This is a genomic window from Falsigemmobacter faecalis (assembly GCF_003863335.1).
Lineage (GTDB): Bacteria > Pseudomonadota > Alphaproteobacteria > Rhodobacterales > Rhodobacteraceae > Wagnerdoeblera > Wagnerdoeblera faecalis.
In genome coordinates this window covers 1-56050 of the sequence record NZ_RRAZ01000011.1, presented here as the reverse complement: position 1 = coordinate 56050, position 56050 = coordinate 1, and the positions used below count along the sequence as shown (strand labels likewise).

At 63.1% G+C, this 56050-nt stretch carries 54 protein-coding genes and 1 pseudogene; 48 read left to right on the top strand and 7 right to left on the bottom strand.

The genetic code is table 11. From position 1 onward, the window contains the following. The first annotated feature begins 356 nt into the window (after positions 1-356). The 4 genes from EG244_RS09010 (at position 357) to EG244_RS08995 (ending at position 6544) form a co-directional block, all read left to right on the top strand. Entirely contained in the window at positions 357-3050 is a 2694-nt protein-coding gene (locus EG244_RS09010; protein WP_124964680.1) for an Rne/Rng family ribonuclease, read from the top strand. A gap of 118 nt (positions 3051-3168) precedes the next feature. Continuing rightward, positions 3169-3921: a cytochrome c biogenesis protein CcdA gene (locus tag EG244_RS09005; RefSeq protein WP_124964679.1), complete on the top strand. Its 753-nt coding sequence runs from the start codon at positions 3169-3171 to the stop codon at positions 3919-3921. A gap of 35 nt (positions 3922-3956) precedes the next feature. Further along, positions 3957-5177, top strand: coding sequence for a hypothetical protein (locus EG244_RS09000; protein ID WP_124964678.1), 1221 nt, complete (start codon positions 3957-3959; stop codon positions 5175-5177). After that, positions 5174-6544, top strand: coding sequence for a cytochrome P450 (locus EG244_RS08995; RefSeq protein ID WP_124964677.1), 1371 nt, complete (start codon positions 5174-5176; stop codon positions 6542-6544). Before EG244_RS09000 ends, EG244_RS08995 begins: the two co-directional genes overlap by 4 nt. A gap of 98 nt (positions 6545-6642) precedes the next feature. Here the strand turns inward: EG244_RS08995 and EG244_RS08990 are convergent, their stop codons facing one another. Then, complete coding sequence (locus EG244_RS08990; RefSeq protein ID WP_124964676.1) at positions 6643-7620, bottom strand: DUF2125 domain-containing protein; 978 nt, start codon at positions 7618-7620, stop codon at positions 6643-6645. 43 nt (positions 7621-7663) lie between these two features. Between EG244_RS08990 and EG244_RS08985 the strand changes: the two genes are divergently transcribed. The 7 genes from EG244_RS08985 to EG244_RS08955 all read left to right on the top strand — a co-directional run bounded on the left by EG244_RS08985 (position 7664) and on the right by EG244_RS08955 (position 12682). After that, positions 7664-8242: a gamma-glutamylcyclotransferase gene (locus EG244_RS08985; RefSeq protein WP_124964675.1), complete on the top strand. Its 579-nt coding sequence runs from the start codon at positions 7664-7666 to the stop codon at positions 8240-8242. Between the two features lie 10 nt (positions 8243-8252). Continuing rightward, positions 8253-9497 carry an N-acetylmuramoyl-L-alanine amidase family protein gene (locus tag EG244_RS08980; RefSeq protein ID WP_124964674.1) on the top strand — a complete coding sequence of 415 codons (1245 nt, stop codon included), beginning with the start codon at positions 8253-8255 and terminating at the stop codon, positions 9495-9497. A gap of 126 nt (positions 9498-9623) precedes the next feature. After that, positions 9624-10061 (top strand): RrF2 family transcriptional regulator, encoded by a 438-nt coding sequence (locus EG244_RS08975; RefSeq protein ID WP_124964673.1) that lies wholly within the window; start codon positions 9624-9626, stop codon positions 10059-10061. 211 nt (positions 10062-10272) lie between these two features. Then, on the top strand, positions 10273-10491 hold the full coding sequence (locus tag EG244_RS08970; protein ID WP_124964672.1) for a twin-arginine translocase TatA/TatE family subunit: 219 nt from the start codon (positions 10273-10275) through the stop codon (positions 10489-10491). 24 nt (positions 10492-10515) lie between these two features. Further along, entirely contained in the window at positions 10516-10977 is a 462-nt protein-coding gene (gene tatB, locus EG244_RS08965; RefSeq protein WP_124964671.1) for a Sec-independent protein translocase protein TatB, read from the top strand. Continuing rightward, a complete protein-coding gene (tatC, locus tag EG244_RS08960; protein WP_124964670.1) occupies positions 10974-11840 on the top strand; it encodes a twin-arginine translocase subunit TatC in 867 nt (288 codons plus the stop codon). Before tatB ends, tatC begins: the two co-directional genes overlap by 4 nt. Next, positions 11837-12682 carry an ATP-binding protein gene (locus EG244_RS08955; protein ID WP_124964669.1) on the top strand — a complete coding sequence of 282 codons (846 nt, stop codon included), beginning with the start codon at positions 11837-11839 and terminating at the stop codon, positions 12680-12682. Before tatC ends, EG244_RS08955 begins: the two co-directional genes overlap by 4 nt. A 274-nt stretch (positions 12683-12956) precedes the next feature. Here the strand turns inward: EG244_RS08955 and bcp are convergent, their stop codons facing one another. After that, entirely contained in the window at positions 12957-13418 is a 462-nt protein-coding gene (gene bcp, locus EG244_RS08950) for a thioredoxin-dependent thiol peroxidase (protein ID WP_124964668.1), read from the bottom strand. A gap of 104 nt (positions 13419-13522) precedes the next feature. Between bcp and EG244_RS08945 the strand changes: the two genes are divergently transcribed. From EG244_RS08945 to EG244_RS08855, 19 genes are all read left to right on the top strand, one after another. Further along, positions 13523-16825 (top strand): hypothetical protein, encoded by a 3303-nt coding sequence (locus EG244_RS08945; protein ID WP_124964667.1) that lies wholly within the window; start codon positions 13523-13525, stop codon positions 16823-16825. A 30-nt stretch (positions 16826-16855) separates the two neighbouring features. Continuing rightward, a complete protein-coding gene (queA, locus tag EG244_RS08940; RefSeq protein WP_124964666.1) occupies positions 16856-17905 on the top strand; it encodes a tRNA preQ1(34) S-adenosylmethionine ribosyltransferase-isomerase QueA in 1050 nt (349 codons plus the stop codon). 27 nt (positions 17906-17932) lie between these two features. Further along, a complete protein-coding gene (locus EG244_RS08935; protein ID WP_124964665.1) occupies positions 17933-19084 on the top strand; it encodes an MFS transporter in 1152 nt (383 codons plus the stop codon). Between the two features lie 58 nt (positions 19085-19142). Further along, positions 19143-19715: a DUF924 family protein gene (locus EG244_RS08930; protein ID WP_124964664.1), complete on the top strand. Its 573-nt coding sequence runs from the start codon at positions 19143-19145 to the stop codon at positions 19713-19715. 61 nt (positions 19716-19776) lie between these two features. Then, positions 19777-21171 carry a dihydrolipoyl dehydrogenase gene (gene lpdA, locus EG244_RS08925; protein WP_124964663.1) on the top strand — a complete coding sequence of 465 codons (1395 nt, stop codon included), beginning with the start codon at positions 19777-19779 and terminating at the stop codon, positions 21169-21171. Between the two features lie 335 nt (positions 21172-21506). Then, positions 21507-21902: a GFA family protein gene (locus EG244_RS08920; RefSeq protein ID WP_124964662.1), complete on the top strand. Its 396-nt coding sequence runs from the start codon at positions 21507-21509 to the stop codon at positions 21900-21902. A 355-nt stretch (positions 21903-22257) separates the two neighbouring features. Further along, complete coding sequence (locus EG244_RS08915) at positions 22258-23124, top strand: HpcH/HpaI aldolase/citrate lyase family protein (RefSeq protein WP_124964661.1); 867 nt, start codon at positions 22258-22260, stop codon at positions 23122-23124. A 33-nt stretch (positions 23125-23157) separates the two neighbouring features. Further along, positions 23158-23667: an NnrU family protein gene (locus EG244_RS08910; RefSeq protein ID WP_124964660.1), complete on the top strand. Its 510-nt coding sequence runs from the start codon at positions 23158-23160 to the stop codon at positions 23665-23667. A gap of 21 nt (positions 23668-23688) precedes the next feature. Then, positions 23689-23892 carry a DUF1737 domain-containing protein gene (locus EG244_RS08905; RefSeq protein WP_199737910.1) on the top strand — a complete coding sequence of 68 codons (204 nt, stop codon included), beginning with the start codon at positions 23689-23691 and terminating at the stop codon, positions 23890-23892. A gap of 99 nt (positions 23893-23991) precedes the next feature. Further along, the gene (locus EG244_RS08900) at positions 23992-25023 is read left to right on the top strand and encodes a MaoC family dehydratase (RefSeq protein ID WP_124964658.1); all 1032 of its coding nucleotides are present in this window, start codon (positions 23992-23994) and stop codon (positions 25021-25023) included. Between the two features lie 189 nt (positions 25024-25212). Beyond that, a complete protein-coding gene (locus EG244_RS08895) occupies positions 25213-25884 on the top strand; it encodes a TorF family putative porin (RefSeq protein WP_124964657.1) in 672 nt (223 codons plus the stop codon). A gap of 252 nt (positions 25885-26136) precedes the next feature. Further along, the gene (gene sdhC, locus EG244_RS08890) at positions 26137-26532 is read left to right on the top strand and encodes a succinate dehydrogenase, cytochrome b556 subunit (RefSeq protein ID WP_124964656.1); all 396 of its coding nucleotides are present in this window, start codon (positions 26137-26139) and stop codon (positions 26530-26532) included. 11 nt (positions 26533-26543) lie between these two features. Beyond that, entirely contained in the window at positions 26544-26915 is a 372-nt protein-coding gene (sdhD, locus tag EG244_RS08885; protein WP_124964655.1) for a succinate dehydrogenase, hydrophobic membrane anchor protein, read from the top strand. 10 nt (positions 26916-26925) lie between these two features. After that, positions 26926-28728, top strand: a complete 1803-nt coding sequence (gene sdhA, locus EG244_RS08880) for a succinate dehydrogenase flavoprotein subunit (protein ID WP_124964654.1) — start codon at positions 26926-26928, stop codon at positions 28726-28728. A 134-nt stretch (positions 28729-28862) separates the two neighbouring features. Continuing rightward, positions 28863-30062, top strand: coding sequence for a glycosyltransferase 61 family protein (locus tag EG244_RS08875; RefSeq protein WP_158617280.1), 1200 nt, complete (start codon positions 28863-28865; stop codon positions 30060-30062). 110 nt (positions 30063-30172) lie between these two features. Then, on the top strand, positions 30173-30952 hold the full coding sequence (locus EG244_RS08870; RefSeq protein WP_124964652.1) for a succinate dehydrogenase iron-sulfur subunit: 780 nt from the start codon (positions 30173-30175) through the stop codon (positions 30950-30952). A gap of 189 nt (positions 30953-31141) precedes the next feature. Then, the gene (locus tag EG244_RS08865) at positions 31142-31636 is read left to right on the top strand and encodes a GNAT family N-acetyltransferase (RefSeq protein WP_124964651.1); all 495 of its coding nucleotides are present in this window, start codon (positions 31142-31144) and stop codon (positions 31634-31636) included. Positions 31637-31768: 132 nt separating this feature from the next. Next, on the top strand, positions 31769-31954 hold the full coding sequence (locus EG244_RS08860; RefSeq protein WP_124964650.1) for a hypothetical protein: 186 nt from the start codon (positions 31769-31771) through the stop codon (positions 31952-31954). A 115-nt stretch (positions 31955-32069) separates the two neighbouring features. Next, the gene (locus EG244_RS08855; protein ID WP_124964649.1) at positions 32070-32312 is read left to right on the top strand and encodes a DUF982 domain-containing protein; all 243 of its coding nucleotides are present in this window, start codon (positions 32070-32072) and stop codon (positions 32310-32312) included. Positions 32313-32365: 53 nt separating this feature from the next. Here the strand turns inward: EG244_RS08855 and gdhA are convergent, their stop codons facing one another. Then, a complete protein-coding gene (gene gdhA / locus EG244_RS08850) occupies positions 32366-33727 on the bottom strand; it encodes an NADP-specific glutamate dehydrogenase (RefSeq protein ID WP_124964648.1) in 1362 nt (453 codons plus the stop codon). Positions 33728-34047: 320 nt separating this feature from the next. On the opposite strand from gdhA, the gene EG244_RS08845 reads away from it, so the two are divergent. The 3 genes from EG244_RS08845 (at position 34048) to EG244_RS08835 (ending at position 38403) form a co-directional block, all read left to right on the top strand. Further along, entirely contained in the window at positions 34048-35808 is a 1761-nt protein-coding gene (locus EG244_RS08845; RefSeq protein WP_124964647.1) for an ABC transporter transmembrane domain-containing protein, read from the top strand. 115 nt (positions 35809-35923) lie between these two features. After that, positions 35924-36367: a peptidoglycan-binding protein LysM gene (lysM, locus tag EG244_RS08840; protein WP_124964646.1), complete on the top strand. Its 444-nt coding sequence runs from the start codon at positions 35924-35926 to the stop codon at positions 36365-36367. 140 nt (positions 36368-36507) lie between these two features. Next, positions 36508-38403 (top strand): acyl-CoA synthetase, encoded by a 1896-nt coding sequence (locus tag EG244_RS08835; protein ID WP_124964645.1) that lies wholly within the window; start codon positions 36508-36510, stop codon positions 38401-38403. A gap of 10 nt (positions 38404-38413) precedes the next feature. Here EG244_RS08835 and EG244_RS08830 read toward each other — a convergent pair whose 3' ends face one another. Next, positions 38414-40036, bottom strand: a complete 1623-nt coding sequence (locus EG244_RS08830) for an ABC transporter substrate-binding protein (protein ID WP_124964644.1) — start codon at positions 40034-40036, stop codon at positions 38414-38416. 60 nt (positions 40037-40096) lie between these two features. After that, positions 40097-40999: a tRNA (adenosine(37)-N6)-dimethylallyltransferase MiaA gene (gene miaA / locus EG244_RS08825; protein WP_233588954.1), complete on the bottom strand. Its 903-nt coding sequence runs from the start codon at positions 40997-40999 to the stop codon at positions 40097-40099. A 103-nt stretch (positions 41000-41102) separates the two neighbouring features. On the opposite strand from miaA, the gene pyrH reads away from it, so the two are divergent. The 13 genes from pyrH to lpxB all read left to right on the top strand — a co-directional run bounded on the left by pyrH (position 41103) and on the right by lpxB (position 53355). Further along, positions 41103-41849: a UMP kinase gene (gene pyrH, locus EG244_RS08820; RefSeq protein WP_124964642.1), complete on the top strand. Its 747-nt coding sequence runs from the start codon at positions 41103-41105 to the stop codon at positions 41847-41849. 156 nt (positions 41850-42005) lie between these two features. Beyond that, a complete protein-coding gene (frr, locus tag EG244_RS08815) occupies positions 42006-42569 on the top strand; it encodes a ribosome recycling factor (protein WP_124964641.1) in 564 nt (187 codons plus the stop codon). 24 nt (positions 42570-42593) lie between these two features. Continuing rightward, positions 42594-43292 (top strand): polyprenyl diphosphate synthase, encoded by a 699-nt coding sequence (gene uppS / locus EG244_RS08810; protein WP_124964640.1) that lies wholly within the window; start codon positions 42594-42596, stop codon positions 43290-43292. Beyond that, on the top strand, positions 43292-44083 hold the full coding sequence (locus EG244_RS08805; RefSeq protein WP_124964639.1) for a phosphatidate cytidylyltransferase: 792 nt from the start codon (positions 43292-43294) through the stop codon (positions 44081-44083). The genes uppS and EG244_RS08805 overlap by 1 nt, the downstream gene beginning before the upstream one ends. Before the next feature lie 2 nt (positions 44084-44085). Then, on the top strand, positions 44086-45258 hold the full coding sequence (gene dxr / locus EG244_RS08800; protein WP_124964752.1) for a 1-deoxy-D-xylulose-5-phosphate reductoisomerase: 1173 nt from the start codon (positions 44086-44088) through the stop codon (positions 45256-45258). 9 nt (positions 45259-45267) lie between these two features. Next, positions 45268-46602, top strand: a complete 1335-nt coding sequence (rseP, locus tag EG244_RS08795) for an RIP metalloprotease RseP (protein WP_124964638.1) — start codon at positions 45268-45270, stop codon at positions 46600-46602. Between the two features lie 85 nt (positions 46603-46687). Continuing rightward, entirely contained in the window at positions 46688-46837 is a 150-nt protein-coding gene (locus tag EG244_RS20395; protein WP_158617279.1) for a hypothetical protein, read from the top strand. Positions 46838-47042: 205 nt separating this feature from the next. After that, positions 47043-49328 (top strand): outer membrane protein assembly factor BamA, encoded by a 2286-nt coding sequence (gene bamA / locus EG244_RS08790; protein WP_124964751.1) that lies wholly within the window; start codon positions 47043-47045, stop codon positions 49326-49328. Then, positions 49328-49924: an OmpH family outer membrane protein gene (locus EG244_RS08785; protein ID WP_124964637.1), complete on the top strand. Its 597-nt coding sequence runs from the start codon at positions 49328-49330 to the stop codon at positions 49922-49924. Before bamA ends, EG244_RS08785 begins: the two co-directional genes overlap by 1 nt. A gap of 81 nt (positions 49925-50005) precedes the next feature. Continuing rightward, the gene (gene fabZ / locus EG244_RS08780; protein WP_124964636.1) at positions 50006-50467 is read left to right on the top strand and encodes a 3-hydroxyacyl-ACP dehydratase FabZ; all 462 of its coding nucleotides are present in this window, start codon (positions 50006-50008) and stop codon (positions 50465-50467) included. A gap of 3 nt (positions 50468-50470) precedes the next feature. Next, on the top strand, positions 50471-51268 hold the full coding sequence (lpxA, locus tag EG244_RS08775) for an acyl-ACP--UDP-N-acetylglucosamine O-acyltransferase (RefSeq protein ID WP_124964635.1): 798 nt from the start codon (positions 50471-50473) through the stop codon (positions 51266-51268). A 99-nt stretch (positions 51269-51367) separates the two neighbouring features. Beyond that, the gene (locus tag EG244_RS08770; RefSeq protein WP_124964634.1) at positions 51368-52177 is read left to right on the top strand and encodes an LpxI family protein; all 810 of its coding nucleotides are present in this window, start codon (positions 51368-51370) and stop codon (positions 52175-52177) included. Further along, on the top strand, positions 52174-53355 hold the full coding sequence (lpxB, locus tag EG244_RS08765; RefSeq protein WP_124964633.1) for a lipid-A-disaccharide synthase: 1182 nt from the start codon (positions 52174-52176) through the stop codon (positions 53353-53355). Before EG244_RS08770 ends, lpxB begins: the two co-directional genes overlap by 4 nt. Here lpxB and mnmA read toward each other — a convergent pair. Next, positions 53298-54443: a tRNA 2-thiouridine(34) synthase MnmA gene (gene mnmA, locus EG244_RS08760; protein ID WP_124964632.1), complete on the bottom strand. Its 1146-nt coding sequence runs from the start codon at positions 54441-54443 to the stop codon at positions 53298-53300. The two genes, lpxB and mnmA, sit on opposite strands and share 58 nt — an antisense overlap. 117 nt (positions 54444-54560) lie before the next feature. Here mnmA and sciP point away from each other — a divergent pair, with 117 nt between their 5' ends. Beyond that, positions 54561-54839 carry a CtrA inhibitor SciP gene (gene sciP, locus EG244_RS08755; RefSeq protein ID WP_124964631.1) on the top strand — a complete coding sequence of 93 codons (279 nt, stop codon included), beginning with the start codon at positions 54561-54563 and terminating at the stop codon, positions 54837-54839. A 92-nt stretch (positions 54840-54931) separates the two neighbouring features. Further along, a complete protein-coding gene (gene ctrA / locus EG244_RS08750) occupies positions 54932-55639 on the top strand; it encodes a response regulator transcription factor CtrA (RefSeq protein ID WP_124964630.1) in 708 nt (235 codons plus the stop codon). A gap of 272 nt (positions 55640-55911) precedes the next feature. Here the strand turns inward: ctrA and EG244_RS08745 are convergent. After that, positions 55912-56050, bottom strand: a pseudogene (locus tag EG244_RS08745) (IS481 family transposase); the annotation flags it as partial.

Here is a 56050-nt window from a genome sequence, read left to right as displayed (position 1 = left end):
TAGTTTTCTCCCACGCGGATCACACTCTTCCGCCCGAAAATTCTCTGCGCCGCTGCAGGAACGAAAAAGACCGTTCCTCTGCCTCTGGCGCAGCCGGAATGGCCGCAAGGCCGCAAGCTGCCTGCCCATGCAGGTGTGAATAACTGAAAGCTCAGTGCCGTGGCGGTGCCGGGCAAGCGAAAGAAACGCGATGATCCTTGTTGACCAGGCGCAGAGGATGACGGGGCGGCCGGGAGCCGCCACGCCCGCGCGCATGGGACAGGATATCGCCCTTACAGATCCCCTGATGCAGACCCGACCGATGACAGGCTCAGGCCTCTTCGGATGCGGCGGCGCGGGGGCAGCAATGGAACAGAATGGCAAAGAAAATGCTGATCGACGCCACCCATCCGGAAGAGACCCGGGTTGTGGTGGTGGACGGAAACAAAGTCGAAGAATTTGACTTTGAAACCGTAAACAAGCGCCAGCTGGCGGGGAACATCTATCTGGCGAAAGTCACCCGCGTGGAGCCCTCGCTCCAGGCGGCTTTTGTCGATTACGGTGGCAACCGTCACGGCTTCCTCGCTTTTGCGGAAATCCACCCGGATTATTACCAGATCCCGCAGGCGGACCGCAAAGCGCTGATCGACGAAGAGCGCGCGATGCAGCGGGCCGAAGCCGATGAAGAAAACGGCAGCGGCAATGGCAACGGCGGGCGTTCGCGCAACCGTTCGCGCCACCGCTCGCGTCCGGCGCAGGCCGAAGGTGCCCGTGCAGATGCCGTGACTTCGACCGAAGTGGCGGGCATGGATGTCGTCGATCTGGGCGAAGAAACCGGGGCAGAGGCGCTGGTTGCGGATTTCGCAGGCGCCGCCGTCGCGCATGACCATGATCATGGTCACGACCACGGCGCGCTCGATCATCCGGGCGATTTCGATGATGAAATCGAGTCGGTCGGCGAAGAAGATCTTGCCGAAGAGATCCCCGAGCCGCGCCGCGCGCGTCCGAAAAAGTATAAGATCCAGGAAGTGGTGAAGGTCCGGCAGATCATGCTGGTTCAGGTCGTGAAAGAAGAGCGCGGCAACAAGGGCGCGGCTCTCACCACCTATCTCTCGCTCGCTGGCCGTTACTGCGTTCTGATGCCGAATACCGCACGTGGCGGTGGCATCTCGCGCAAGATCACCAATGCGCCGGATCGTAAGAAGCTCAAAGAGATCGCGGGCGAGATTGAAGTGCCGGAAGGCGCAGGTCTCATCATCCGCACGGCCGGTGCGAAACGCACCAAGCAGGAGATTCGCCGCGATTACGAATACCTCTGCCGCCTCTGGGAGCAGATCCGCGAGCTGACCTTCAAATCGAACGCTCCGGCGCCGATCTATGAAGAAGGCGATCTGATCAAGCGCACCATCCGGGATCTCTACACCCGTGAGATCGACGAAGTTCTGGTTGAGGGGGCCGAAGGCTACCGCGCCGCGAAAGACTTCATGCGGATGATCATGCCGACCCAGGCTTCGGTCGTGAAACCCTATGTCGATGCGCAGCCGCTCTTTGCGCGCTTCCAGGTCGAAAGCTATCTGGCGGGCATGTTCAACCCGGTCGTGCAGCTGAAATCGGGTGGCTATATCGTCATCGGCATCACCGAGGCGCTGGTTGCGGTTGACGTCAACTCGGGTCGTGCGACCAAAGAGGGCTCGATCGAAGACACCGCCGTCAAGACCAACCTTGAGGCAGCGGATGAGATTGCCCGTCAGCTGCGCCTGCGCGATCTGGCCGGTCTGATCGTCATCGACTTCATCGATATGGAAGAGCGTAAAAACAACGCTGCCGTCGAGAAGCGTCTGAAAGACAAGCTGAAAACCGACCGTGCACGGATCCAGGTTGGCCGCATCTCGGGCTTTGGCCTGATGGAGATGTCGCGTCAGCGTCTGCGCCCGGGCATGCTTGAATCGACCACGCAGCCCTGTGCGCACTGCCACGGCACCGGCCTCATCCGCTCGGATGACAACCAGGCTCTGGCGATCCTGCGCGCGCTCGAAGAAGAGGGCACCCGCCGCCGGTCGCGCGAAGTGCTGCTGAAAGCGCCGATCGCGGTAATTAACTACCTCTTCAACCATAAGCGCGAACATATCGCTCAGATTGAGGCGCGTTATGGCATGGCCGTGCGGATGGAGGCGGATCCCGCGCTCGTCAGCCCGGATTATGTGATCGAGAAGTTCAAAACGGCGACCCGTCTGGTGGCTGCCGCGTCTTCGCAGGTGGTGTCGCTGGCTGCGGGCGTGATGCCGGATCTGGAAGAAGAGCCGGTCTTTGAGGAAGAACTGATCGTCGAAGACGAGGTCGTGGCAGAGGTTGAGGTCGTTGAGGCCGAAGCCGCTGAAACCCCGGCAGAGCCTGAGGCTGCGGGTGCAGATGGCAACGGCAAGAAGAAACGCCGTCGTCGTCGTCGCCGGCGCGGTGGCAAAGACGGTGCAGCCGATGGCGTGAACGCTGAAGGGGCTGACGACGAGGATGACGGCTCCGACGAGGATGAGGCAGAGGAAACCGTTGCAGCGCAAGCTGTTGACACTCCGGTTGTCGCTGAACCTGTGGTCGCGCAGCCTGTCGTTGTGGCTGAGCCTGCGGTGATCGTTGCAGAGCCGGTTGCTGCCGAAGCTGAGGCCGCACCGGTGGCAGAAGCCCCCGCCAAGCCCAAGCGCAGCCGCGCGAAAAAGCCTGCGGCGGCAGTTGCTCCGGTGGCCGAAGTTGTCGAAGTTGTCGCGGAAGTCGTTGCGGAAGAGCCTCCGGCCAAACCGCGCCGCAGCCGTGCCACCAAGGCGAAGGTCGAGGCGGTGGAAGCAGAAGCCGTGACCGCTGAGGCTCCGGCCAAACCGAAGCGTGCGCCTGCAAAGCCGAAGGGTGAAAAAGCCCCGGCCAAGCCCAGAGCAACCCGCACGCCAAAGGCCAAAGCCGCCGCCGCTGCGGAGGCCCCTGAGGCAGCCGCTCCGGTCGCAGCTGAGACCCCGGCACCGGCCCCCGCTCCGGCGGCAGAGCCCGCAGCAACCGGTCGCCGTAAGGGCTGGTGGGCCGTCTGATCCTTAACTGACCACCCGGGCCGGGCCCGCTTTGCCGCTGTCGGCAAAGTGACCCGGCCCGGCGTGACCCCGCCTGCGGATTGGGCTATGCCCTGACCGACCGGGCCTGGAGGCGAAGATGCTGGGAATTGACGTGCTGGATGCGGGGCTGCTGCCCGCGCTTATGATTGCGGGACTTGCGGGTTTCCTTTCCTTTCTCAGTCCCTGTGTTTTGCCCATCGTTCCCCCCTATCTTGCCTATATGAGCGGCGTTTCGCTGCGCGATATGGAAGGCCGTGCCAGCAAGCGTGGCCCTGTGCTGCTGGCGGCTTTCTTTTTCGTTCTGGGCCTTTCCACGGTTTTCCTCATCCTCGGGCTGGCGGCCTCGGCTCTTGGTCGGGCGCTGTTGCAGTATCAGGACTGGTTCGTGACCATCGCAGGCGCGGTGATCATGATCTTCGGTCTGCATTTCTTAGGCATTTTCCGCATCGGCTTCATGGACCGCGAAGCGCGGCTGGAAGCTGGCGATCAGGGCGGCTCGGCCTTTGGGGCCTATGTTCTGGGGCTGGCTTTTGCCTTTGGCTGGACGCCCTGTCTGGGGCCGATCCTGGGCGCGATCCTGTCGATGGCGGCCACCCAGGCGGACATTCACCGCGGGCTTATGCTGCTCGCGGGCTATGCCATTGGCCTTGGCATTCCCTTCCTGCTGGTCGCGGCGTTTTTCCCGTCTTTAAAAGGCGTTATGGGCTTTTTGCGCCGTCATCTCGGCCGCATTGAGCGGATCTCGGGGCTGCTTTTGTGGACCGTGGGTCTGATGATGCTGACCGGTCAATTTGCGGCATTTGCCTTCTGGCTGCTTGAAACCTTCCCAATTCTCGCCACTCTGGGCTGATCTGCTGGCGCAGGGCGCGCAAAGGGGGGCGGGACATGGCGAAGACTGAGGTCCGCAGACGGCTGGTCTTCTATATTCCCGGCTTCGATCCCTTTCCGCCGCGCCGCTACCGCGAGCTTTATCGCCGCGAAGGGGCAGAGCAGGCACGGCTTTCGGGCTATCAGATCGCGCTTCAGCCGCCGGGCGGAGAGGGGGGGCGCAATGCTTTTGGCATCGCGGCAGAGATCGAGGGCGTGACGGTTTCTGCGCGCTATGAGGTGCTGCCCTGGCATGATCTGGTGCGCCGCGCGATGCCGGAGGGGATTTTCGCGAGCTATCTGCAGCTTTGGCGCACGGCGCGGGTCTATATCGGCTCCGGCGCGCTCTGGCCGCTGGTCGGGCTCCGGAAGGGGCCGATGATTGCGAGCTTTTATCCGGTGGCGGTGCTTCTGGCACAGCTTTTGTTCGCGCTTCTGGCGGGCTGGCTGACCTTTCGCCTTGGCGCCCGTTTCCTGCCGGGCTGGCTTGCGGTCCTGCCGGGGGTTGCGGTGGTCTGGGGGCTTCTGCGGCTTTGCCAGCGGCTCGACCGCCGGATTTTCGCGCATTATCTGATGCATGATTTCGCCTATGTGGCGCGGCAAAAGGGGGCCTATCCGGCGGATCTTTCCGCGCGAATCGATGCGTTTTCCGCGAAAATCCGCGCTGCTTTGCGCGACCCTGAGGTGGATGAGGTCCTGCTGATCGGCCATTCTTCCGGGGTGCATCTGGGCGTATCCACCCTTTCGCGGCTGCTGGCCGAGGGGCTGCCCGAAGGCCGTGCGGAGCTGTCGTTTCTCTCGCTGGGGCAGGCGGTTCCCATGGTCTCTTTTCTGCCTGAAGCATCGGAGCTGCGCCGCGATCTGCAGCGCCTCTCGGTTCAGTCGGAAATCCCCTGGATTGATGTGACCGCGCCTTCAGACGGCTGCACCTTTGCGCTGTGCGATCCGGTGGCGGTCAGCGGTGTGGCCACGCCGGAGCAGAGGTGGCCCCTGGTGCTCTCGGCCGCCTTCAGCCAGACCCTCAGCCCGGAAAAGCGACGCAGTCTGCGGGGTCGGTTTTTTCGCATTCATTTTCAATATCTTTGCGCCTTCGACCGTTTGCCGGCCTCTCCTGATGCCTATGATTTCTTTCGCATCACGGCGGGCCCTCTGACGCTGCACGACCGTCTGGGCGGGCGAAAACCCTCGGCCGGGCGGATCACCAGGGCGGCGTCAAAATTCACGGATACCGCCGCGTGATCCCCGCGCCGAAGCCCCCTTCACGGCCCGGAAAAGTCTCGCTCTGGCGCTATCTGCGGCTCTTTCGCCAGGATATTCTTTCGGCGCAGCCGGCAAAGCTTTACCGCGCCTGGATGGCTGAGTTTCGCACGCCGTTTTTCAGAAGCTATCTCTGCAATGATCCCACGCTTTTGCGGCTCGTTCTGAATGAGCGGCCCGATGACTTCCCGAAATCCGACCGCATCGGAGAGGGGCTGCGGCCGCTTCTGGGCAATTCGGTCTTTCTGACCAATGGCGAGACCTGGAAGCGGCAGCGCCGCATCATCGACCCGGCCTTCGAGGGGGGGCGTCTGCGCGACACCTTTCCCGCCATGCTTGAGGCGGCCCGCGCGGCCAGCGCAAGGCTGCGCCCGGGGGAGGTGGAGATTGAGGCCGAGGCCAGCCACGCCGCCGCCGATGTGATCTTTCGCACGCTGTTTTCGATCCCGATTGAGCATGAGATGGCGCGCGGCGTCTTTGAGGCCTTTCGCGCCTATCAGCGCAACCAGCCGCTGCTGAACCTTGCGGCTTTTCTGCCGCTGCCGAGGTGGTTTCCGCGCTTTCACCGCCGCAGCACCCGCGCCAAAGCGGCTGAGATCCGCAGCCTGATTACCCGCCTGACCGAGGCGCGGGCGGCAGAAATCGCCACGGGGACCGCGCCGGATGATCTGGCCACCAAGATCATGACCACGGCGGATCCCTTAAGTGGTCAGCGATTTGATGCGGCTGAGATGACCGATCAGGTGGCAATTTTCTTTCTCGCGGGGCATGAGACCTCGGCCTCGGCCCTCTCCTGGGCGCTCTGGCTGCTGGCGAGCCATCCGGAGATCCAGGCCCGCTGCCTGGCAGAGGCGCAGACTTTCCTGCGCGATCCCTCGTTCTCGGGGCTCTCAAAACTGCCGCTGATCCGCGATGTCTTCCGCGAGACGCTGCGGCTTTATCCGCCGGTGCCGATGATGGTGCGTGAGACGCGGCAGCGCGAGAGCTTTCGGAACCGCGCCGTCACGCCCGGCGCCCAGGTGGTGCTGTCGCCCTGGCATCTGCAGCGCCATGAGCGGATCTGGACAGAGCCCGATCACTTTGATCCCGACCGCTGGCAGCGCCCTGAGACCCGCAAAGCCGCGCGGGACGGCTATCTGCCGTTTTCCTCCGGGCCCCGCGTCTGCACCGGGGCGGGCTTTGCCATGGCCGAGGGAGTGATCCTGCTGGCCACTCTGCTGGCGGAGTGGGAGTTCGCGCCCGCAGGCCCGGTGCCGCAGCCGGTGGCCTTTCTGACCGTGCGGGCGCGGGACGGGATCGTGCTGCGGCTCAGCCGCAGGACTGAGCCTGCGGGGGCCGGACCCGCCTGAGCCGACGGGGGCTCTCCGTGCTGTTTTAACGCGCTTCAGCGTTCTTGCAGAAAGCCAGCGGCTGAGGCCGTCACCGGGTCTTCGAAGCGCCGCCGCGCTCAATACCGCAGGCGAGGTGCCGGGCCGACCGGGAAGAGGGCGAGGGTCATCCGGCCACGGGCGAAGTTCAGCGGCAGGGTGACGCTGTCCTGACCGCCGGACATGGCCTTTACCGCAAAGCTCAGATTTCGCATGTCTTTTTCGGCGATCATGCCGGAGGCGCCCATGATCTCGATCAGCGTGGCCGCGCCTTCGAGGCGCAGTTGCAGGCTGCCCTCGGCCAGGCCCTCCGCATCGGGCACCAGACGCCCGCTCAGATGCAGCTTCACCGGGCCCCATTCGCTGCGCAATTCGCGCAGGGTCAGATGGGTCAGCTCGGGCTGCGTCTCCGCCGCATGACGGTCGAGCGCTGCCGTAAAGCCCGCCAGGGCATCAAGATGCAGCACCGGCAATGTGTCGGGCAGCAGGCCATGGGGCAAAAGCCCGGTCAGCGCCGGATCGGGGGTGATGCCGGTCAGGGTCAGCCCCAGGTCATAGGCATTCACCTCGCCCGGGTTTTTGTAAATGGCGGCAGAAAGGCTGTCGAGGTTCCACTGACCAGGCCCCTCAAGCGACAGCATGTCACCGGCAAGCTGCCCGCGCTCCAGCGCAACGGCGGTGTCGGGGGTGACCACCACGCTGGCCTGCAGCTTGCCGGCGCGCAGCCTGGCCGGACCTGCGGGGGTCTGCAGGCTTTGCTCATTCGGGAAGGCGGCGATCACATGCCAGGGCTTATAGCTCAGCGCCAGAAGCTGCACGAAGGGCGCCTGCCAGCCCCAGGCTGAGGCGGGGGGCGCGATCGCGGGTTCGGTGATCGTCAGATCAACCCGGTTGGGGAAGCCCTGCACGTCGATCCCCTGGTGGCGCGCCTCCCAGCCCTGGGCCTGAAGCGCCGTAAAAGCCGCTTCCGCCCCGGCCCGTCCGGCTTTTGCCGCCACGAACCACCAGCCCGCCCAGGCCGCAAAGGCCACCACAATCACCGCGATCAGTGCCCGCATCAGAGCTCTTTCCTTTTCTGATTTGCTGCTCAATACATGGCCTATGTCGACAGAGCCAGTTCTTCCTGATTTCACCGATGCGCCGAGCCCGCTCTGGGTCTTTGGCTATGGCTCGCTGATCTGGCAGCCGGATTTTCCGGTGGCGGAGATGCGTCTGGCCCGTGCGCCGGGCTGGAGCCGCAGTTTTTGCATGTGGTCGATCCACCACCGCGGCACGCAGGAGCATCCGGGCCTCGTGCTGGCCATGGACCGCGCCGAGGGCAGCTGGTGTGACGGTCTGGCGCTGCGGGCAGCCCCCGGCAGTGAGGCCGAAACGCTGGCCATGCTGCGCGAGCGTGAGCTGGTCTCCTCAGCCTATGTTGAGGCCTGGCTCGATCTGGAGCTGCGCGACCAGGGCGGCGGTCAGATCACAGCGCTGGCCTATGTGATGGACCGCAGCCATGCGCAATATACCGGCGCGCTCAGCCTTGATGAGCAGGCGGCGGTGATTGCGCGGGCCGCAGGCGGGCGGGGGCTGAACCGCGATTATCTCTATGCCACCAGCGCGAAGCTGGCAGAGCTGGGGATTGATGATACGGATCTGACCTGGCTTGCGGGCCGGGTGCGCGCTCTTGAGGCATAGGGGGATCACCATGCGCGGATGGCTGAAGGCGCTTTGCGCGGCTCTGTGTCTCTCAGGTGCTGCGGGCAGCGGGGTGCAGGCTCAGGGGCATTTCTCGGGTCTGGCCCGGGCGGATGCGCGGGGGAGTTCCCTGCATGTCGATGAAGGCGTTGCTTTTTTCAATCTGGCGCTCTCGCAGCCGGTGCCCTGGAGGATCCGCTATCTTGCGGATCCGCCGCGGCTGATCGCTGATTTTCGCGAGGTGGATTTCCGGGCGCTCGATTTTGCGACACTTTTGCAGGGACCGGGGCTCAGCGGTTTTGGTCCGCTGCGTGGCGGGCCGGTGGCGGATGGCTGGTCGCGGCTGGTGCTGGCACTCGATCGCCCGCGGCTTGCGCAGCTTGCGGAGCTGAAGACCGGGCAGGGCGACGGGACCCGCGCCCTCCTGCGGCTGGAGCTTGCCGAGGCCGATGAGGATGCCTTCCGCCTTGAGGCGGCACGCCGCGACCCGCCGGGCTGGGCGCTGCCGGTGCCCGCCGATCTGGCGACACCCCGGGCCCCGCGCGGCAGCGGGCCTTTGGTCATTATGCTCGATCCTGGCCACGGCGGGCTGGATCCGGGGGCCGAAAACGGCGGGCAGAGCGAAGCCGCGCTGATGCTGACCTTCGCGCGGGAATTGAAAGAGGCGCTGCTGCGCGACGGCTTTTCCAATGTCCGCCTGACCCGTGAACGCGATGTCTTCGTGCCGCTTGAGACGCGGATCGCGCTGGCGCATGCGGCGGGGGCGGATGTCTTTATCTCGCTGCACGCCGATGCGGTGACGGAAGGCGTGGCGAAGGGGGCCACGATCTACACCATGGCGGCCGAGGCCTCTGATGCGGCCTCGGCGGCGCTTGCCGAGCGGCATGACCGTGACGCGCTGATGTCGGGGGTGGATCTCAAGGGGCAGGATGATCTGATCGCCGGGGTTTTGATGGATATGGCACGGGTTGAAACCGCGCCGCGCGCGGAGAAACTCTCTGAAGATCTGCTGCGGGCGATGGCAGAGGCGGGAATTGCGCTGCACCGCATCCCGCGCCGGTCTGCGGCTTTTTCGGTGCTGAAGGCGCCGGATATTCCGTCGGTGCTGATTGAGCTTGGCTATCTGTCCTCTGCGGGGGATCTGAAACGGCTCAATGATCCGCTGTGGCGGGCGGGTATGGCCCAGGCCATTGTCAGCGGCCTGCACAGCTGGTCGGTGCGCGATGCCGCTGAGGGCGCGCTTTTGCGCCAGTAAAGCGGTCTTCGCACATTTCCCTTGATCCAGATCAAGGGAAATGTGGGTTTCTTCATATATCTTTTCGGCACTGCGACGGCTTCGGGGATTTTCGCCGTTCGCATTTATTGTGCAGGGGGATTTATCATGAGACTGACGATGCGGACCGAGCTGGCCATGCGAACCTTGATGTTCTGCGCCGTGCAGCCAGATCGCATCGTGCGCAAGCACGAGATTGCCATTGCCTGCGGTGCCTCGGAAAATCACCTCGCCCAGGTGATCCACACCCTTGGCCAGAGAGGCTTTCTGCGCACCCTTCGCGGCCGTGCCGGGGGCGTGCTGCTGGGCCGTCCGATGGAAGAGATCACCGTGGGGCAGGTCTTTCGCGCGCTGGAGGGCGAGGTGCCCTTCACCGATTGCGCCGATCACAGCACCGTTGATTGTCCGCTGAAGGACGTCTGTCGGCTGCAATGCGCGATCAACAAGGCGCTGGCGGCGTTTTTCACCACGCTCGATCAGGTCACCCTCGCCAATCTGGTTGAGGATAATGACGGCCTTGCCCGGCAGTTGCGGCTGGTCGCCTGAGGGGCGATTCGCACGCGCTGCCGCCGTATTTTCCACCCGTCCCGCAGACTGCGGCAATATTCACTGTCGCAGGAGAGACACCGGAGAGGGCAACTGACAAATAGCTGTCAGGTACAGGGGGCAGGGGGGCTTCCTGTTGCGGGGTTCTGGTCTTACTCCTTAAGGCAAGAAATGTTTCACCGCCTGATGCGGTGTTGTCCGGAGATAAGAAATGCTGAACAATATTGGTCTTCCCGGCCTTCTTCTGATCGCCGTTGTGCTTCTCGTGCTGTTTGGCCGCGGGAAAGTCTCGTCGCTGATGGGGGAAGTCGGCAAAGGCATCACCGCCTTCAAAAAAGGCGTGAAAGAAGAAACCGATACCATCCACTCGGCGGGTGCGGACAATGCCCGTGACGTGACCCCGCCGGTTGCCGACAAAGACAAAGTCTGAGCCGACTGACCGGGAGGGGCAAAGATGCTCGATATCGGCTGGTCCGAATTACTCGTCATCGGCGTGGTTGCGCTGGTGGTTGTCGGGCCGAAAGATCTGCCCGTGATGTTCAAACAACTCGGTCGCTTCACCGCCCGTGCCCGCCAGATGGCGCGTGAGTTCTCACGCGCGATGGAAAGTGCGGCGGATGAGACCGGGGTGAAAGATGTCGCGAAGGATCTCAAGGAGGCAACCAGCGGTATGGACCGTCTGAAGGATGCCGCCGATAAGTTCGAGAAATGGGATCCGCGCAAAGCGATGACCAATCCCGGCAAGGCGGCCATGGGGGCCGTGATGGGGGCGGGGCTTTCGGGCTCTGCCGCAGCTGCCGTCCCTGCCGCCTCTGCGGGCACGCCTGAGGCGACCCCGGCTGCGGTTTCTCCTGCGCCGGTGGCTGCGGCCAGCCCGGCCGCTCCTGCCAGTGGTGAGACGAAGTCCGACACATGAGCACTGATGACATCGACGACAGCGCCGCGCCGCTGATTGAACACCTGAGCGAATTGCGCAACCGGCTGATCTGGTCGGTCGTGGCCTTTCTCATTGGCATGATGATCTGCTTTGCAGTCTGGAATCCGGTCTTCAATTTCCTGACCCAGCCGATCTGTAATGCGCTGGCCGATCGCGGGCAGAACTGCGGCCTCTTCCTGATCAAGGTGCAGGAAGGCTTCTTCGTGGCGGTCCGCATCGCGGTGCTGGGCGGCTTTGCGCTGTCCTTCCCCTTTATCGCCTTTCAGCTTTGGCGGTTTGTGGCGCCGGGTCTTTACCGCCAGGAAAAAGGCGCGCTGCTGCCCTTCCTGATCTCCTCGCCGATCATGTTTTTCCTTGGCGCGGCGTTTGCTTATTACGTCGTGCTGCCGATCGCCTTCTCGTTCTTCCTGTCGTTCCAGCAGGGCGGCTTTGGTCCGGGCGAGATCGAAGGGGCAGGCAATGAGCTGGCCTCTATCGGCTTCCAGGGCTCGGTTGAGGAATATCTGTCGCTGACGATGAAATTCATCGCGGCCTTCGGGATCTGCTTCCAGCTGCCGGTGCTGCTGACGCTGCTGGGCAAGGCGGGGATCGTGACCTCGGAGGGGCTGGGTTCGGTGCGCAAATATGCCATCGTGGTCATTCTGATCGTCGCGGCCCTGGTGACGCCGCCCGATATGATGAGCCAGCTGATCCTCTTTGCGGCGATCTATCCGCTTTATGAGGTCTCGATTTTCCTGATCCGCCGGATTGAGCGCAAGCGCGAAGCAAAGCTGCGGGCCGAAGGTCTGTGGGTCGATGATGAAGACGACGAAGATGACAGCGAAGGGCCTGCCAGAACGTGACGACTGATCCGCTGATCCGCATCGCCGAGGCGCTTGAGCGCCTCGCTCCCGCCCTGCCTGCCGCCCCCGATTTCGGGGCGGCAGATGCCTTTATCTGGCACAGTCAGCCTGACCGGCTGGAGGCTGTGACCCATGTCTCACGGGTCGGCATTGATCTGCTGATCGGTGTGAACCGCTCACGCGATACTCTGTTGGAAAACACCCGCCAGTTTGCGCGGGGCTTTGGCGCCAATAACGCGCTTTTGTGGGGCGCGCGGGGCATGGGGAAATCCAGCCTTGTCAAAGCGGTGCACGCGAAAGTTCGTGCAGAGGGTGAGCCCCTGAAGCTGGTCGAGATCAGCCGCGAAGATCTGGGCACCATCGGGCGTCTGCTGAACTTCCTGCGCGCCGCGAAAGAGCACCGCTTCATTTTGTTCTGCGATGATCTTTCCTTCAGCCATGACGATCAGCACTACAAAGCGCTGAAGGCCGTGCTGGACGGCGGCATTGAGGGACGTCCCTCGAATGTGGTCTTTTACGCCACCTCGAACCGACGGCATCTGATGCCGCGCGAGATGATTGAGAATGAGCGCTCCTCTGCCATCAACCCGGCTGAGGCGGTGGAAGAAAAGGTCTCGCTGTCAGATCGCTTTGGTCTGTGGCTGGGCTTTCATCCCTGCGATCAGGACGATTATCTGGCGATGATCCGGGGCTATTGCGACAGCTATGGTCTGTCGGTTCCGGAAGAGCGGCTGCGCGCCGAAGCGATCGAATGGCAGGCCACCCGTGGCTCGCGCTCGGGCCGTGTGGCCTGGCAGTTCTTTTGCGATCTGGCGGGTCGCGAGGGACTTAAAGTCGCCTGAGAGCCCGCATTTTTCGACAAACCAAAGGCCGGTTCCCGACAGCGGGGACCGGCCTTTTGCGTCCCTCAGGCCGTTCTTCAGGGATTGTTAAGGAACCCGCCCGCCCGCGCTGTGGTTGACAGGATGTGGCCCCGGCGGGTCGCCGGGGCACCCCCTACGGTTTTAATAAGTGAGCGGAGAGAGACGCATGAACAATGTCATTTACATTATCGGCCTGGTCGTCGTGGTTCTGGCCATTTTGTCCTTCATCGGCCTGCGCTGAGGCCCCCCTCGATCAAAGACCACGCGCCGCAGCAAGCACCTCTGCCGCGTGGTCTTTGACCTTCACTTTCCGCCAGACCCGCGCGATCTGACCCGCCCCATCGATCAGAAAGGTGGAGCGTTCGATCCCCATATAGGTCCTGCCGTAGTTCTGCTTTTCGACCCAGACGCCGTAAGCCTCACAGGTGGTGCCGTCTTCATCTGACAAAAGCGCCACTTTCAGCCCGTGTTTTGCGCAGAAATTATCGTGCTTTTTCACGCTGTCCCGGGACATCCCAAAGACCTGAACGCCTGCCGCCGCGAAGTCCGCCGCCAGCGCGCTGAAATCCAGCGCTTCTGTGGTGCAGCCGGGCGTGTTGTCCTTTGGGTAGAAATAGAGCACCACTTTGCCCGGGCGCTGCGCCGAAAGGGTGACCATGGTGCCGCCATCGCGCGGCAGGGTGAAATCGGGGGCAGTGCTTCCGGCTTCGATCATTTCATGGCTCCGTTCTATGGCAGCGTCGGGCTGACATTCTTTTGTCTTTTACCCCGCTCTGTGGAAAGTTAAAGCCTGCGGGACAGAGAGATTTTTCGGATCACATGCAGGACGAGCCAGCCCAGGACAGGCCCAGGACTGCCCCCCGGAGGGGTGGTTTCACGCGACGGCTCGGGCGGGCCGTGGTCTGGGCGGGGCTGTCGCTGGTGCTGATCCTGGGGCTGCTCAGCAGCGCGGCCTATCTGATGTCGGGCCGCCCGGTCGATCTGCCGGTCTGGGCGGTCGCGGAACTGCAGTCGCGGGTCAATACCGCGCTCAGTGGTCAGGCGCGTCTGTCACTGGGCGGCGTGTCGCTGCGCATCGGATCGGACCGTCTGCCGGAACTCAGAATCGAAGATCTGCGCATCGCCTCTGCCGAAGGGACGGGCCGTGCGGTGCTGCCCGATGTCTCGGTGCGCTTTGAGGCCGGATCGCTTCTGACCGGGAAAATCCGCCCGGCTTCGGTGCGGATCAGCGGCGCGCGGCTGGCGCTGCGCCGTCTGCCCGATGGGACCTTCGATCTGGATATCGGCGGCGGCGGCGTCAGCCCGCCTGAAAATTTCGCCGAGCTTCTGGACCGGATCGCCGATACCTTTTCCCTGCCGATCACCGAGGCGCTGAACCGCGCCGAGGCTGATGCCGTCACCATCACCCTGGATGATCGCCGCGCCGGGCGGGTCTACACGGTGGGCGACGGACGCATCGCACTCAGCCGGCGCGGCGATCGGGTGGCGCTGGATGTCGGAATGGGGCTGGTCGGGGGCGCAGAGCGCCAGGCCCGCGCGCAGCTGACCTTCATCATACCGGGCAATGGCGGGGCCGAAATCTCGGTGCGGGTCGAAGATATGGCGGCTGCGGATCTGGCGGCTCAGGCCCCGGTTCTGGCACCGCTGCGCGCGCTGGAGGCGCCGATTTCGGGCGAGATGCAGGCCGGACTTGGCGCCGACGGCCGCGTGACCTTTCTCAGCGGCGCGCTGTCGCTGGGCGAGGGCGTTCTGAAACCCGTCGAAGGGGTGCAGCCCCTGCGGCTGCGCGGCGCGGAATTTGAGTTCGCGCTGGATCCCGCGGCTTCGCGTCTGCGGATTTCCGAGTTGCGCGTGGACAGCCCGGCGCTGCGGATGCGCGCGGCAGGGCATGTGGATCTGCTGGATCTGAAGGATGGCATTCCGCAGGATTTCGTCACCCAGCTGGCGCTGTCGGATCTGGTCATCAACCCGCATGGTGTGTTTGAGCAGAGCATTCAGTTCTCAAAAGGGGCGGCCGATGTGCGGCTGCGGCTCGACCCGTTCTCGGTGGAGGTGGGGCAGTTCTCGCTGGTTGAAGAGGATCGCCACCTCTCGCTCAGCGGCGATGTCCGCGCCACCGATGCGGGCTGGGAGGTGGCGGTGGATGTCACCCAGGACCGCATTCGCCACAATCAGCTGATCGCGCTCTGGCCGGTGCAGCTGGTGGCGAAAACCCGGGAATGGCTGGTGGAAAATGTGCAGCAGGGCATGCTGTTTAACGCCCGCGCCGGTCTGCGGCTGCGCCCCGGACAGGAGCCGCGCCTGTCGCTGGGCTATGAATTTGTGGATGCCGATGTGCGCTTCATGCCGACGCTGCCGCCGATCCGCCAGGGCCGCGGCTATGCGGTGATTGAGGGGGCGTCTTATGTCACGGTGGTTGAAGATGGTCTGATAACCCCGCCTGCAGGTGGGGAAATTCGCGTCAGCCGCTCGATGTTCAAGGTGGCCGATTTTCGCCGGCGCCCGGTGCTGGCCGAGATCAGGCTGAACACCGAGAGCAGTCTGACGGCGGGGCTGTCGCTGCTGGATCAGCCGCCCTTTGGGTTTCTGAGCCGCGCCAATATGCCGACCGATCTGGGCGAAGGCCGCGCCCGCATCACCAGCACGATCCATGTGCCGCTGATGCGCAGGCCTTTGCGCGAAGATATCCGGTTTGATGTGCGCGGCACGCTGACGGATGTGCGCTCTGACCGGCTGGTGCGGGGCCGCCTGGTCAGCGCTGATCGCCTTGAATTGCACGCGGTGCCGGAGAAGGTTGAGATCAGCGGTGATCTGCGGCTCGGCGCGGCGCGGGCCAGTGCGACCTGGTCGATGCCGATTGGTGTGCCGGGCGCGGGCAGCACGCTGAAGGGGCGCGCGCGGCTGGATGAGGGGTTGGGGCGTGAGTTTCTGGCGGGCCTTGGAGACGGCGTGCTGAGTGGCGCAGGCTCGGCGGACTTTGAGGTGACGCTGAAGCCCGGCGCGCTGCCGGCCCTGCAGGTTCGCTCGGATCTGAGCGGTGCGGTGCTGCGCCTTGCGCCGCTTGGGTGGAGCAAGGCGGCCTCTGCCCGCGGCAGGCTTGAACTGTCGGGTGAGATCGGTCAGCCGCTGCGCATTGACCGGCTGCATCTCTCGGCGCCGGGCCTCTCGGCCACGGGGGCTTTGCGTCTGACGGAGGCGGGCGCGCTTGAGCGGCTGACGCTGTCGGATCTGAAGATCGGCGAATGGCTGGACGCCAGCGCGGAACTTGTCGGTCAGGGCCGCGGGGTCGCGCCGCAGATCCGGGTGACGGGCGGCAGCTTTGATCTGCGCCGCCTGCCGGACCGGATGCAGGGTGGCGCAGGCGGAAGCGGCGGTGCGCGCACGCCGATCACGGTCTCGCTCGATGAGGCGCGGGTGGCGGGCGACATCCGCCTGTCGCAGATCCGCGGGCGGATCAGCACCGGGCCGGGGGGCGTGGACGGGCAGCTTACGGCGCGGCTGGGCGGGCAGGTGCCGATCGGCCTTGCGCTGGCGGCAGGTCCGGGGGGCACTTCGGTCCGTCTGCAGGCGCAGGACGGCGGTGCGGCCCTGCGTGCGGCCGGGCTTTTCGACAAGGCCCATGGTGGCGCGCTGGATGTTGTGGTGGTCCCGGATGGTGCGCGGGGGCATTACCGCGGGCAGATGAGCATGAAAGTCTTTGTCGTGCGCAATCTTCCGGCGCTGGCGGAGATGCTGAACGCGGTCAGCATTATCGGGCTGATTGATCAGCTTGCGACCAGCGGTATCGCTTTTGGCGAGGCTTCGGGCGGGTTTCGCATGACGCCGGACGGGGTCGAGCTGAATGAGATGAGCGCGGTCGGCGCGTCTTTCGGGGTGTCGCTGGAGGGGGTTTATTATACCACCCAGGACCGGCTTAATCTGCGTGGGGTGATCTCGCCCTTTTACATGGTCAATGCTATTGGCTCGGTTCTGACGCGACCGGGCGAGGGCCTGGTCGGATTTACCTATCGCATCGAGGGTCCGGCGCGTGCGCCGCGGGTCTCGGTCAATCCGCTGACGGCGCTGGTGCCGGGATTTCTGCGCGACATGCTGCGCCGCCCGGCGGCAAAGCTGCCGGGTTGAGGCGGTGGCAGCGGGCTCTGGGACGTAACGATGAAACTTGACGATTTTGACTATCACCTGCCGGAAGAGCTGATCGCAACCCGGCCTGCAAAGCCGCGCACGGCGGCGAAATTCCTTGTCTGCGAAGGCGATGGGATGCGCGATCTGCATGTCTTTGATCTGCCCTCCGTGCTGCGCCCCGGTGACCGGCTGGTTCTGAACAATACCAAAGTGATTCCCGCCCGGCTGACGGGGCGGCGTCTGCGCGAGAGTGCTCAGGGCCTGGTTGAGGCAAAGATCGAAATCACCCTGATGGAGCCGCAGCCCGACGGGGCCTGGCGCGCCATGGCCAAGCCGCTGCGCAAGCTCAAAGAGGGCGAAGTGATCCGCTTTGGCGAGCGCCTCTCGGCCAGGGTTGTGCAGAAATCCGACGAGGATGTGGTGCTGTCCTTTGACGCCGAAGGCGATGCGCTGGAGGCGGCTCTGGCGGAAGTGGGCACCATGCCGCTGCCGCCCTATATCGCCGCCAAACGCGCGCCCGATGCCCAGGACAACGACGACTACCAGACTGTTTTTGCACGGGTTTCAGGCGCTGTCGCAGCACCCACGGCGAGTCTGCATTTCACGCCTGAGTTGATGGAAGAGCTGCGCGCCATGGGCGTGGGCTTCACGGAGGTGACGCTGCATGTCGGCGCGGGCACCTTCCTGCCGGTCAAGGTTGAGAATATCGAGACCCATAAAATGCATGCCGAATGGGGGCAGGTGAGCGAGAAAGCCGCCGCCGAGATCAATGCCACCAAAGCGGCAGGCGGGCGCATCATTGCCGTCGGCACCACCGCGCTGCGGCTGCTGGAAAGTGCCGCCGATGAGCAGGGGCTGCAGCCCTGGACCGGCGAGACCGATATTTTCATCCGCCCGGGCTTTCAGTTCCGCGTTGTGGACGGGCTGATGACCAACTTCCATCTGCCCAAAAGCACGCTGCTGATGCTGGTCTCGGCCCTGATGACGAAAGAGCGCATCGACCGGATCTATGCCCATGCCGTAGAGAGCCGCTATCGATTCTTCTCTTACGGAGACAGCTCGCTTCTGCTTCCTGGCTGAGGCCTGCGCTCAGAAAGGCCCTCGGGCATGCGTGCGATTCTGGCGGTGATTTGGCCGCTTCTCCTCTCAGTGGGATTTTTGTTGCTGGGCAACGGCATACAGGGCGGCCTGCTGGGCGTGCGCGGAGAGTTGGAGCATTTTTCCACCAATAGCATGGCCCTGGTCATGGCGGCCTATTTCGCGGGTATGCTGCTCGGCGCGCAGATCGCGCCAAAGCTGATCGCGCGGGCAGGCAATGTGCGGGTGATCGCAGCCATGGGCTTTTTGCTGATCATGGCGCTGCAGGGCTATGGGCTGCTGCCGCAGGTCTGGTTCTGGATCCTGTGCCGGATCATCACCGGGATCGCCATGGCGGGGATCTATGTGGCGACCGACAGCTGGCTGAACAAACTCTCCGGCGATGAGACGCGGGGCCAGGTGGTCTCGGCCTATATGGTCATGCAGATGCTGGGAATCATCGGCGCGCAGGCGCTGCTGAATGCGGCGGATCCTTCGGGAATGGTGCTGTTCACGCTGGCGGGGCTGCTGGTGGCGCTTGGGCTTTTGCCCTTTCTTCTCAGCGGGGTGCAGGCGCCGCCCTATCAGGCCGCGCGCCGTATGAGCCTTGGGGAACTCTACCGGCTGTCGCCTTTGGGTTGCGCGGGGATGCTGCTGACCGGCGGGGTCTATTCGGCGATGATGGGCATGGCCTCGGTCTGGGGCACGAAGTCGGGGCTTAGTCTGCAGCAGATTTCGACCTTCATCGGCGCGATGTATCTGGGCGGGCTGGTGTTGCAATATCCGCTCGGCTGGCTGTCGGACCGGATGGAGCGGCGGCGGCTGGTGGTGGCGCTGTCGGCTTTCGGCGGCATTCTGATGCTGGCGACGGCGATTGTGCCAATGAGCTTTGCGCTGCATGTGGCGATGGCCCTGGCTTTGGGCGGGATTGTGAACCCGGTCTATGGCCTGCTGATCGCCCATACCAACGACGGGCTGGAGCCGGAGCGGATGCCGGGGGCCTCTTCGGCGCTGTTGTTCCTGAACGGGCTGGGCGCGGTGTTCGGGCCGCTGGTCACGGGGCAGATGATGATCCGTCTCGGCCCGCCGGGGTTCTTTTACTTCATCGCCATCCTGCTGCTGGCCCTGGCCGTCTATGGCATCTGGCGCAGCCTCGCGCGTCCGGGGGCAAAGCGCGTCTGACGGTTGCGGCAGCGCCGCTTAGCTGCCACCATGGGCTCCTGTAACAAGGAGCCTGTCTATGACCCCCACCGAAGTGCTGGATTTCTGGCTGGAAGAACTTGGCCCCGAGGGCTGGTATATCGGCACAGCTGAGGTGGATGACGATATCCGCGCGCGTTTCGGCGATTTGTGGGAAGCCGCCGCAGAGGGCGGGATTGAGCACTGGATCGCAGGTCCCGCCGCGACCCTCGCCTATCTGGTCGTGACCGATCAGTTCCCCCGCAACCTCTGGCGCGGAGAGGGCAAAGCCTTCTCGACCGATGCCATGGCGGTAAATGCCTCCCGCATCGCTCTGGAAAAGGGCTGGGATATGGAGGCGCCCGAGCCGGCGCGGCAGTTCTTCTATCTGCCCTTCATGCATTCCGAGGATCTGGATGATCAGCTTCTCTGCATTGATTTAATGGCTGAACGGATGCCGGAAACCGGAGCCTCCAATCACCTCCACGCCCGCGCGCATACCGAGGTCATCCGCCGTTATGGCCGATTCCCCTATCGCAACGAGGCGCTCGGCCGCGAAACCACGGTCGAAGAGCAGGCCTTCCTTGATGCCGGTGGCTATATCTCAGTGGTAAAGGAACTTCAGCAGGACTGAAGACTTTACAGGCGGCGGAAAACTAGTTTAACGCTAAACCACTTCTCAAAGGGGGCGGAAAATGGCGGCTCAGAATTTTGATATGATCGTTGTCGGGGCCGGACCCGGCGGTTATGTGGCCGCCATCCGTGGCGCCCAGCTTGGCCTGAAGGTGGCCATTGTTGAGCGTGAACACCTGGGCGGGATCTGCCTCAACTGGGGCTGTATCCCGACCAAGGCACTGCTGCGCTCGGCAGAAGTGTTTCATCTGATGCACCGCGCGAAGGAATTCGGGCTGAAGGCTGAGAACATCGGCTTTGATCTCGATGCGGTCGTTGCCCGTTCGCGCGGGGTGGCGAAGCAGCTTTCGGGCGGCATTGGCCATCTGATGAAGAAAAACAAAATCACCGTCTTTATGGGGGCGGCGAAGCTGACCGGCAAAGGCAGCCTGACGGTGACCGGCGCAAAGGGCGAAGAGCGTCTGAGCGCGCCGCATATCGTGCTTGCGACCGGCGCGCGGGCCCGCGAACTGCCGGGCCTTGAGGCCGATGGCGACCGCGTCTGGACTTATAAACATGCGCTGCAGCCGAAGCGGATGCCGAAAGAGCTTCTGGTGATCGGATCGGGCGCGATTGGCATCGAATTTGCCAGCTTTTACAACACGCTCGGTGCCAAAACGACCGTGGTTGAGGTCATGGACCGTATCCTGCCCGTTGAGGATGCCGAGATCGCGGCCTTCGCAAAGAAATCCTTTGTTAAGCAGGGGATGACTATTCTGGAGAAGGCCACGGTCAAAAAACTCGACCGCGATGCCACCGGCGTCACCGCCCATATTGAGATGAACGGCAAAGTGGAAACCCGCCGCTTTGATACGGTGATCTCGGCGGTCGGTATTGTCGGCAATATTGAGGGGCTGGGTCTCGAAGAGCAGGGCGTTGAGGTTGATCGCACCCATGTGGTGACCGATGAATTCTGCCGCACGAAAATCCCGGGCCTTTACGCCATCGGCGATATCGCCGGTGCGCCCTGGCTTGCCCATAAGGCCAGCCATGAAGGCGTGATGGTGGCCGAGTTGATCGCGGGGCAGAAGCCCCATCCGATCAAGCCCAATACCATCGCGGGCTGCACCTATTGCCATCCGCAGATCGCCTCGGTCGGTCTGACGGAGGAAAAGGCCAAGGCTGCGGGCTATGAGCTGAAGGTCGGCCGTTTCCCCTTCATTGGCAATGGCAAAGCCATCGCGCTTGGCGAGGTTGAGGGCATGGTGAAGACCATTTTTGACGCGATAACCGGCGAGTTGCTGGGCGCGCATATGGTCGGCGCGGAAGTCACTGAGCTGATCCAGGGCTATGTCGTCGGCCGCAGTCTTGAGACCACGGAAGCGGAGCTGATGGAGACGGTTTTCCCGCATCCGACGCTCTCCGAGATGATGCATGAATCGGTGCTCGACGCCTATGGCCGGGCTTTGCATATCTGAACGGGAAGGGGCCTTCGGGCCCCTTTTTCTTTATGGATGAAGGATCTGCCCGCCTGGCGCGCGCAATTCACCCGCGCTGTCGCGGGCAATCTCTGCCCCTCTTGCGCAGGCGTCTGGCGCGGCGGGATGTGGGAGTGCCGGTCCGAGATCGTCCTGAAAATAGCGCTCTGCCGTCACGCCCATCAGGCCCGCAACCTCCTGCGCGCGTCCCGCGATCAGGGCGGCATCACCGGGAAAAGCCCCCCGACCGCGCTGTTAAGCCCTTTGCGGTCATTGCGACTCTCTAAGAGTTCATGTATTGTTCTTATCAGTCAAATTTTTAGAGGGATATTTAGATGTTTCAGGGCAGTTGTTGCTGTGGTGCTGTGAAATTTGAGCTTTTGGCCGCCCCGTCCATGATGGGGACATGCCATTGTTCAAGGTGTCGGAAGGCAGGGGCCAGCACTATCGTTTTTGTGAAACGTGACGACCTGAAGTGGCATCACGGTAAAGAAAATGTAGCGACCTATAAGCCGGATGCCCCTTATAAATATGGCCGTTGTTTCTGCAAAACCTGTGGAACGTCGCTTGGCGAAATTCTCTCCGAAGAGGCGACTTTCCCTATCGCAGCCAATGCCCTGGATACAGACATTGGCCTGAAGAACCAGTTTCACGAGTTCACGTCCGAAAAGCCGGGCTGGTCTGAAATCTGCGATGACGCCCCGCAGTCGGAAGGGCATCCATCCTCCTGACCCATCCGGATAGCTGGCGTTCAGATATGGCAGGCACTGCCGAAATATAACGCCTCCTCATGCCGCTGCCTGGTGCGATGAGCCGCCGGATGACCTGAGAACATGCCAAGGCTCGTCCGCCTCTCGGACCGGGCAGCCATAAGGGGCCCGGCCTCGCCGCTCAGGCAGAGCGGGGCGAGCTGACACTCCCCGGAGGCACGCGGCAAGAGGATCGGGCACTCCAGGCGTGAAGCCGCGCAGCGCCTTGATTGTTGGCGCAAAAGCTGTCGGACGCTGCGTTGCAGCAAAACCACTCTTGCCAATTATGTCTGATCTGCCATTGTGCCGCGCAATATTGTTGCTTTCGGAGGATGGCATGGATCGGCAATCGCGGCCCTGGCGCTCAGTTCTTTATATTCCCGGCTCCAAAGAGCGGGCGCTGGAAAAAGCGACCACACTCGCAGCCGATGCGATCATCTTTGACCTCGAAGATGCGGTGGCGATCGAGGAAAAGCCCCGCGCCCGCCAGCTTCTGGCTGAGACGCTGAAAACCCGCGATTACGGCGGGCGGGCGCGCATTGTGCGGATCAATGGTCTTGAGACCGAATGGGGCCGGGATGACATTCTCGCCTTCGCGGGTCTTGAGATCGAAGCGATCCTGATCCCCAAGGTCAATTCGGCGGCCGATCTTGAGGCGGTGGCGGCACTGATCCCGGGCGTCGATCTCTGGGCGATGATGGAGACGCCGCTGGGCATGCTGAATGCCGCGGAAATTGCCGCCCATCCGCGTCTGACGGGCATGGTTATGGGCACCAATGATCTGGCGAAAGACCTTGGCAGCCGCTTTCGCGCGGACCGTCTGCCGATGATGGCGGGCCTTGGGCTTTGCGTTCTGGCCGGTCGCGCCCATGGCGTGACGCTGATCGACGGTGTCTATAACGCCTTCAAAGATATCGAGGGTCTGCAGTTTGAATGTGAGCAGGGCCGCGATATGGGCTTTGACGGCAAGACCCTGATCCACCCCGATCAGCTGGCCACCGCCAATGCCGCCTTTGCCCCCTCGGAGGCCGAGATCCGCCTTGCGGCCCGACAGATTGAGGCCTTTGACGCGGCGCTGGCCCAGGGGCAGGGCGTGGCAGTCGTTGATGGTAAAATCGTCGAAAACCTGCATATCGTGACCGCCAAAGCCACGCTGGCGAAAGCGGCCGCCATTGCGGCGCTCGCGGGCGGTGAAGGGGTCTGACGATCAGAGCCCCGGCAGATTTAGGGTGAGCGGATGACGATTCTGATCCTCGGTGTGATTTTATGGGCCGCGGTCTTTCTGGCCGGAGCAAAGCTTCCGGGCGGCAAGGGCGCGAAACACGGGCTGGCCGCGCTGGCGGTGGTGCTGATGGTGGTGGGCTACCGCCAGGCTGAAGGCGCGTTTTACTGGGGCCGCTCGCCGATGCTGACGGGGATCAACAATCTGTTGGTTCTGATCGCCATTTATCTTGGCGCAGCGCATGGCATGAAAACGGCTCTGGGCCGGGCGCTGCCGCATCCGCTGCTGCTGTCGGTTCTGCTCTGGGCGGTGGCGCATCTGCTGGTCAATGGCGATACGCCCTCGTTTGTTCTGTTCGGCGGCCTTGGTCTTTGGGCGCTGGTGCAGATGGCGGTCTCGCCGCGCGCGGCAGCTGTCCCGGCAAAGCCTGTGAAATTTGAGGCTTTTGCCCTGATCGGCGCCATCCTTGTCTTTGGCGTCATTGCCATGATCCACAAGGCCCTGGGCTATCCGGTCTTCGGCTGAGTTTTTGAGAAGGATCTCATCATGAAAGTCTATCGTCTGCTGACAGAGGATGACACTTCGGCATTTTGCCATAAAGTCTCGCTGGCGCTGTCCAAAGGGTGGGAGCTGCATGGCTCGCCGGCCTATGCCTTTGATGTGGCGCGCGGTGTGATGCGCTGCGCCCAGGCCGTCGTGAAAGACAGCGATCAGGACTACAGCCCTGAAATGAAGCTCAGCGAGGCCTGAGGTATCGGGACGGGGCAGGGATCTGCCCCGTCTTTCCTGCCCTGATGCGTGGAGGCATCAGCGCAGGGAAGATCCCCGAAAATTCTGAGGGAGGCGGGAATGAAGACCAGCGCGGGCCGGTTCTTTGAAGATTACAAGCTGGGTGAGGTCATCCCCCATGCCGTGCCGCGCACGGTTTCGGGCGGCGAGCGGGCGCTTTATCATGCGCTTTATCCGGCGCGGCATGCGCTTTACTCCTCGGATGAATTCGCCCGCGCCTGTGGGCTGCCGCAAAGCCCGATGGATGATCTGGCGGCTTTCCACATCGTTTTTGGCAAGACCGTTCCGGATATCTCGCTCAATGCCGTGGCCAATCTGGGCTATGCTGAGGGGCGCTGGCTGAAGCCGGTCTATCCGGGCGATACGCTGCGGTCGCAATCGACGGTGATCGGGCTGAAAGAGAACTCAAACGGCAGCTCCGGCGTGGTCTGGGTGCGCAGCCAGGGCTTTAACCAGCGCGGCGAGGCGGTGCTGGACTATGTCCGCTGGGTCATGCTGCGCAAAGGCAATCTCGCGGCCCCTGCACCAGAGGCCGTGGTGCCGGAGCTGTCTGCCTTTGTCGCGCCGGGCGATCTTGTGGTGCCCGAGGGGCTCGACTTCAGCCGCTATGATTTTGATCTGGCGGGGGAGCGGCACCGCGCTGCGGATTATCAGATCGGCGAGAAGATCGACCATGTCGATGGTGTGACGATCGAGGAGGCCGAGCATATGCTGGCCACCCGGATGTGGCAGAACACCGCCAGGGTCCATTTTGATGCGACTCAGCGCCCCGACGGGCGGCGGCTGATTTACGGCGGTCACGTCATCTCACTGGCGCGGGCGCTTTCCTTCAATGGTCTGGCGAATGCCCAGATGATGATCGCTTTGAACGCAGGCAGTCACGCCAACCCTTGTTTTGCGGGAGATACCATCCGCGCCTGGAGCGAAGTCATTGACAAAGCAGAGACTTCCAGCCCGGGTGTCACCGCGGTTCGCCTGCGCCTGGTCGCAGTCAAACACGAAACGCAACCCCTCACGTTGCGCGGAGAAGATAAAAAATATCTGCCGGGTGTGCTGCTCGACCTCGATTACTGGGCGCTGATGCCCAGCTGAGGTTGAGTTTTTTCAGCGCCTGAAGAATTGGCATATGTCAAAAGGTATGCGCTAAAATGTCGCGGTTTTGTGATGTGGTTGTTGCAATTCCGCATCATTTCCCGGGCGGCAAAGCGGCGCTGCCTTGTGGTCGGCGGGCGGAAGTGGTGAGAGCAGGGTGTAATAACACTCCTGCAATTGAGGGTATCGATGCGCAATCTCATCGTCGCTTCCGCACTGGCACTTGCTGCCGCCGCTCCGTCCATCGCTTCGGCTGAAGGCGTCGCCGTTTCGGCTGGCGCAACCGTTGCTTCGCAATACGTTTCGACCTCGGGCGCAAAAGGCACCAACGGCCTGGCATTCCAGCCGTGGATCGAAGCTGAATACATGGGTGGCTACGTTGGCTACTGGGGTTCGAACCTCTCGGAAGAGCTGAACGCCGGCGACACCTGGGAAAACGACTTCTACGTTGGCTACCGTAACTCGGTTGCAGGCTTCAACTACGACGTTGCCTACACCTGGTTCTACAACAACCGTTCGGGCGTTGCTGCAGGCGAAGAAGTCTCGCTGAAAGTGTCCTACGCGATCAACGACCAGCTGAGCCTCGGTGCAAAAGTTGCCTACGATCCGGCACCGCAGCACAACACCGACGTCCGCATCTTCGCGAACTACAAGCTTGACGACAAACTGTCGTTCAACGCTGTAGCCGGCAAGAAAAACCACGGCGGCCGTGAGTTCTACGTTCTGGGCGCAACCTACGCTCTGAACGACGACTACGCAGTGTCGCTGAAGTACCAGGACACCGCTCGTACCGGTGGTGCTGCTGGCTACGCCAACGACAAAATCGTCGTTGCTCTGGACTACACCTTCTCGTTCAAGTGATTTGCCGGGCTGAGGCCCTGTAATTCCTGAGAAAAATACCGGGAAGCCGCGATCGTCAGATCGCGGCTTCTTTGATTCTGCGTCTGTATGGTAAATGTTGTCACGGGTGTGATCACAAAATGATATTTTTGCGCAATCCCTGCCTCCTGCGGTGAATTGCAGCATCTGCGGTGGTGACACCCGCGCGAAAATGAGTATTGAGAAGGGCAAAGTCAGCGTCAATCCGACGCAAGCCGAAAAGGGAACCGAGCGATGGCTGAGCCAAAACGGGTGGAACGCCCCCTTTCCCCATTCATGATCGGGCCGTACTACCGCCCGCAGATGACCTCGATGTCGTCCATCATGATCCGCATCACGGGCCTTGCACTCGTCGTGGCCTTCGCGCTGATCGCCGCGCTGCTGCTGGGTGCTGCAATCTCCAAAGAAGCCTTCGACTGCGTCAACTGGTTTGCCACCTCCTGGGTGGGCTGGCTGATCTGGATCGGCTCGGCCTGGGCAGTGTGGTATCATCTGCTCGGCGGCGTGCGCCATTTCATCTTTGACGCGGGCAAAGGCCTCGACATTCCGACCGCCGAGAAAATGGGCTGGGCGATGTTCATCGGTGCCACCGTGCTGACCGTGATCACCATCATCGTCGCTGTCGCATAAGGAGCCGGACCATGCGTTATCTGACCCCCCGCAAACGCGCCGAAGGTCTGGGCTCGGCCCGCCGCGGCACCGAGCATCACATCGCCATGACCGTCTCGGGCTGGGCACTGCTGTTCATCGTTCCGGTCTTTGTCTTCGCCTTCGCGCGGATCCTGGGCCACGGCTTTGAACATTTCGCCGGCTTCTTTGCGAATCCCTTCATCGCGATCCTGACCGGTCTTTTCCTTTTCGTGGGCATGCGCCACTTCGCCAAAGGCGCGCAGTCGGCCATTGAAGACTACTGCCACGGTTTCACCCGTGACGCCTTCGTCATGCTCGCCAATGCGGTTTCCTATCTGGTGATCGCCGCAGGGTTCTACGCCCTCATCAAACTCGCGCTTTGAGGTAGTTACTATGGCAGCTTACGCATACGAAACGCACGACTATGATGTCGTGGTGGTCGGCGCCGGTGGCGCGGGCCTGCGTGCCACCCTGGGCATGGCTGAGCAGGGTCTGCGCACCGCCTGCATCACCAAGGTTTTCCCGACCCGTTCGCATACCGTGGCAGCCCAGGGCGGCATCGCCGCTTCGCTGTCGAACATGGGTCCCGACAACTGGCAGTGGCACCTTTACGACACCGTGAAGGGCTCGGACTGGCTGGGCGATACCGATGCGATGGAATATCTCGCACGCGAAGCCCCCAAAGCGGTTTATGAGCTTGAGCACTACGGCGTGCCCTTCTCGCGCACCGAAGAGGGCAAGATCTACCAGCGCCCCTTTGGCGGTCACACCACCGAGTTCGGCGAAGGCCCGCCCGTTCAGCGCACCTGCGCCGCGGCGGACCGCACCGGCCACGCCATTCTGCACACCCTTTACGGGCAGTCGCTGAAGCAGAAGGCCGAGTTCTATATCGAATATTTCGCGCTTGATCTGATCATCACCGACGGTGTCTGCACCGGCGTGGTGGCCTGGAAGCTCGATGACGGCACCATGCATGTCTTCAATGCGAAGATGGTTGTGCTGGCGACCGGCGGCTATGGCCGCGCTTACTTCTCGGCTACTTCGGCCCATACCTGCACCGGCGACGGTGGTGGCATGGTCGCGCGTGCGGGTCTGCCGCTGCAGGATATGGAATTCGTGCAGTTCCACCCGACCGGCATCTATGGCTCGGGCTGCCTGATCACCGAAGGGGCCCGCGGCGAAGGCGGCTATCTCACCAACTCCAATGGTGAGCGCTTCATGGAGCGCTATGCGCCGACCTATAAAGACCTCGCCTCGCGCGATGTGGTTTCGCGCTGCATGACGATTGAGATCCGCGAAGGCCGTGGCGTTGGCAAAAACGGCGATCACATCCACCTGCACCTCAACCACCTGCCGCCGGAAACCCTGCATGAGCGTCTGCCGGGCATCTCGGAATCGGCGAAGATCTTTGCGGGCGTTGACGTCAACAAAGAGCCGATCCCGGTTCTGCCGACCGTGCACTACAATATGGGCGGCATTCCGACCAACTATTGGGGCGAAGTGCTGAACCCGCAGCCGGGCAATCCCGATGCGGTTTACCCTGGCCTGATGGCTGTGGGCGAGGCAGGCTGCGCTTCGGTGCATGGTGCGAACCGTCTGGGCTCGAACTCGCTGATCGACCTCGTGGTCTTTGGCCGTGCCGCCGCGATCCGTGCCGGTCAGACCATCGACCGCGCCTCGGCGATCCCCGCGACCAATAAGGTCGAAGTTGACCGGGCACTGTCGCGCTTTGACGCCTATCGCCACGCCAAGGGCAATACGCCCACCGCCGAGCTGCGTCTTGAGATGCAAAAGACCATGCAGGCTGATGCTGCCGTCTTCCGCACCGATAAGACGCTGGCCGAAGGCTGCGAGAAGATGGATGCCATCGCCCGTAAGATGGACGATCTGAAGGTCTCGGACCGCTCGCTGGTCTGGAACTCGGATCTGATGGAAACGCTGGAACTGGCGAACCTGATGCCGAACGCGCTGGCGACCATCGTCGCGGCAGAGGCGCGCAAGGAATCGCGCGGCGCCCATGCCCATGAGGACTGGCCGGAGCGTGATGACGTCAACTGGCGCAAGCACTCGCTGGCCTGGGTTGATGGCGCGAAAGTGACCCTGGGCGACCGCCCGGTTCACCTCGATCCGCTGACCAAACAGGAAGACGGCGGCATTGATCTGAAAAAGATCGCGCCGAAGGCACGGGTCTATTAAGCAAAGCGCCGGCCCTTTTCGGGCCGGCATCTCTCACCAGCGCGGGGAGCGGGATGAACGGGCTTCTTACCAGATGGACAGGGCGGACCCCCGCTGCGGTGCCTGGCGCACCGGCAGCAGCCCCTTGTCCGCCGGTGAGAGCGCATAGCTATGCCCGCAGTGGCCGCAGGCTGCGTCCGATGATGTCGTTTCGCGATGTCACCGTCGGACCGCCCCTGGCGCGGGAAGCGCCCGGGGTGGCCTGGCCGCAGTTTGACCGCCAGCATGCCGCGCGCCATCTGCGCCGCGGGGTGCCGGTCTGCCGCGCGCCGGAAGCCTGTGAGACGGTTGGCGTGATTGAAGAGGCTGTCTTCATCGGCAGCTATGACGATCACTTCGGCCATATCGCCGCCGAATCCGCGCCGCGTCTGCTGCAGTCGCTGCAGGAAAAGGCCGGGCTGCCGTTTCTTTATACGGCAGCGCAGCCGGTGGATCCGCGCGCGCTTGCGCCGGCTTTTGCGGCTGTGACCGGCTGGTTTGGCCTTTCCCCGCGGCAGATGCGCTTTGTGCATCAGCCGCACCGCGTGGCGACCCTCTGGGTGGCCGGGCAGGGCGAGGACGTCAACGGCCCGGTGGTCAGCGAGGGCTATCTCGATCTGCTCGATGCCCATGCCTTTGCGCAGGGTGTCCATGTCGCGGCACCCTCCGGGGTGATCTATATCGGGCGGCACCGCCTGGCGCCGCGCCTTGGCGGCCATGCGGGCGAGGGCTATCTGGCCCAATGCCTCGCAGAGCTTGGGGTGCAGATTCTGGCCCCTGAGGCTTTGTCGCTGCGCGATCAGCTTCTTGCCTATGCGGGTGCAGAGCGTCTGATCTTCGCCGAAGGCTCGGCCGTGCATGGTCGCCAGCTTCTGGGGCGCGCGCCGCAGGCCATTGATATCCTGCTGCGCCGCAGACATTGGCGGATGGCGGAAAGCCAGCTTTCGCCGCGCTGCGATGCTCTGGGCTATGTGCCGGTCAGCACCCAGGTGCTGCACTATCTGGGCGAAGACGGGAAACCCTTCGTTCACAGCGGTCTGGCGCTTTATGACCTGCCGGTGCTGATGGATTATTTCGCGCAGATCGGCATCGATCTGGCGCGGGTCTGGCAGCAGAGCGCCTGGGAGGCCGCCCGCGACCGGGCGGTGCTGGCGTGGATCACCGGGCTTTATGATCCCGCGCTGCCGCGCTTTGCGCGCGCCTGGAATGGCATGGGGCATTTTGAAAAGGTGCTGACCGGGGCCGGTCTGCAACATTTGATCTCCGAGGCTCGTGAGATCCTCGACAAAGCTGCGTGGAAAGGGAGCTATTCGTGACCGGATCCGTTCCCAAGGCCATGAGGGTGGCCCGCGCAAATCTTAAATCCGTGCCGGAGCCGTCGCTCCCGTGCCGTTGTTCATCTCTGCGAAACTGAAGGAACCCCTGCATGGTCCAGTTCACGCTTCCCAAAAACTCGAAGATCCGCACGGGCAAAACCTGGCCCAAACCGGAAGGCGCAAAGAACCTCCGCAAGTTCCAGATCTACCGCTGGAGCTCGGAAGACGGGCAGAACCCCTCGGTCGATACCTATTTCATCGATCTCGATGACTGCGGTCCGATGGTGCTTGATGCGCTGATCTATATCAAAAACAACATCGACCCGACGCTGTCGTTCCGCCGTTCGTGCCGCGAAGGCATCTGCGGTTCCTGTGCGATGAATATCGACGGGATCAACACCCTCGCTTGTATCTATGGCCTTGATGAGGTGAAGGGCGATGTGCGCATCTATCCGCTGCCGCATATGCCGGTGGTGCGCGACCTGATCCCGGATCTGACGCATTTCTACGCCCAGCATGCCTCGATCATGCCCTGGCTGGAAACGGCGACCAATACGCCGGCCAAAGAGTGGCGTCAGTCGATTGAGGACCGCAAGAAACTCGACGGTCTTTATGAATGCGTGATGTGCGCAAGCTGCTCGACGTCCTGCCCGAGCTATTGGTGGAACTCGGACAAATACCTTGGTCCGGCCGCCCTGCTGCATGCGTATCGCTGGATCATCGACAGCCGCGACGAGGCCACCGGCCAGCGTCTGGATGAGCTGGAAGACCCCTTCAAGCTTTACCGCTGCCACACCATCATGAACTGCGCCAAAACCTGCCCGAAGGGTCTGAACCCGGCAGAAGCCATCGCGCAGATCAAAAAGATGATGGTCGAGCGCGCCGCCTGAGCGGCCCTCAGAGCGTGACATCCTTTTACCGGCCCGGGGGTTCTCCCGGGCCGTTTTTTTCTGGCCGGTCTGCTGGTGTGCTGTTGCAAGGGACGCGCCATCCTGGGCGGTTCTCGCGAGTTCGCCCGAAAGGGGTTGTCGGGCATGAAAGAGCCGCTACGGTTGGGAAAACGTCTCAGGAGAGGCAAAATGGAGATCCGCTCAGAAGCCCCGGGGGAGACCGGGGCGATTGCAGCCCTGATCACTGCCGCTTTTATCGGTGTGCCGCAGAGTGACGGCACCGAGGCCCGGATCGTTGACCGGCTGCGCCGTCAGGGCGGGCTGCGGCTGTCCCTTGTCGCGGTGAGTGAGGGGGGCCTCAGCGGGCATATTGCCTTTTCAGGCGTGAAGATCGGCGGGCAGGCGGGGGCGTGGTATGGCCTTGGTCCGCTGTCGGTGGCACCGGATCGTCAGGGGCAGGGGATCGGTTCGGCCCTGCTGCGCGCGGGGCTTGACCGTCTTCAGGGCCTGAATGCGGCCGGGGTTGTGGTGCTGGGGGATCCGGGGTTCTACGGCCGCTTCGGCTTTGCCGTGCGGGCAGGGCTTCGCTATCCGAATGTTCCCCTTGAGTATTTTCAGGCCCTGAGCTTCGGGGCAGAGATCCCTGAAGGCGTCGTCAGCTATCATCCGGCCTTCAGCGGCTAAGCCTTTCGCCGCGCGGATGCCTGCGTGCAGTGCATAGCTCCCCTGCAGCATCGGGCCTCGCAATGCTGCACTGCAGCGACTATATGCACTGCAGCATCGACAAAGATGCAAGAGATGCAAACGGAGCCCGAAATGACCCTCTCGCTGACCCATCCTCTCACCGGACTGACCGCTGCGAGCGCGGCAGCACTGGAAGCTGCACAGGATTCGATGTCCTACTGGCAGAGCCCGAAAACGCAGAAACCGCGCCGCGCTGCCGCCGCCGCAGAACCCGCAAAGACCGAAGCACTCGATCAGATGTTCGCCTACTTCGGCTGAGAGCATCCTGACGTTACGCAAGGCCCCGCGGGAAACCGTCGGGGCTTTTGCCGTCTGTGCTGTCGCGAAAGGCGGCGGGCTTGACAGAAGCCCGGGGGCCTCCCATCTTGGTTGCATGATGGAAGTACATTGGGGAGCTCCCCTGCGATTCACCGTCACCACCGAGGGTGACATTATGTCTGTAACCACGATCGAAAGCGCACGCTGGCTGCTGGAACGCAAATGGCCGGTCGCCGATGAGAGCCGTAATATGGCTCTGCAGCGCATCGATCAGGCGATGGAGTGCCTGGCACCCGTCGCCGCCGCGCGCGAGGCCTTTGTCTCTGCCGCTCAGTCCGCCGGGTTTCATCCGGCATGAAGAAAGCCGCGGGAAGATCCCCCGCGGCTTTGTTTTTCTTCAGGGCGGGGTGATCAGATCACGCCCAGAGCGCGCATTGCTTCGGCCACTTTGACGAAGCCTGCGATGTTTGCACCCGACACATAATCGCCCGGCACGCCATATTCATCGGCGGTCGCGTAGCAGGTGTCGTGGATGTTTTTCATGATCGTTGCCAGACGGCCTTCGGTCTGCTCAAAGCTCCAGCTGTCACGCGACGCGTTCTGCTGCATCTCTAGCGCCGAGGTGGCCACACCGCCTGCGTTGGCGGCTTTGCCCGGCGCAAACATCACGCCGGCTTCCTGGAACACGCGCACCGCATCCGGGGTCGAGGGCATATTCGCGCCTTCGCCGACCGCGATCACGCCGTTCTTCACCAGGGTCTTTGCGTCACGACCGGTCAGCTCGTTCTGCGTGGCCGAAGGCATGGCGACGTCGCAGGCGACATCCCAGATCGAGCCGTCACCGGCTTTGACAAAGTAAACGCCTTTGCCGTCGCCCTTGATGCGCAGATACTCAGAAATCCGCGCGCGGCGCACTTCTTTAAGCTCTTTGACCAGCTTCAGATCGATGCCGTTCTCGTCGACGATATAGCCCGAGCTGTCGGACATCGCGATGACTTTGCCGCCGAAAGAGGTAACCTTTTCAACGGTATAGATCGCAACGTTGCCCGAACCCGAGACAACCACTTTCTTGCCGTCAAAGGAGGTGCCTTTGGTGCCAAGCATGGATTGCACGAAATAGGTATTGCCGTAGCCGGTGGCTTCGGTGCGGGCCCGCGAGCCGCCGTAGAACAGCGCTTTGCCGGTCAGAACGCCCGCTTCATAGCGGTTCGACAGACGCTTATACTGGCCGAACATATAGCCGATCTCACGCCCGCCCACGCCGATATCACCGGCCGGAACGTCGGTGTATTCGCCGATGTGGCGGTGCAGCTCCAGCATGAAGCTCTGGCAGAAGCGCATGATTTCGCGGTCCGACTTGCCTTTGGGGTCGAAGTCCGAGCCGCCTTTGCCGCCACCGATCGGCATGCCGGTCAGCGCGTTTTTGAAGGTCTGCTCGAAGCCGAGGAACTTGATGATCCCGACATTCACCGAAGGGTGGAAGCGGATGCCGCCTTTATAGGGGCCAAGCGCCGAGTTGAACTGCACGCGGAAAGCGCGGTTGATCTGCACTTTGCCGGCGTCATCGATCCACGGCACGCGGAAGATGATCTGGCGTTCCGGCTCGCAGATGCGCTCAATCAGCGCGTCGTCGAAAAAGTCCGGGCGTTTGGCCACAACGCGGCCAAGGCTTTCGAGGACTTCGCGGACGGCCTGGTGGAACTCCGGCTCGCCCGCGTTGCGTCGGATGACCTCTGCTAAGATGAGTTCGAGTTTCTCGTCGAGATGCGGCATTCCGGGGCTCCTTGAGTCACTTTCGCCTGTTACATGGGCGGACCTGAGGGGCGCTAATCCCTTTTTTGGGCAATGTGAAGATGACGCTTTGCCCATCGCATATAAATTTTGCGGCATGGCTGATATACGCATCATTATTGCGCAAAACTTGTGCAAATAGTGTGTGACGCGGCGTCCTGACGCATAATTCTGCAGGGTCGTCCGGCACTGTATTTCTTTGGCACTGCGGCTGCGACCATCTGGACAGCCGCAGACCTTGTCCGGACGGCGGGAGATGCCTAAACGGGGGCACGGATAATGACGCGAAGGCTGATCCAGAGATGACAGAACCGGTGACCGAACGGGCCCGCTCAAAGCGTGTCGGCGCGCTGCGGGTGCTTGGACCCTATCTTGCGCCCTATCGGCTGACGGCACTGGGGGCAGGGCTGGCGCTTGTGGTCACGGCCTCGGTCTCGCTGGCGCTGCCGCTGGCGGTGCGTTTCGTCGTCGATGCCTTCGGTGAGGGTGCCGAGATTCTCGACCGCTATTTCCTGATCGCCGTGGGGCTTGCGGCGCTGCTGGCGCTTGGCACCGGGGCGCGGTTCTATCTGGTCACCCGGCTGGGTGAGCGCGTCGTCGCTGATATCCGCCGTGCGCTTTTTGACCGGGTGCTGGGTCTGTCGCCGTCCTTCTATGAGAAGATGATGACGGGCGAGGTGATCAGCCGTCTGACCACCGATACCACGCTGATCCTTTCGGTCATCGGCTCGTCGGTCTCGGTGGCTTTGCGCAATGTGCTGACGCTGTTCGGCGGGCTGGTGCTGCTGGCGCTGACCTCGCTGAAGCTGACGGGGCTGGTTTTGCTGCTGGTGCCGCTGGTGGTGGTGCCGATCATCTTCCTGGGCCGCCGTCTGCGCGGGTTGTCGCGTGAGGCGCAGGACTGGATCGCGCGGTCCTCGGGCAATGCATCCGAGGCGCTGCTGGCGGTGCAGACCGTTCAGGCCTTCAGCCATGAAGCCGAGAGCCGCCAGGGCTTTGGCACGCTGACCGAGCGGGCGTTTGACGTCACCATGCGGCGGATCCGGGCGCGGGCCTTCATGACGATGATCGTGATTTTCCTGATCTTCTCGGGGATCGTCGGGATCCTCTGGATCGGTGCGAATGACGTGCGCAACGGCGCGATGACGGCCGGTGAGCTGGTGCAATTCGTGATCTGTGCGGTGCTGGTGGCAGGCTCTGTCGGGGCGCTGTCGGAAATCTGGGGCGAGTTGCAGCGCGCCGCCGGGGCCTCTGAGCGGCTGAGTGAGCTGCTGTCGTCTGAGGACACTGTCTCTGATCCGCAGAACCCGGTGGCACTGCCCGCCGTGGTCAAAGGTGAGATCCGCTTTGAGAACCTTGGTTTCCGCTACCCCTCGCGCCCCGATCAGGCGGCGCTGAGCGAGGTGACGCTGACCGTGCGTCCGGGCGAGACCGTGGCGCTGGTTGGTCCCTCGGGCGCGGGCAAGACCACCATGCTGCAGCTTCTGTTGCGCTTTTATGATCCGCAGCAGGGCGCCATCCGGCTTGATGGCATCGATCTGCGCGAGATGACCCGGGCGGATTACCGTCAGGCCCTGGCGCTGGTGCCGCAGGATCCGGTGATTTTCGGCACCACCATTGCCGAAAATATCCTCTTTGGCCGCCCCGGTGCCAGCCGGGCTGAGGTTGAGGCGGCGGCGCGCTCTGCGGCGGCGCATGACTTCATCATGGCGCTGCCCAAAGGCTATGACACCGAAGTCGGTGAGCGCGGGATGATGCTCTCGGGCGGGCAAAAACAGCGCATCGCCATCGCCCGTGCGATCCTGCGCGACGCGGCGGTGCTGCTGCTTGATGAAGCAACCTCAGCGCTCGATGCAGAATCAGAGCGTCTGGTCCAGGAAGCGGTGGAGCGTCTGTCGCAAAACCGCACCACCCTGGTGGTGGCGCACCGCCTGGCCACCGTGCGCAAGGCGGACCGCATCGTCGTGATGGATCAGGGCCGCATTATCGCCACCGGCACCCATGACGAACTGGTGGCCGAAGGCGGGCTTTACGCGCGTCTGGCCAGCCTGCAGTTTTCCTGAGCGATCTTTCGCAGGGCAGGCATACCCCCCGCCAGGAGCAGTTGCTTTTGGCGGGCTGCGGCGCAAAACTCCGCGCATATGCCGGGATGATCCGGTTTTGTCAGGGAGTGTGTTTATGGGTCTGTGGTCCTTTGTGAAAGACGCAGGAAAATCGCTTTTCGGTGGCCAGGCGGAAGCCGCGGAAGCCCCGAAGGTCGATGCGCTGAAAGAAGAGGTCAAAAACCTTGGCCTCGACGCCAGCGGCGTGGATTTCGCGGTTGAGGGTGACAAGGTCATCGTCAAAGGCAATGCCATCAGCCAGGAAGTCAAAGAAAAGCTGATCCTTGCGGTCGGCAATGTCGCCGGTGTGGCCTCGGTGGAGGCGGAAAACGTCGACGGCGATCTGGCCGATGAGCCGGTGTTCCACACCGTCGTCAAAGGCGACACGCTCTCGGCTATTGCCAAAAAGACCCTGGGCAATGCGAACCGCTACAATGAGATCTTTGAAGCGAACCGCCCGATGCTGAGCCATCCGGATAAGATCTACCCGGGCCAGATGCTGCGCATTCCGCAGAAGTAATCCTGAGGGACCGCGCGGGGCAAAATGCCGCGCGGTCTCCGCGACCTCCCGTTGCGTCATGTCTTGCGCGATGATGGCTTTCTGCCCAGGCTCACAAAGGAGCGGTCGGGGAGCCGCGCGAGACTGAAATGGGGGGGAATATGGCCAGATTTGCCACGCTTGCGGACCGTGAGGCTGTTGAAGCAGAGATGCCGTGGACTGCGCGGCAGGTGCCTGCCACGATCTATGGCTTTCTCGCCGATGTCGCAAAGCGACTGCCGCAAAGCCCGGCCCTGACCTTTCAGCTGACCGCCACCACCGCACAGGACCGCTCGCAAAGCGTGACCTGGGGCGAGCTTCTGACCCGTGTGACCCGCGCCGCCAATCTCTTCCGCAGCCTTGGGGTCGGTGAAAAAGATGTGGTGGCCTATGTGCTGCCCAACAGCCTTGAGACGGCGGTGACGCTGCTTGCGGGCTCGGTCGCGGGGATCGTCAACCCGATCAACCCGCTGCTGGAGCCCGAGCAGATCGCGGCCATCCTGCGCGAGACGAAAGCGAAAGTCGTCGTCACGCTGAAGGCTTTCCCGAAAACCGATGTGCCGCAGAAGGTGGCTCAGGCCCTCACCCTGGCGCCTGGCGTGCAGACGGTGCTTGAGGTGGATCTGAACGGCTATCTCGGCTTTCCGAAGAATGTCATCGTGCCGCTGATCCGGCCGAAAAACCCGGTCAGCCACCGCGCAAAGGTGCTCGATTTCCGCGCGGCCTGTGCGGCGCAGCCGGGCGACCGCCTCAGCTTTGCCGACAGCACCAGTGACCGCGTGGCCGCCTATTTCCACACCGGCGGCACCACCGGCATGCCGAAGGTGGCGCAGCATAAATATTCCGGGATGATCTATAACGGCTGGCTCGGCGGGCATTTCCTCTTCACGCCCAAAGACGTGCTGATCTGCCCGCTGCCGCTCTTTCACGTCTTTGCGGCCTATCCCATTTTGATGAGTGCGCTGGCTTCGGGCGCACATGTGATCTTCCCGACGCCCGCCGGTTATCGCGGGGACGGCGTCTTTGACAATTTCTGGAAGCTGATCGAGCGCTATAAGGTTACCTTCATGATCACGGTCCCCACCGCGATCTCGGCGCTGATGCAGCGCCCGGTGGATGCCGATGTCTCGACCCTGCGGATGGCGATTTCCGGCTCGGCCCCTTTGCCGATTGAGCTTTACAACCGCTTCAAAGCGGCCACCGGAGTAGAGATTGCCGAGGGCTACGGGCTGACCGAATGCACCTGTCTGGTCTCGGTGAACCCGATTGAGGGGGCGAAGAAAGTCGGATCTGTCGGGATACCCTTCCCCTATACGGAAGTGAAAATCCTGCAAAAAACCGCCGAAGGCTTTCGCGAATGCGAGACCGATGAGGTGGGCGAGATCTGCGTCTCAAACCCGGGTGTCTTTGAAGGCTCCACCTATACCGAGGTGGATAAAAACCGCGATCTCTTTGCCGAGGGGCGTTTTTTGCGCACCGGTGATCTGGGGCGGATGGATGAGGATGGCTATCTCTGGATCACGGGTCGCGCCAAGGATCTGATCATCCGCGGCGGCCATAACATCGACCCCGCCGTGATTGAGGATGCGCTTTTGAAGCATGAAAGCGTGGCCTTTGCCGGGGCCATCGGCCAGCCTGATCCGCGCGCGGGCGAGCTGCCCTGTGTCTATGTTGAACTGATCGCCGGGGCCGAGACCAAAGTCGAAGACCTCGCAGCCTTTGCGGCCTCGGCCATCACCGAGCGCGCGGCAGTGCCGAAATTTATCGGCATCCTGCCGGAGCTGCCAAAGACCGCAGTGGGCAAGATCTTCAAGCCCGACCTGCGCCGTCTCGCCATCACCCGCGTCTATGATGCCGCCCTCTCAGAGGCGGGACTGGCCGCGAAAGTGGCCTCTGTCTCTGAGGATAAAAAGCGCGGTCTGGTTGCGCTGATCGAAGCGGCCCCCGGCATCAGCGAAGACGCCCTGCGCCGGGTCCTTGGCGATTACACCGTGGCCTGGGATCTGAAAAAGGACTGAGCCCCGGGGCTCAGTCTTTAGCGCCCTCCGGATCGACCGGGGGGTCGCGCCACCAGGTGGTGTGGTGATGCTCAAACATCGGATGCACCTGCGCGCCGTAAATCTGCGGCGCGCTGTGCAGGCTCAGATCCCGCCAGAAGGGCTGAATAATCACAAAGCTCTCGCGCAGCCGCTTTTGCAGCTCGCCCATCACGGGGCGGCGCGCGGTGTCATCGCGGATCGCCAGCGCCTGGTCCAGCAGGCGGTCGAACTCGGGATCCGCAAAGCCCGTCTCATTCCAGGCCGAGGTGCTGCGATAGGCCAGCGCCAGCGACTGAATCCCCAGCGGGCGCATGTTCCACTCGGTCACCGACCAGGGATGCGCGCGCCAGCCCTCCCAGAAGGTCTCCAGCGGCAGCCGCCTGCGGCGCACCTTCACCCCGGCATCCAGGCATTGCACCGCGATGGCATCGGCACTCAGCGCCTGCCAGTCATCATCGATGGAGATCAGCTCAAACTCATGCTCCTCCAGCCCCGCCTCCCGCAACAGCTCCAGCGCGCGCGCGCGGTCCGGCTCGGGCAGCGGCGGCTGGGGGGCATAATCGGGATGCCCGGGCCAGACATGGTCATTCCCGGCCACTGAGCCGCGCCCCGCAAGCCCCAGCTCCAGCACCACGCGGTTGTCGGTGATCAGCGTCAGCGCCTCGCGCACGCGGCGGTCCTGGAACAGCGGATCGCGCAGATTGAACCGCGCGGTCATCGTCGCCGCACTTGCCATAACCGAAGGGTTCCAGCCAAGCCCCGCCAGTTCCTGGGCAAGATCTGCAGCGGTGTCATCGGTCAGATCGATCCGGCCCCTGGCGGCCGCCTCCGAGATCCGCCCCGGAGCGGCGCCGGTGTCGATATATTCGATCGTCGCGGCGAAAGCGCCCGTCCCGCGGCCCCACCAATGGGCATCCTCACGGCGCAGAACGGCGCGTTTGCCCGGCTCATAGCTCTCAGGCAGATAGGGGCCGGTGCCCAGCGGCTCGCTGAGCATGGTCTCTTCCGAAAAACCGGGATGCACGATCGCTGCCGGATAATCCGCAAAACCCGCAATCAGCGTGGCGTCCGGATGGCGCAGGCTCAGCTCGAGGTGCCGCGGATCTACGACCCGGATCGCGCCTTCCGCCGCCCGCCCGGTCTCAGGATCAATCAGCGCTGCAACGCGCACGGCCATGGAGTTGCCCGCCACCCGCGTCTCACACCAGCGCCGCAGGTTGAAGGCGATATGCTCCGCCGTCAGAGCCTCGCCGCTCGACCAGCGCACATCGGCCCGCAGCTGCAGCCGCACCGTGAGCGTGTCTTCAGACACCTCCCAGCTGTCCAGAAGCTTCGGATGAAACCGCCCGTCGGTGCCATATTCCAGCAGATATTCCAGCCAGCCGCGGGTGAAATTGGTCATCTGCGACCGGGTGGCCAGCATCGGATCGCGCAGCGCCGAAAGCGACATCTGCGCCCGGATCCGCCCGCCGCTCTGCGGGAGTGCGGCCTGCGCGCCGCCACCGCTCATCAGCAGCCCCAGACCCGCAGCCCCGCTGAGCTGTAAAAAGCCCCTGCGGCTCGCAGCGCCCGTGAGAGGCGCGGCCGAAGGTCGGGCAGGGCGGCGGGACATGAGCAGGCTCCGGCAGGAAAGACCTGGCCACTCTAGCGCTTTGCCGCCCCGAGAGGAAGCTCACGGCAGCGGGATCACCGGCCAGTGACCCAGACGGTTGCGCATCCAGGTCCGCTGCCGTTTGGCATATTGCCGGGTGGCGGTGCAGGCGGCATCGCGCGCCTCCTGCAGGGTCATCTCGCCCCGCAGATGCGCGATCAGTTCCGGTGCCCCGATGGCCCGCGCCCAGGGCCGCGCCGGATCCCAATGAGCAAGCACCGCGCGGGCCTCCTCCAGCGCGCCGTCGCGAATCATCTGATCAAAGCGCTGATCAATCCGGCGCCCAAGCCACTCCGGCTCGGGCATCAGCACCAGAGTATGGGCGCGCTCCGGCGGCAGAACCGCAGGACCCGTCTCATCCTGCCAGACGGCAAGCCCGCGCCCGGTGGTGCGCAGCACCTCCCAGGCGCGCTGCACCCGCGCAGGGTTGCGCTGATCAATGCGCGCGGCGGTCTCCGGGTCCAGATCGCGCAGCATCCCCTCGTGACCTTCGGTCGCACGCCGATGATCGGCCTGCGCCCGGATCTCCGCCGGCACCGGCGGGATTTCGGCAAGCCCTGCGGTCAGCGCGGTGAAGTTCAGCCCCGTTCCGCCCACGATCACGGGACGCGGATCGCGCTTGAGATACTGCGCCACCTCCCGCAGCCAATGCCCCGCAGAATAGTCTTCCTCGCGGCCCACATGGCCATAGAGATGGTGCGCCACACGGTTTTCTTCGTCAGCAGAGGGCCGCGCCGAGAGCGCCCGCCAGCTGTCATAAACCTGCAAAGCATCAGCATTGACCACCGCGCGGCCCTGCGCTTCGGCCAGCCGCAAAGCCAGCCCGGATTTGCCGCTGGCGGTGGGGCCTGCGATCAGAACCGGCTTTTCCGGCGGAACATCGCGCAGGAACCGCGCGAAAGGGTCAGGAAGATCGTTGAACATTACGCCGTTTTCGACCATTTTGCGCGCCAGTCAACCAGGCAGTCTGTGCAACCGACCACAGCCGCCTGTCACAGCGAACAGATTTAAGACGGAGAGCCAGGGCATGAGCACCATCACCGGGGCGGATGAAGCACGCGGCGGTGTGACCTACAAGCGGGTCATGCTGAAGATTTCGGGCGAGGCCCTGATGGGCGACCAGGGCTTCGGCCTGCACCCCCCGACCGTGCAGCGCATCGCCGAAGAGGTGAAGTCCTGCCACGATCTGGGCGTTGAGATCTGCATGGTCATCGGTGGCGGCAATATCTTCCGCGGCCTCGCAGGCTCCGCCCAGGGCATGGAGCGCACCACCGCAGACTATATGGGCATGCTCGCCACGGTGATGAACGCCCTCGCCATGCAATCGGCCCTCGAAGGCCTCGGCGTCTTCACCCGCGTGATCTCGGCCATCCCGATGGATCAGGTCTGCGAACCCTATATCCGCCGCCGCGCCGTGCGCCACCTTGAGAAAAAGCGCGTCTGCATCTTCGCCGCCGGCACCGGCAACCCCTATTTCACCACCGATACCGCAGCGACCCTGCGCGCCAATGAGATGGGCTGCGAAGCCGTCTTCAAAGGCACCAAAGTGGACGGCGTCTATAACAAAGACCCGAAGAAATTCCCCGATGCCGTGCGCTATGAGACCGTCTCCTACGACGAAGCGCTCGAGAAAAACCTCGGCGTCATGGATGCCACCGCCATCGCGCTCTCGCGCGACAACAAACTCCCGATCATCGTCTTCTCGCTCGATGAGCCGGGCGGCTTCCGCGGCATTCTGGCCGGACGCGGCACCTACACCACGGTCAAAGGCTGATCTGTCTTTGGCTTTTTAAAAATACTCCGGGGGTCCGGGGGCAGCGCCCCCGGCCTTTTCATATCCGTTCCCTTTGACTTTCCGTAAGCCACGGGGCTAGAACGAACCAAAGCTACGTCGCCACAGCCCGGCTGTGGCCAAAAGAGGGAAATCCCCATGTCCGACGATCTCGACATTGATCTCGATGACCTCGAACGCCGCATGGAAGGCGCCATGTCCTCGCTGCGCACCGAGTTTGGCTCGCTGCGCACCGGTCGCGCCTCCGCCAATATCCTTGAGCCTGTCCAGGTCGAAGCCTATGGCCAGATGACCCCGGTCAACCAGCTCGGCACCGTCAACGTGCCCGAGCCGCGGATGGTGACCATCAATATCTGGGACAAGGGCATGGTCGGCAAGGTTGAAAAAGCCATCCGCGAGTCGGGCCTTGGCATCAATCCGCAGACCAATGGCACCATCATCATGCTGCCGATCCCCGAGCTGAACGAGCAGCGCCGCAAAGAGCTGACCAAGGTCGCCGCGCAATATGCCGAAGGTGCCCGCGTCTCGATCCGCAACGTCCGCCGCGACGGGATGGATCAGGTCAAAAAGGCCAAAACCGCCGGCATGCCGGAAGACGATCAGAAAATGTATTCTGACGAAATCCAGTCGCTGACCGACAAGATGATCTCCGCCGTTGATAAGGCTCTTGAAGCCAAACAACAGGAAATCATGCAGATTTAAGGTCCGCTCGGAGGAGAGGCCCGGATGCCGTCTGAGACAGCCAAGCGGCCACAGCATGTGGCCATCATCATGGACGGCAACGGCCGATGGGCCACCGGGCGCGGCTGGCCGCGTCTGGTGGGTCACCGCCGCGGCGTCGAGCGGGTGCGCGATATCGTGGGGGCAGCCCCCGATCTCGGCGTGCGCTGGCTGACGCTCTATGCCTTCTCCACCGAAAACTGGAAACGCTCGACCGAGGAAGTCCTTGGTCTGATGAGCCTCTTTTCGCGATACATCCAGCGCGAGGCGGTGAAACTCGCCCGCGAAGGGGTGCGGATGCGCTTTATCGGCGACCGCTCGCGGCTCTCGAACCACCTCCAGGGCCTGATGCGCGACATTGAGGCGCAGACCGCCGGCAACAGCCGGCTCAATCTCACCGTGGCGATCAACTACGGCGGCCGCGACGAGATGCTGCGCGCCATGCGCCGCCTCGCTGCGGAAGGCGCTGAGATCTCGGAAGAGAGTTTCTGCCGCGCGCTGGATACCCATGACATCCCCGACCCCGATCTGGTGATCCGCACCAGCGGTGAGACGCGGGTGTCGAACTTCCTGCTCTGGCAGGCGGCCTATGCCGAATATGAATTCACGCCCACGCTCTGGCCGGATTTCACCGCCGAAGAGCTGGGCCGTATCCTCGACCGGTTCGGCACCCGCGACCGGCGTTTTGGCGGAGCCCTGGCCTGATGTCCTCTGGAAACTGGGGCGATCTGCGCGCCCGTGTGCTCTCTGCGGTCGTGATGATCGCGGTGGGTGCGGTGGCGATTGCGCTTGGCGGCGCGGTCTGGTCGGTGCTGGTGGTTCTGGTTACGGCGCTGATGATCTGGGAGCTGGCCCGTATTACGGCGCCCGATGACAGCCCCGAAAAGCATATCGCTGCGGCCTTGCTGGCTGTGCTGTCGCTGGGCGGGATGCTGATCCAGGGCGGCCCTGTGATGCTGCTGGCGCTTTTCATCGTGCCGCTGGGCTTTGCGTTCACGCCGCGCCGGATGAAATGGGTCGCGGTGCCTTATGCGCTGGCGATCATGCTGGCGGGCGCGGGGCTGGTGTCGCTGCGCGTCAGTGGCGTGACGCCGCTGTTGTGGCTTCTGGCCGTGATCATCGTCTCGGATGTCGCGGGCTATTTCGCCGGGCGCGCATTTGGCGGGCCGAAATTCTGGCCCGCGATCAGCCCGAAAAAAACCTGGTCCGGCACCGTTGCGGGCTGGATCGGGGCGGCCCTGGTGGGGGCGGGCTTTCATCTTTGGGCCGGCACCCCTGCTGCGCTGATCTGGCTGTCGCCGCTGGTGGCTTTTGCCGGGCAGCTCGGGGATATTCTCGAAAGCTGGCTGAAGCGGCGGGCAGGGATCAAGGACAGCTCGAACCTGATCCCCGGCCATGGCGGCTTTCTGGACCGCTTTGATGCGCTGCTGCTGGCGGCCATGCTGGTCTTTGTGGTGCAGCATCTTGTCTACTTCCGGGCCGTGGGGGCCTTTTGAATATGCGCTCAATTGCGATTTTCGGGGCGACCGGCTCGATCGGGGTGAATACGCTCGATCTGATTGGCCGCGCGCCGCAGGAGTATCAGGTCGCGGTGCTGACCGGCGGGCGCAATATCGCGCTGCTGGCAGAGCAGGCGAAGACCCATCGTGCCGCACTTGCGGTGACGGCGGATGAGAGCCGTTATGACGAGCTGAAGGACCTTCTCTCAGGCACAGGCACCGAAGTCGCCGCCGGGGCGGAGGCCATCCGCGACGCGGCGCAGCGTCCGAACGACTGGACCATGAGCGCGATTGTCGGTGCGGCGGGGCTGGTGCCCTCGCTGACCACGGTGGCGCGGGGCGGCGCGCTGGCGCTGGCCAATAAAGAAAGCCTCGTCTGCGCGGGGCCGCTGTTGATGAAAACGGCCGAAAGTTCAGGCGCGGAAATTCTGCCGGTTGATTCTGAGCATTCCGCCATTTTTCAATGCCTTGGCGGGCATACTTCAGAAACCGTTGAACGTGTCACCATCACCGCTTCGGGCGGCGCCTTCCGCGACTGGCCGATGGACAAGCTGGCCAGTGCCAGCGTGGCCGAGGCCTCGACGCATCCGAATTTCGCCATGGGTCAGCGCATCACCATCGACAGCGCCACCATGTTCAACAAAGCCATGGAAATCATTGAGGCCAAAGAGTTCTTTGGTTTTGAGGCCGATCAGATCGACGTGGTGATCCAGCGCGAGCAGATCATTCATGCGCTGGTCACCTTCAATGACGGGGCCATGATGGCGCATCTGGGCGCGCCCGATATGCGCCACGCCATCGGCTTTGCGCTGCACTGGCCGGAGCGGCGCTTTCTGCCGGTGGAGCGGGTGGATCTGGTGAAGCTCGGTCAGCTGACTTTCGCGGCCCCGGACCCGGCGCGCTACCCGGCGCTGGCGCTGGCGGATGAGGTGATGAAGACCGGCGGGCTTTCGGGCGCGGTCTTTAATGCCGCAAAAGAGATCGCTCTTGACCATTTTATCGCCGGAAAGATCGGCTTTACCGATATGGCGCGGGTGGTGGCGGCGACGCTGTCGGCCTGCTCGCGGGAAAGTGGTTATGGAACTGCGGCAGACAGCCTTGAGAAGGTGCTGCAGATGAACCACTTTGCCCGCGTCACTGCGACGGAGCTGATTGCCCGTCACCAGATCTGAGGACGGTCTATGGAATTTTTCGCCCAGTTTCCCGATTTCGGCGGTGGTCTGCGAACGCTGTTGGCGTTTGTCGCGGCGCTGTCGGTCATCGTCGCGATTCATGAATATGGCCATTATATCGTCGGGCGCTGGTGCGGGATTAAGGCGGATGTCTTTTCGCTGGGCTTTGGCCCGGTGATTTTCTCGCGGGTTGATCGTCACGGCACCCGCTGGCAGATTGCGGCGCTGCCGCTGGGCGGCTTTGTGAAGTTCAAAGGCGATGCCGATGCGGCTTCGGGCCGCGACGAAGAGATGATGTCCGCGCTCAGCCCTGAGGCGGCGCGGGATACCATGCATGGCGCGCCGCTCTGGGCGCGGGCGGCCACGGTGGCGGCAGGGCCGGTTTTCAACTTTATCTTCTCGATGCTGATCTTTGCGGGCATCGCGCTCTCGGTCGGCATTGCCACTGATGAGGCGCGGATCGGTGAGATCAAGCCGATGCCCGGGGCAGAAAGCCTGCAGGAGGGCGATCTGATCACCGCGCTGAACGGCAGGCCGGTGGCGGATCTGCGCGAATTTGCGACCCTTGCCACGGAATTGCCGCCCGCCCCTTCGGCGGACTACAGCGTCGAGCGGGCAGGCCGCATCTTCCAACTCACCGGCCCGTTCCCCTTTCCGCCCCGCGCCGATCAGGTGAACCCTGATTCCCCGGCCCAGGAGGCCGGTCTGCGGGCAGGGGATGTCATCCTCGCGGTGAATGGCGCGGCGATTTCGTCTTTCACGGAGCTGCGGGATTATGTGGCTGCGGCCGAGGGCTCGCAGGTTGCGCTGCAGCTCTGGCGCGACGGCGCGGTGCTTGACGTGGTGCTGACGCCGAAACGCATGGATGTGCCGCGCGCAGAAGGCGGATTTGAGACCCGCTGGCTGATCGGTGTGACCGGCGGTCTGGTCTTTGTGCCCGAGACCCGCAGCGCCGGCCCGCTTGAGGCTTTGCAGATGAGCGCCTCTCAGGTTGGCACCATCATCAAGACCTCGCTTTCGGGCATGTGGCATATGGTGACGGGCGCGATTTCCAGCTGCAATCTGCGCGGTCCTTTGGGCATTGCGCAAAGCTCGGGCAATGCGGCGGCGCAGGGGTCGTTTACCTTTATCTGGTTTATCGGGATGCTTTCGACGGCGGTGGGTCTGATGAACCTCTTTCCGGTCCCGGTACTGGATGGCGGCCATCTGGTGTTTCACGCCTGGGAGGCCGTGACCGGCAAGCCGCCCTCAGAGCGGGCTTTGCGCGGCCTGATGGCGGCGGGGTTAACAATCCTGCTGAGCCTGATGATTTTTGCGCTGAGCAACGATCTTTTCTGCCCCTGATGCCCAGGAGCGGCCACAATTTGCTGTCATCACCCTCACGCCCGCAGGTCTTCTGCGGACGTGAGCATTTACGGATGAGGGTGACATGACCGGGCTTGCGCTGAAAAACCGCTCTGAACGCAACCGCCTGCGGCTGTTTCTGGATGTCAATCTGGACCGCATTCTGGTGCCGGGGCTGCTTTTTCTGTGCCTGACGGTCGCGCTTTTGCTGCTGGACGGGATGCGGCTCTCCTGAGCGTTCCCCCTGGAGGCTGTGGTCTGGCTGCCATAGCCGCGCAGGATATGTGGTTTTTCCTTTAAGCATTTTGACAAGCCGTACCGCCTCAGTTAGTCAGTCTGGAAACGGACGACCGGGAGAGTGACGGATGAACGGCCTTTTCAGCAAGCGGGCAACCGGCAGATCTGCAACGCGCCTTCGGTCCTGTCTTCTGGCCAGTGTGATGGCGGCAGGCAGTGTTGCAGCCATTGTTCCGGTGGTGGCCTATGCGCAGGCCTACAGCTTTTCCAATGTGACGATTGAGGGCAACCAGCGTGTGGATGCCCGCACGATCCTCGGTCATGCCAAAATCAACCGCGGCCGCAGCCTCAGCGCTGCGGAGATGAATGACGTCTACCAGCGCCTGATGAATGCGGGCCTGTTTGAGAGCGTCACTCTGCAGCCGCGCGGCAATACGCTTGTGATCGCCGTCAAAGAACTGCCCGCGATTTCGGTGATCAACTTTGAGGGCAACAAGCGCCTCAAATCGGAAGATCTGCTGAAGGGCATCTCTTCGCAGCCGCGCCGTTTCTATTCGCCCGCGACCGCTGAGGCCGATGCCGCCGCCATCGCTGAGGCCTATTTCAACACCGCCCGCGTTGCGGCGCGCGTTGAGCCTAAGGTCATTCCGCGCGGCAATAACACCGTCGATCTGGTCTTTGAAATCGCCGAAGGCCGCGTCTCAGAAATTGAGCGGCTGAGCTTTGTTGGCAACCGCACTTTCACCGACCGCCGTCTGCGCCAGGTGCTGCAGACCAAGCAGGCCGGTCTTTTGCGCGCCATCATCTCGCGCGACAGCTATAACGCCGACCGTATTGAGATCGACAAGCAGCTTCTGCGCGATTTCTACCACTCGCGCGGCTATATCGACATGCAGGTCCAGGATGCGACCGCCGAAATGGCGCGCGAGCAGGATGGCTTTTTCGTCACCTTTACGGTGCGCGAAGGTCTGCAGTACCGTTTCGGCACGACCCGTGTGGTCTCGGAAATCGCGGGGCTGGATGTCAATGAATTCGCCCCGCTGCTGCGTCTGAAGCCGGGGGCGATTTATTCGCCCTCCGAGATTGAAAGCGCCATCGCGCGGATGGAATCGCTGGCCGGTCGCAAGGGGATCAACTTCCTGCGCGTTGAGCCGCGTATCAAGCGCGATGAGCGGAACCGGGTTCTGAACGTCGATTTCGCGCTGACCCGTGGGGAGCGGATCTTCGTTGAGCGCATCGACATTGAAGGCAATACCACCACCTCGGATGAGGTGATCCGCCGTCAGTTCCGCAGCGTCGAAGGCGATCCGCTGAACGCCCGCGAAGTGCGCGAAGCCGCCGAACGTATCCGCGCGCTTGGCTTCTTTGAGACCGCCAATGTGGAGGCCTCGGAAGGCTCGACCCCGGAAAGCGTCATCGTGAAAGCGACCGTTGAGGAAAAGCCGACCGGCTCGCTCTCCTTTGGGGCAAGCTACGGTAAATCCGACGGCGTCGGCCTGACGGTCGGTCTGTCGGAAGCCAACTTCCTCGGCCGCGGTCAATATGTTGCCGTGGACCTGAACCTTGGGGCCAATAACGCCACCTCGTCTTTCACCTTCGCCGATCCCTCCATTCTGGACCGCGATCTGCGGTTCTCGGTCGCGGGTCTTTATGAGCAGACTGAGGCCAATTACGCGACCTGGGACAGCCGCACGGTGCAGCTGGCCACCTCGCTGGAATTCCCGATTGCGGAAAACACCCGCCTGACGACGCGTCTGACGGTTGGCAAATCGGGTATCCGCAATGTGCCAGGTGATCCGGCCACGCCGACGCTGCCCGCAACCGGCCTTCTGGCCGATGAGGCGGCCGCCGGCACCAAGGTTTACGCAGGCCCCGGCTATACCCTCAGCTTTGACAACCGCCGCGATGGTCTGCAGGGCCGCACGGCCTATGTCTTCCGTCTGAGCCAGGACTTCTTCGGCCTCAGCAGCGATCTGAAATATCTCAAATCTGAGATTTTCGCAGGCTCTGAGACGAAATTCTTCAACGGCGATCTGCGTCTGCGCGCCGAACTCGAAGCGGGGGCCGTGCATGCCCGTGGCGGCACCGATCTGCGGGTGCTTGAGCGCTTCTTCATGGGCGACAAGATGCGTGGCTTTGAGCCCTTCGGCATGGGTCCGCGCGACATCAGCAACGGGCGCAATGACCCGCTGGGCGGCAACTACTATGCCGTGGCGCGGGTTGAGGCGGATTTCCCGCTGGGTCTGCCGGAAGAATATAAGATGCGCGGCGCGGCCTTCTTTGACGTGGGCTCGGTCTGGGGCCTCGACAACACGGCTGCGGGCGGTGTGACGGTGGACGACAGCCGCAAGCTGCGCTCCTCGGTCGGCGTTTCGCTGCTGTGGGATACGCCGATGGGTCCGTTGCGCTTCAACCTCGCCAAAGCGCTGAAAATGGCGGAAGGCGACAAAGAACAGCGCTTCGACATCTCGATTTCGACGAAGTTCTGATGCATCGGCCTTTGCGCCAGGCCCTGAGCGGGCTTGCTTTCACCGCGGCCCTGACGGGCGGCGGTGTTTTTGCTGAGGAAAGCGCTGCGGTGCAGTTCGGCACGCTGAATGAGGCGCGTCTTTTCGCCGGCAGCCGCTTTGGCCAGGCGATGATTCAGCGCTTTGAGACGGCGCAGATCGCGCTTGCGGCGGAAAACCGCGAGATTGAGGCGGCGCTGACGGCGCGCGAGCTTGAGCTGACACGCCAGCGCAATGTCCTGAGCCCTGAGGAATTTCGCAGGCTGGCCGATAAGTTCAACGCCGAGGTTGAGAGCTATCGTCGCAGCCAGGCCGATAAAGAGCGCGCGCTTTATCTTGATCATGATGCCGATCGCCGCCGCTTCAGCGTGACGAGTAACGATATACTGACGCGTCTGATGCGCGAGCGCGGGCTTTATGCCATTATCGCCGAAGATGCGATCATCATCGCCTTCCGCGGCATCGACATCACGGATGCGCTGATCGCACGGATGGATGCCGAAATTGGCGAGGATGCCGCCGGGACAGAGGCCCTGACCCCCCCGGAGGCCGGCCCGGCCACACCGCCGCAGCCCTGAGGCCCCTTCTGGACAGGCGGGGCCTGACTTGTTATCCAGGCCAGAGAGGCGCAGTCCGCTGCGCCGCCATGAGGATTTCTGATGACTGACACGCCGCGCCTTGAAGCCGATCTGGATCTCATTACCCGGATCATTCCGCACCGCTATCCCTTCCTGCTGGTGGATAAAGTCCGCGATGTGGTGCCGGGCGAAAGCTGCGTGGGCATCAAGAATGTCACCTATAACGAGCCGCATTTCACCGGGCACTTCCCGGGCATGCCGGTGATGCCGGGTGTTCTGATCGTGGAAGCCATGGCGCAGACCGCCGGTGTGCTGGTCGGTCTGACCATGGATCTCGTCGATAAAAACGCCCGCGTTTTCTTTATGGGCGTCGACAGCACGAAATTCCGCCGCAAAGTGGTGCCGGGGGATGTGCTGGAACTGCACGTCAAAGCCCTGCGCGGCGGTGGCCGGGTCTGGAAATTTGAAGGCGTTGCAAAGGTCGACGGCGAAGTCGCCTGCGAAAGCATCTTCACCGCCATGTTCGACGTTCCGAAGGGCTGAGCCATGTCGATTGACCCCTCGGCAGTGATCCATCCCTCTGCCGTCATCGAAGAGGGGGCAGTGATCGGCCCGGAGTGCCGCATTGGCGCCTATGCGGTCGTCGGGCCGGAAGTGACGCTGGCCCGGGGGGTCGAGCTTCGTCCCCATGCGGTGGTCTCGGGCGTGACCGAAGTGGGAGAGGGGACCATCGTCTGGTCCTTCGCCTCCGTCGGTGGTGAGCCGCAGGATCTGAAATACCGCGGCGAGCGCACCCGTCTGGTGGTCGGCAAACGCTGCCGGATCCGTGAGGGGGCCACGCTCTCGACCGGGACCGAAGGCGGCGGCGGGCTGACGCAGATCGGCGATGACGTGCTGATGATGACCGGGGCTCATATCGGGCATGACGCCATCGTCGGCAGCCGCGTTGTGCTGGCCAATCAGGTCGCCATCGCGGGCCATTGCCATATCGGCGATGATGTCATCATCGGTGGTCTGTCGGGTGTGCATCAGTTCGTCCGCGTTGGTCGCGGTGCGATCATCGGGGCCGTCACCATGGTCACCAATGACGTCATGCCCTTTGGCCTCGTGCAGGGGCCGCGCGGCCAGCTGGACGGGCTGAACCTCGTCGGGCTGAAGCGCCGTGGTCTTGACCGCGCGGGCATCCATGCTCTGCGCGCCGCCTATGAGGCCATGGGTCAGGGCGAAGGCACCTTCATGGAGCGCGTACAGCGCGTCGCTGAGGGCGAGATGACGGGTGAAGTGCGTGAGGTGGTTGAGTTCATCCTCGGGGCCTCGGACCGTTCGTTCCTGACGCCGCATTAACGTTTTCCGGGGCCGCTGCGGCCCCGGTTTCAACTCTGCCCGCGTCTGTGGCCAGGGCCTGAGCCGCGCCCGGAGCCGGGCCCTGATCAGGGAGCCGCCATGTCCGGCCGTTTTGCCATTATCGCCGGAACCGGAGCGCTTCCGGTTGCCCTCAAGGCCGCGCGTCCCGATGCGCTGGTCTTTGCGCCTGCGGGCGTCACCCCGGATCTGCCGGCGGAAAGTTTTCACTTTGAGCGGCTGGTGCCTTTTCTGAACACGCTGACCGATCAGGGCATCACCCGGGTCGCGCTTGCGGGGGCCATGCAGCGCCCGCGGCTGGACCCGGCGCTCTTTGATCCGCTGACCGCGCAGATGGTGCCGCGCCTCGTTGCGGCCATGCAGGCCGGGGATGACGCAACTTTGCGCGAAATCGTCAGCATTTTCTCAGAGTTTGGTCTGCAGGTGGCGGGGGTCGAAGATCTGGCCCCCGAGCTGCTGCCGCAGGCCGGGGTGCTGACGCAGATCCGGCCGTCACCCGCCGATGAGCAGGATGCCTCACGCGCGGCGGCGATCGTGGCGGCCCTCGGTCAGGTCGATGTCGGGCAGGGCGCGGTGGTGGCCCAGGGCCTTTGCCTTGCGGCGGAAAGCCTGCCGGGGACCGATGCCATGCTGGAGTTCGTGCGCCAGACCGGCGGCGCTCTGCGCCCCGATCCGGCGGGGGCAAAGGGGGTTCTCTATAAAGCCGCCAAGCCGGGGCAGAGCCGCGATGTCGATCTGCCGGCCCTTGGGCTGACCACGGTGCGCAATGCCCATGCGGCGGGGCTGGGCGGCATCGTCTGGGCGGCGGGCGATGTCCTGCTGCTGGAGCGTGAGGCCATGGTCGCAGAAGCCGACCGCCTTGGCCTCTTTCTCTGGGCGAGGGCGAAGTGAAGCCCTTTGTGATCGCGGGCGAGGCTTCGGGCGATAAGCTCGGGGCCGCGCTGATGGCCGGGCTGACCGCGCGGCTGGGGCCCTTGCCCTATCAGGGCGTCGGTGGCCCGCTGATGGAGGCCGGGGGGCTGGTGAGCCTTTTCCCGATGGAAGAGCTGTCGATCATGGGCATCGCTGAGGTGCTGCCGAAATATTTCCACCTCAAGCGCCGCATCGCGGAGACCGCAAAGGCGGTGGTGGACAGCGGCTCTGACATTTTGATCACCATCGACAGCCCGGATTTCTGCCTGCGGGTGGCGAAACTGGTCCGCGCTGCGCGGCCGGGGTTTCGCACGGTGCATTATGTGGCGCCCTCCGTCTGGGCCTGGCGTCCGGGACGGGCGCAGAAAATGGCGCCGCTGATCGATCATGTGCTGGCGCTTTTGCCCTTTGAGCCGCCCTATATGGAAGCGGCGGGCATGAGCTGCGATTTCGTCGGCCACCCGGTGGTGGCAGAGCCGCGGGCGACTGCGGCTGAGGTCGCGGGCTTTGCGGCGAAATATGATCTGCACGCGCCCTGGCTGCTCGCGCTTCCGGGCTCTCGCCGCGGTGAGGTCAGCCGCCTCGCTCCGGTGATCGGTGAGACCCTGGCGCGCCTTGAGCACCCCGTGCGGGTGGTCCTGCCGACCGTGCGCGGGGTTGAGGATCTGGTGCGCGATCTGGGCAGCTCCTGGCCCGTTCCGCCGCTGATCCTGACCGACCGGGAGGATAAGCGCGCGGCCTTTGCCGGGGCGGGGGCGGCGATTGCGGCCTCAGGCACCGTCTCGCTGGAACTGGCGGCCAATGGCGTGCCGATGGTCATTGCCTATGATATGTCGCTGGTCAGCCGGATGATGTTGAAAACAATGCTGAAAATCGACACGGTGACGCTGGTCAACCTGGTCTCGGAAACCCGCGCCATCCCGGAATTCCTGGGCGCAGAGTGCCGCGCGGACCACATCGCCCCGGCGCTGAATGCGCTTTTGGGCGATGGCACGCAGCGTCAGGCGCAGCTTGCCGCCATGCGCCTCACCATGGAGCGTCTGGGCGAGGGTGGTCTGCCCCCCGGAGAACGGGCGGCAGAGTCGGTCATTGCCTGTTATCAGCGGCCGCGCCAGATCCAGCCGCCGCCGAGCACCCGGGTGCTGTCGGGCGCATAGAAGACGCAGGCCTGGCCCGCGCTGACCCCGTCTTCCGGGGCGATCAGCTCCACCTCGGCCTCGGTTTCCGAGATCGGGCGGATGATCGCCTCACGCGGGGGGCGGGTCGAGCGGACTTTCACCATGATATGCCACTCAGGGCGGCTCATCAGCGGCGCGTCGCCCAGCCAGTTCACTTCCTTCACCGGCACAAGCCGGGTCGAGAGTGCCTCTTTCGGCCCCACCACCACATGGCGGCTGGCCGGATCAAGCCGCACCACATAAAGCGGATCGCTGAGGCCGCCGATGCCGAGGCCCCGGCGCTGACCGATGGTGTAATGGATCACGCCGCGGTGCCGGCCCAGAACATTGCCCTGCATATCCACGATGTCACCCGGATCCGAGGCCCCCGGGCGCAGCTTTTCAATAACCGAGGCGTAATCGCCGTTCGGCACAAAGCAGATGTCCTGGCTGTCGGGCTTATCCGCGACCGGCAGGCCGTATTTCTGCGCCAGCGCCCGGGTGTCGGCCTTTGACTTCAGATGACCCAGCGGGAAGCGCAGATAATCCAGCTGCTCCGGCGTGGTGGAGAACAGAAAATAGCTCTGATCGCGGTTGGCGTCCGCCGCCATATGCAGCTCTGCGCCCTGCGCACCGACCATGCGCTGGATGTAATGGCCGGTGGCCATGCAATCGGCCTCAAGCTCTTTGGCGGTGTTCAGCAGGTCGCGGAACTTCACCCGCTCATTGCAGCGGATGCAGGGCACCGGGGTCGCACCGCCAAGATAGCTCTCGGCGAATTCTTCCATCACGGCTTCGCGGAAGGTGTTTTCATAATCGAGCACGTAATGCGGAAAGCCCATCTGCTCGGCCACGCGGCGCGCATCATGGATGTCACGGCCCGCACAGCAGGCGCCCTTTTTCGCCAGTGCTGCGCCATGGTCATAAAGCTGCAGCGTGACGCCCACGACGTCATAGCCTTCCTCTTTCAGCACAGCCGCCACGACCGAGCTGTCGACGCCACCGGACATGGCCACCACAACGCGGGTGTCAGCGGGGGCCTTGGGCAGGCCCAGCGAGTTCAGGGGCAGTTCGGCATCGCGTGGCATGGTTCACTCCGAAAGATGTGCAGGGATATAGGAAAATCCTCAGCATTCTCCAACCCCCCGCTTCAGAGGTCTTTAAGGCTGAGCCGCGACATTTCGGTCATCTGTGGGAGAATGACCATGTTTTTGAAAAAGGTTGACGGGATGCGGCAGGTGACGCTGGCGGATGGAACGGTGCTCAGCCGTGGTGATCTGCCGCCCGCGGATACCCGCCGCTGGGTGGCCAGCCGCAAGGCGCTGGTGGTGCGTGCGGTCGATCACGCGCTGATCACCAGGGAAGAGGCGCTGGCGCGCTATGCCCTGTCGGAGGAGGAATTCGACCTCTGGAGTGAGGCGGTTCATGCCCATGGTGAGGCGGCGCTCAAAGTCACCGCACTGCAAAAGTATAGGCAACTTTAGGTTGTAAATTTTAAAAGCTCAGGCAGAGTAAGACAGGATTAACTCTTTGCCGTCACGGTTAATCCTATTGTTTTACCAGTGTGGAGCGCGCAATGCGTATATTGTTGGTTGAAGACGACGCCGCCACGGCGCGCAGCATTGAATTGATGCTGACCCACGCCAATCTGAATGTCTATTGCACCAATCTTGGCGAAGAGGGGATCGATCTCGCCCGCCTTTATGATTATGACCTTATCCTTCTGGATTTGAATCTTCCCGATATGCATGGTCATGAGGTGCTGAGACAGCTGCGCCTGTCACGGGTTGAAACGCCCATTCTGATCCTCTCAGGTGTGGATGATACAGACAATAAAATCAAAGGATTCGGCTTTGGTGCGGATGATTATCTGACCAAGCCTTTTCATCGCGAAGAGCTGGTGGCGCGCATTCACGCCATCATCCGACGCTCGAAAGGCCATGCGCAATCCGTGATCCGGACCGGTCGCATCTGCGTCAATCTCGACGCAAAAACCGTCGATGTTGAAGGGCGGACGGTGCATCTGACCGGAAAAGAGTACCAGATGTTTGAGCTGCTCTCTTTGCGTAAAGGGACCACCCTGACCAAAGAAATGTTTCTGAACCATCTCTATGGCGGCATGGATGAGCCTGAATTGAAGATCATCGACGTCTTCATCTGTAAGTTGAGAAAAAAACTTGCAGAGGCGACGGGCGGCGACAGTCATATCGAGACGGTCTGGGGCCGCGGCTACGTTCTGCGCGACCCCCAGACAGAAGCACTGCGTGAGGTCAGTACGGCATAAGCCGCGTTTTAGCTGCCTTGCCCGCTGGCTGATTGTGACTAAACCGGCCCCTGTGGCAGCAGCCTGTCCTGCTGAGCAGGGGCCGGAAAACCAGGCTTTGCTTCCCCCGCGCGTCGGAGCCTTTCTGCGCTTCGACAGACAGCTCTCGAAGGGGCGCTCCGGCATATAGGGTTCTCCGTTTTCTATGCAGCCTGCGCGAGGGTCGTACGACCCGGGGGGCCATCGAGGGCCATGCTCGGATCTTTTGTTGTCGGGAAATTACTTTTTGCTGCTTAGGTGTTCAGTCCCGGCATCTGGTGGATCGGATCGAGGATGAATCGGCCTGGCTCTGAAGTCCGGATTTTGCAGATGTATTCGTAAGGCGTGAGGCCGTTCAGGGTCTTCAGCCGGCGGGCGTAGTTATAGGCGGCC

What these genes read in the sequence shown, in the direction of transcription:
- EG244_RS09010 (WP_124964680.1), top strand. Translation starts at nt 357, where the DNA reads ATGGCAAAGAAAATGCTGATCGACGCCACCCATCCGGAAGAGACCCGG.
- EG244_RS09005 (WP_124964679.1), top strand. Translation starts at nt 3,169, where the DNA reads ATGCTGGGAATTGACGTGCTGGATGCGGGGCTGCTGCCCGCGCTTATG.
- EG244_RS09000 (WP_124964678.1), top strand. Translation starts at nt 3,957, where the DNA reads ATGGCGAAGACTGAGGTCCGCAGACGGCTGGTCTTCTATATTCCCGGC.
- EG244_RS08990 (WP_124964676.1), bottom strand. Translation starts at nt 7,620, where the DNA reads ATGCGGGCACTGATCGCGGTGATTGTGGTGGCCTTTGCGGCCTGGGCG.
- EG244_RS08985 (WP_124964675.1), top strand. Translation starts at nt 7,664, where the DNA reads ATGTCGACAGAGCCAGTTCTTCCTGATTTCACCGATGCGCCGAGCCCG.
- EG244_RS08980 (WP_124964674.1), top strand. Translation starts at nt 8,253, where the DNA reads ATGCGCGGATGGCTGAAGGCGCTTTGCGCGGCTCTGTGTCTCTCAGGT.
- EG244_RS08975 (WP_124964673.1), top strand. Translation starts at nt 9,624, where the DNA reads ATGAGACTGACGATGCGGACCGAGCTGGCCATGCGAACCTTGATGTTC.
- EG244_RS08970 (WP_124964672.1), top strand. Translation starts at nt 10,273, where the DNA reads ATGCTGAACAATATTGGTCTTCCCGGCCTTCTTCTGATCGCCGTTGTG.
- tatB (WP_124964671.1), top strand. Translation starts at nt 10,516, where the DNA reads ATGCTCGATATCGGCTGGTCCGAATTACTCGTCATCGGCGTGGTTGCG.
- tatC (WP_124964670.1), top strand. Translation starts at nt 10,974, where the DNA reads ATGAGCACTGATGACATCGACGACAGCGCCGCGCCGCTGATTGAACAC.
- bcp (WP_124964668.1), bottom strand. Translation starts at nt 13,418, where the DNA reads ATGATCGAAGCCGGAAGCACTGCCCCCGATTTCACCCTGCCGCGCGAT.
- EG244_RS08945 (WP_124964667.1), top strand. Translation starts at nt 13,523, where the DNA reads ATGCAGGACGAGCCAGCCCAGGACAGGCCCAGGACTGCCCCCCGGAGG.
- queA (WP_124964666.1), top strand. Translation starts at nt 16,856, where the DNA reads ATGAAACTTGACGATTTTGACTATCACCTGCCGGAAGAGCTGATCGCA.
- EG244_RS08935 (WP_124964665.1), top strand. Translation starts at nt 17,933, where the DNA reads ATGCGTGCGATTCTGGCGGTGATTTGGCCGCTTCTCCTCTCAGTGGGA.
- EG244_RS08930 (WP_124964664.1), top strand. Translation starts at nt 19,143, where the DNA reads ATGACCCCCACCGAAGTGCTGGATTTCTGGCTGGAAGAACTTGGCCCC.
- lpdA (WP_124964663.1), top strand. Translation starts at nt 19,777, where the DNA reads ATGGCGGCTCAGAATTTTGATATGATCGTTGTCGGGGCCGGACCCGGC.
- EG244_RS08920 (WP_124964662.1), top strand. Translation starts at nt 21,507, where the DNA reads ATGTTTCAGGGCAGTTGTTGCTGTGGTGCTGTGAAATTTGAGCTTTTG.
- EG244_RS08915 (WP_124964661.1), top strand. Translation starts at nt 22,258, where the DNA reads ATGGATCGGCAATCGCGGCCCTGGCGCTCAGTTCTTTATATTCCCGGC.
- EG244_RS08910 (WP_124964660.1), top strand. Translation starts at nt 23,158, where the DNA reads ATGACGATTCTGATCCTCGGTGTGATTTTATGGGCCGCGGTCTTTCTG.
- EG244_RS08905 (WP_199737910.1), top strand. Translation starts at nt 23,689, where the DNA reads ATGAAAGTCTATCGTCTGCTGACAGAGGATGACACTTCGGCATTTTGC.
- EG244_RS08900 (WP_124964658.1), top strand. Translation starts at nt 23,992, where the DNA reads ATGAAGACCAGCGCGGGCCGGTTCTTTGAAGATTACAAGCTGGGTGAG.
- EG244_RS08895 (WP_124964657.1), top strand. Translation starts at nt 25,213, where the DNA reads ATGCGCAATCTCATCGTCGCTTCCGCACTGGCACTTGCTGCCGCCGCT.
- sdhC (WP_124964656.1), top strand. Translation starts at nt 26,137, where the DNA reads ATGGCTGAGCCAAAACGGGTGGAACGCCCCCTTTCCCCATTCATGATC.
- sdhD (WP_124964655.1), top strand. Translation starts at nt 26,544, where the DNA reads ATGCGTTATCTGACCCCCCGCAAACGCGCCGAAGGTCTGGGCTCGGCC.
- sdhA (WP_124964654.1), top strand. Translation starts at nt 26,926, where the DNA reads ATGGCAGCTTACGCATACGAAACGCACGACTATGATGTCGTGGTGGTC.
- EG244_RS08870 (WP_124964652.1), top strand. Translation starts at nt 30,173, where the DNA reads ATGGTCCAGTTCACGCTTCCCAAAAACTCGAAGATCCGCACGGGCAAA.
- EG244_RS08865 (WP_124964651.1), top strand. Translation starts at nt 31,142, where the DNA reads ATGGAGATCCGCTCAGAAGCCCCGGGGGAGACCGGGGCGATTGCAGCC.
- EG244_RS08860 (WP_124964650.1), top strand. Translation starts at nt 31,769, where the DNA reads ATGACCCTCTCGCTGACCCATCCTCTCACCGGACTGACCGCTGCGAGC.
- EG244_RS08855 (WP_124964649.1), top strand. Translation starts at nt 32,070, where the DNA reads ATGATGGAAGTACATTGGGGAGCTCCCCTGCGATTCACCGTCACCACC.
- gdhA (WP_124964648.1), bottom strand. Translation starts at nt 33,727, where the DNA reads ATGCCGCATCTCGACGAGAAACTCGAACTCATCTTAGCAGAGGTCATC.
- EG244_RS08845 (WP_124964647.1), top strand. Translation starts at nt 34,048, where the DNA reads ATGACAGAACCGGTGACCGAACGGGCCCGCTCAAAGCGTGTCGGCGCG.
- lysM (WP_124964646.1), top strand. Translation starts at nt 35,924, where the DNA reads ATGGGTCTGTGGTCCTTTGTGAAAGACGCAGGAAAATCGCTTTTCGGT.
- EG244_RS08835 (WP_124964645.1), top strand. Translation starts at nt 36,508, where the DNA reads ATGGCCAGATTTGCCACGCTTGCGGACCGTGAGGCTGTTGAAGCAGAG.
- EG244_RS08830 (WP_124964644.1), bottom strand. Translation starts at nt 40,036, where the DNA reads ATGTCCCGCCGCCCTGCCCGACCTTCGGCCGCGCCTCTCACGGGCGCT.
- miaA (WP_233588954.1), bottom strand. Translation starts at nt 40,999, where the DNA reads ATGTTCAACGATCTTCCTGACCCTTTCGCGCGGTTCCTGCGCGATGTT.
- pyrH (WP_124964642.1), top strand. Translation starts at nt 41,103, where the DNA reads ATGAGCACCATCACCGGGGCGGATGAAGCACGCGGCGGTGTGACCTAC.
- frr (WP_124964641.1), top strand. Translation starts at nt 42,006, where the DNA reads ATGTCCGACGATCTCGACATTGATCTCGATGACCTCGAACGCCGCATG.
- uppS (WP_124964640.1), top strand. Translation starts at nt 42,594, where the DNA reads ATGCCGTCTGAGACAGCCAAGCGGCCACAGCATGTGGCCATCATCATG.
- EG244_RS08805 (WP_124964639.1), top strand. Translation starts at nt 43,292, where the DNA reads ATGTCCTCTGGAAACTGGGGCGATCTGCGCGCCCGTGTGCTCTCTGCG.
- dxr (WP_124964752.1), top strand. Translation starts at nt 44,086, where the DNA reads ATGCGCTCAATTGCGATTTTCGGGGCGACCGGCTCGATCGGGGTGAAT.
- rseP (WP_124964638.1), top strand. Translation starts at nt 45,268, where the DNA reads ATGGAATTTTTCGCCCAGTTTCCCGATTTCGGCGGTGGTCTGCGAACG.
- EG244_RS20395 (WP_158617279.1), top strand. Translation starts at nt 46,688, where the DNA reads ATGACCGGGCTTGCGCTGAAAAACCGCTCTGAACGCAACCGCCTGCGG.
- bamA (WP_124964751.1), top strand. Translation starts at nt 47,043, where the DNA reads ATGGCGGCAGGCAGTGTTGCAGCCATTGTTCCGGTGGTGGCCTATGCG.
- EG244_RS08785 (WP_124964637.1), top strand. Translation starts at nt 49,328, where the DNA reads ATGCATCGGCCTTTGCGCCAGGCCCTGAGCGGGCTTGCTTTCACCGCG.
- fabZ (WP_124964636.1), top strand. Translation starts at nt 50,006, where the DNA reads ATGACTGACACGCCGCGCCTTGAAGCCGATCTGGATCTCATTACCCGG.
- lpxA (WP_124964635.1), top strand. Translation starts at nt 50,471, where the DNA reads ATGTCGATTGACCCCTCGGCAGTGATCCATCCCTCTGCCGTCATCGAA.
- EG244_RS08770 (WP_124964634.1), top strand. Translation starts at nt 51,368, where the DNA reads ATGTCCGGCCGTTTTGCCATTATCGCCGGAACCGGAGCGCTTCCGGTT.
- mnmA (WP_124964632.1), bottom strand. Translation starts at nt 54,443, where the DNA reads ATGCCACGCGATGCCGAACTGCCCCTGAACTCGCTGGGCCTGCCCAAG.
- sciP (WP_124964631.1), top strand. Translation starts at nt 54,561, where the DNA reads ATGTTTTTGAAAAAGGTTGACGGGATGCGGCAGGTGACGCTGGCGGAT.
- ctrA (WP_124964630.1), top strand. Translation starts at nt 54,932, where the DNA reads ATGCGTATATTGTTGGTTGAAGACGACGCCGCCACGGCGCGCAGCATT.